Here is a 57671-nt window from a genome sequence, read left to right as displayed (position 1 = left end):
GGATCTTGGCGGGCGCGAGTATCGGAAGCCGTTCTATCGTCGCTGCGGGTGCCGTCGTAACGAGACCGGTTCCCTCCATGACAGTAGCGGCGGGCGTGCCGGCCAAAATCATTAAGTCAATCAGAAAAGAGGGTCACTATGAACGTTCTGTGGGCACATGATCATACGTTTTACTTTACGGATTCGGGGAAATTTTACTCAAGCGGCAAGCTGCCTTACGCCGTATGGGAGAGGTATCTTTCCGTATTCGACTCTCTCACGGTCGTGTCCCGGGGCAAGAGAATGACCTCCGCCCATGAAATGGAGAAGAAAAGCTTGTCGAGCGGAGCGGGCGTCAATTTTATCGTCCTGCCGTCCCTCAGCAATCCCGTTAATAAAATTACGAAAAAAGGCTATGTCGAGCGCGTACTGACGGAAGCGGTCATGAAAGCGGACGCGGTGATCGCCCGGCTGCCGAGCGAAATCGGCTCCGAAGCGATCGCCATCGCGAAGAAGCTCGGCAAACCGTTTGCGGTCGAGGTCGTTGCCTGCGCCTGGGACGGTTTGTGGAACTACGGGAGCGTGCAGGGCAAGCTGTACGCGCCGATCGCCACGTGGAAAACGAAGTCCGACGTCAAGGAAGCTCCCTACGCGATCTATGTGACGGAACAATTTTTGCAGAAAAGGTACCCGTGCCCGAGCGGCCGTACGCAATCGTGCTCGAACGTCGAGCTCCCCGAGATGGGCGAGGGCGTGCTGCAAAGAAGGCTGGAGCGGATCCGCAGCATGAAAACGCCGGTCACGATCGGTTTGATCGGTTCGTTGAACGGCAAAACTAAGGGCATCGACACCGCTCTGAACGCGCTGGCCCGGATCAAAGGCCAGCTGCCCCCGTTCAAGTTCCGCATTCTCGGGGACGGAGACAAGTCGCGGTGGATCGCGATGGCGGGCAGCCTGGGGCTGCAGGAGAACGTCCAGTTCGACGGCGTCCTTCCGAGCGGCAGCGCGGTGTTCGGCTGGCTGGACGGCGTGGATATCTACATCCAGCCGAGCTTTCAGGAAGGACTTCCACGAGCCACGATCGAAGCGATGGGAAGGGGCTGTCCCGTTATCGGCTCGACGGCCGGGGGAATTCCCGAGCTTCTCGACCCGGGCTGCCTGTTCAAGCCGGGCCAAGACAAACAGCTTGCGGCTCTGCTTACGGGTACGGTCATCAACCGGGACTGGATGCTGGAGCAGGCAAGCCGGAATTTTGCCAAAGCGGCTAATTTCACCAAGACGAAGCTGGACCGCGACCGCAGCGAGTTCTGGCAGTCTTTTCATCAATATGTAAGCAGGGGAGTGTAGGCAGTGTCTATTCTGATCACCGGATCGGCCGGTTTTATCGGCTATCATTTGGCTTTAAGGCTGCTGGAAAGCGGGGCGGAGGTAGTCGGTTACGACAATCTCAACGATTACTATGCCGTAACGCTCAAACAAGACAGGCTGAAGCAGCTTCAAAATTACCCGAATTATCATCATTATACGGCTGATTTATGCGACCACGAGCAGCTTAACCGGGTATTCGGGGAGCATAACATCCGGGTGGCCGTCAATCTTGCCGCTCAAGCGGGCGTGAGGTACAGCCTCCAGAACCCGAGGGCTTACGCCGATTCGAACCTGACCGGATTTCTGAACGTCCTGGAAGCGTGCCGGACCTACAAAATCGAACATCTCATCTACGCGTCCTCCAGCTCCGTGTACGGCGCCAATACCAAAATGCCGTTCTCGACGGACGACCCGGTCGACCATCCCGTCAGCCTGTACGCGGCTACCAAAAAAGCGAACGAGCTGATGGCTCATTCATACAGCCACCTGTACGGGATACCGGTGACGGGGCTGCGCTTCTTTACGGTATACGGACCGTGGGGACGCCCGGATATGGCGTATTTCTCTTTTACCCGCAACATTCTCGAAGGCAAGCCCATTCAAGTGTTTAATGAAGGCAAAATGCGGCGGGACTTTACGTATATCGACGACATCGTCGAGGGCATCGTGAGGCTGCTCGACCGCCCGCCCGTGCCGAACAAGGACTGGGACCGGGAAAATCCAGACCCGAGTACAAGCTATGCGCCTTATAAAGTGTACAACATCGGCAACAATTCGCCGGTTGAGCTCATGACGTTTATCCGGACGCTGGAAGAGAGCCTGGGCACGAGGGCGGATATCGAGTTCAAGCCCATGCAGCCGGGAGACGTCAAGGCGACTTTCGCGGACATCGACGCTCTGCAGAGAGATGTCGGATTCCGCCCGTCGACGCCCATTTCGGAAGGGCTCCGGAAGTTCGCCGACTGGTATGTCGGGTATTACGGGGCCGGTTCTTAAAGCAAACGCATCTAAGTCGGAAAGGGGAGGCTTCGCTTGAGCAAAATCGCCCATATTTGTACGTCGGCTATCTCTCACAAAATTTTGGCGGACAAAATGTCCGTCCTGCAGCGGGCCGGGCATGAAGTCCACCTGATTTCATCCCCGGAAGGCTACGATGAGCAGGCGATGAAGAACAGCGGACTCAAACTGAAATTCGTGCAGATGAACCGTAAAATACGTCCGGTGGAAGATGTGCGGTCGATCCTCCGGATGAGACGGCTGATCAAGCGCGAAGGCTATGATATCGTCCATACCCATACGGCCAAGGCGGGAATTATCGGACGAGCCGCCGCCTGGCTGGCCCGCACTCCGGTCATTATGCACACGAGCCACGGCCTTCCGTTCTATGAAGGCCAGTCCAAGACGGCTTATACGATTTACCGGACACTTGAAAAAATCGGCACCTACTTCTGCGACGCGCTTGCTTCCCAGAACCGGGAAGACATGTCGAAGCTTCAGTCGCTGAACGCGGGCAAGATCGTCTATTACGAAGGCAACGGCGTCGATCTGGACAAGCTGGACAAGGCGGCGGGCAAAATCGGCCGGGAAGAACTGGAAACGTTAAAGGCGACCTACGGTGTCCCGCAAAACAAGACCGTTCTGCTCATGGGAGCGAGAATGGAGCCGGTGAAGGATCATCACTTTCTGCTGGACGCGCTTGCCCTGCTCAAAAGCCAGGGAATTACGGATTTCGTTTGTCTGCTGGCCGGCAGAGGACCGCTGGAAAAGCAGATTCTCGAACGGATCGCCGAGCTCGGTCTGCAAAAGGAAGTGCTGCTGATCGGGCACCGTTCCGACCTGTACGCCTTTCTGAAAATGGCCGACATCGTCGTCCTGACTTCCGAGAAAGAAGGAATTCCTCGTTTTCTGATGGAAGCGATGGCTTTTTCCAAACCCGTGGTCGCAAGCGATGTGCTCGGTACGCGGGAGCTGGTCCGGCATGAAGATACGGGCCTGCTCGTTCCTTACAAAAATACGGGGGCGCTCGCCAAAGCGTTCCGGATACTCATCGAGAACAAAGCGTACGGCATCATGCTGGGCCAGGGCGGACGGCGCAGAATCGAGCGGGAATTTACCGAACAGATCGTCGTCAAGCGGCTGGAAACGATGTACACAGAGCTTCGCGCGGGAAAAAAGGAAAAGAGCCGCATCGGAAGATGGCTCGGGCATACCGTCCTGCGTACGGCGGATCTTGCCATCGCACTGCCTCTCGTGCTTTTGCTGCTTCCGGTCTACGCGGTCGTCGGGCTTCTTGTCCGGATGAAGCTGGGGTCCCCGGTGCTGTTCAAGCAGAAAAGACCGGGGCGTTTCGGCCAGCCGTTTTACGTCTACAAGTACCGGACGATGACCGACAAGAGAGATTCATCCGGAAATCTCCTTCCGGACGAAGTCAGGCTAACCGCATTCGGCAAACTGCTGCGCAAGCTCAGCCTGGACGAAATTCCGCAGCTTTTGAACGTGATCAAGGGCGATATGAGCCTGGTCGGCCCACGTCCGCTGCTGATGGAGTATATGGACCTGTATACCGATGAGCAGAAGCGGCGCCACTGGGTACGTCCGGGGATTACCGGGTGGGCGCAGGTGAACGGGCGCAACGCGATCTCATGGGAAGACAAGTTCAGACTCGACGTGTGGTACGTCGACAACCGCTCCTTCCGCCTTTACGTCAAAATTCTTCTGCTAACCGCCGTTAAAGTGGTCCGCAGGGAAGGCGTGTCGCAGGAAGGACAGGCCACGACGACCAAGTACACCGGAAGCGCCGCCTCCGGTATCGGAAGCCCGTCGTGAGCAGGCTTCTCCTGATCGGCGACGGGGGCCACGCCAAAGTCGTGCGCGACATCGCGCGGGCCGGCGGGCGCTACGAGCTGGCCGCCTTGCTTGATGACCGCTACACGGCTCCGGCCGCCGGAGCGGACGGCCTGCTCCGCGGACCGGTAGCGCTGGCCGCCCGCATGCTCGCGGAAGACGAAGACCTGCGCGTCTTCGTCGCCATCGGCGGCTGCGCGGTCCGCCGCAGAGTCGCCGAATCGCTCGGCGCACAGCCCGGCCGCTTCGCGCTGCTGATCCATCCCCGCGCCGTCGTGAGCGGGGACGCAAGCCTGGCGCCCGGCACCGCCGTGATGCCGGGCGCGGTCGTCAACGCGGGGGCCCGGATCGGCGCCCACGCGATCGTCAACACCGGCGCCGTCGTGGAGCACGACTGCGTGATCGGCGACTACGCGCATGTGTCGCCGAACGCGGCCCTGGCGGGCGGTGTCACCGTGGGCGCCGGGGCGCACATCGGCATCGGCGCCTCCGTGATCCAGGGCCTCGCCGTCGGCGAGTGGAGCACGCTGGGCGCCGGAGCCGTGGCCGTGCGCGATATCCCCGCCGGATGTACGGCGGCGGGCGTGCCTGCCCGGGTAATCCGGCAGGGCTGAGCGGCTGAGGGGACTGAACGCCGCGGAAGGCCGCAGCGCGCACCGGGATCATCCGCGCGCGTTGTACCGACCCGTCCGAGGCGGGGCAATGGGGCGGCGATGCCGCTTCGCGGCTGCCGAGCGAGCTGTCCGGCAGCCGGAAGGTTTGCGGGCGACCGGTGACATGCCGCACCGCACCGTATTCCTGCACCGGGAACTGAGCTGAGATGAGCTGTTCCCGGTGCGACGGGGTTTAGCGCAATCATTCCAATTTCGTTTCATATATCGTGTCCCGCGCGCGCTGAAAGAACGGGCGGCTAAACCGTCCGAAACATACAGATGAACACGGAACACCCATACTCCATTTCAATGAATGACCGGATCAATCAAAAGGAGGATCGAATATGGCTGCTCAACTTCAAACTCATGCTTCACCTTCCCGCGCCGCACGGCTGCAAACAAGTGCCGTTCCCGGAACGGCGGATGGTCTGCCGGGAACCGGCCGGAGCCGTATTCTCCTGTCTCCTCCGCATATCGGTGAGGAAGAGCAGAAGTTCGTCCGCGAAGCGTTCGAGACGAACTGGATCGCTCCGCTCGGACCGAACGTGGACGCGTTCGAAGCCGAGCTGGCGGCTTACACCGGCTCGAAGGGAGCCGTGGCCCTCAGCTCCGGTACTGCCGGTATTCATCAGGCGCTGCGCCTTCTGGGCGTGGGCCCGGGCGACCGCGTCCTGTGTTCTTCGCTCACGTTCGTCGCCAGCGTCAATCCCATCATGTACCAGGGCGCGGAGCCTGTGCTGATCGACTCGGACGAAGCGACCTGGAACATGTCGCCGGCCGCCTTGGAGCGGGCTCTCGCCGAGTCGAAGCGGGAAGGGCGCCTGCCCAAAGCGGCGGTGGTCGTCAATCTCTACGGCCAGAGCGCGGACATGGTGCCGCTCCTGGAACTGCTCGACGCCTACGGCGTTCCCGTTGTCGAGGATGCGGCAGAGTCGCTTGGGGCGACCTGTTCCGGCCGGTCGAGCGGAACGCTCGGACGTTTCGGCGTCTACTCGTTCAACGGCAACAAGATCATTACGACCTCCGGCGGAGGAATGCTGGTGTCGGACGATCTGGAAGCCTTGGAGAAAGCCCGTTTCTGGGCAACGCAGGCGAGGGATCAGGCTCCCCATTACCAGCACAGCGAGGTCGGCTATAACTACCGGCTGAGCAACATTCTCGCCGGTGTCGGGCGCGGGCAGCTGCGTGTGCTGGATGAGCGCGTGAACGCCCGCCGGGCCGTGTTCGACCGGTACCGCGAGGCGCTTGGCGGCATCGAAGGCGTCTCGTTTATGCCCGAGGCCCCATACGGGCGCTCCACGCGCTGGCTTACCGCGCTGACGGTCGATCCGGCCGCTGCCGGCATCGGAACGGAACAGCTTATCGCGCGCCTGGCGGCCGAGAACGTGGAGTCCCGGCCGGTATGGAAGCCGATGCACCGCCAGCCGCTGTACGGCAAGTGCGCCTACTACCCGCACGAAGAGGAAGCAAGCGTGTCCGACCGCTTGTTCGAACAAGGTTTGTGCCTGCCTTCCGGATCGAGTCTCAGCGAATCGGATCAGGATTTTGTCATCGGCCTTCTGCTTCATGCTTTGAACGCTTAGAGCGACCCGCAGTTAACGACCATAAGGAGGAATGAATCATGAAAGTGCGTAAAGCGATAATTCCGGCGGCAGGTCTCGGTACCCGGTTTCTGCCAGCTACGAAAGCCCAACCGAAGGAAATGCTCCCGATCGTGGACAAACCGACGATCCAATACATTATCGAGGAAGCCATTTCGTCCGGCATCGAAGATATTCTGATTATCAGCGGACGGGGCAAGCGCGCGATTGAAGATCATTTCGACAAGTCGTTCGAACTGGAAGAAACCCTGGACAAGAAGGGCAAACACGGAGAACTTAAACAAATTCAGGCCATTTCCGACATGGCGAATATTCATTATATCCGGCAAAAAGAACCGAAAGGTCTCGGTCACGCCATCTGGTGCGCCCGCAGCTTCGTCGGCAACGAGCCGTTCGCCGTTCTGCTCGGCGACGATATCGTACAGTCCGAGGAGCCCTGCCTGAAGCAGCTGCTCCGCATTCATTCCCGTTACTCCTCGTCCGTCGTGGGCGTGCAGCGGGTCAGCGACGAGGATGTTTCCAAGTACGGCGTGATCGCGCCGAGAGGCTCCTCCATCGAGCCGGATGTCTTTTTCCTGGAAACACTCGTGGAAAAGCCTTCGCGCAAAGCGGCTCCTTCCAATTATGCGATTATGGGACGCTATGTGCTGACTCCGGAAATTTTCGAAATTCTGGAAAACCAGGCTCCGGGAGCGGGCGGCGAAATCCAGACTGACGGACGCGATCCGCAGCCTGAACGAGCAGAAGCCGGTTGTCGCCTACAACTTCTCGGGCGTCCGTTACGATGTCGGAGACAAATTCGGCTTTATCAAGGCCACCCTGGATTTCGCTCTTCAGCGCGAGGATTTACAGCAGGATTTGCTGGGCTACATTCAATCGGTTCACGAGCAGCATGCTGCGCTTCACAATCCTATCAGTAAGGTGGCGAAGTAGAATGGAAAAAATTACTGTAGTCGGCAGTGGTTATGTAGGGCTTGTTTCCGGAACTTGTTTCTCTGAAATCGGCAACCGGGTTATCTGCTGCGACGTCGATCCGTTCAAAATCGCGATGCTGCGCAAAGGCGAAATTCCGATTTACGAGCCGGGTCTCAAAGAGCTGGTGAAGAAAAACGTCGATGCCGACCGTCTGTTTTTTACTTCCGAAATCGGCGACGCCATCGAGGCGTCGGACATCATTTACATCGCGGTCGGTACGCCGATGGGTGAAAACGGCGAAGCCGATATGCGCTATGTGCACGAGGTTGCCCGTACGATCGGCCAGCATTTGAACAGCTACAAAATTATCGTGAACAAAAGCACGGTTCCCGTCGGAACCGGGGAGCAGGTCCGGCAGATTATTATGGAAAACCGGAAAAACCGGTTCGTCCAGTTCGACGTCGTTTCCAATCCCGAGTTTTTACGTGAAGGGTCTGCCATCGAGGACTGCATGAATATGGAACGTGCCGTTATCGGCGCCACGAGCGACAAGGCGGCCAAGCGGATCGCCGATCTTCACGCCCCTTTCCGCACCCGCATCTTCCAGACGAATCTGGAGAGCGCGGAAATGATCAAATATGCGGCCAACGCTTTTCTGGCCACCAAGATTTCTTTTATCAACGGGATCGCCAACGTCTGCGAACGTGTCGGCGCCGACGTCACTTCGGTTGCGGCTGGTATGGGTCTGGACAGCCGGATCGGCGCTAAATTCCTGCAGGCGGGCATCGGCTATGGGGGAAGCTGCTTCCCCAAAGACACCTTCGCGCTTTCTTATATCGCCGAAGAAGCGGGTTTCGATTTCTCTCTGCTGAAATCGGTTATCGCTGCGAACGACGAACAGCGGTTCGTCGTCGTGGACAAATTAAAGCAGGCGCTCGGCTGCCTGGAGGGCAAAAAGATCGGCGTTCTCGGACTGGCCTTCAAGCCGAACACGGACGATATGCGCTACGCCCCGTCCTTGACGATTATTCCGGAACTGGTCCGGCTCGGCGCCTCCGTGCGTGCCTACGATCCGATCGCGATGCAGGCCGCGCGAAATCAGATCGCCGAGTATTACGAAGATTTCGAGGCGCTTGAAGAAGCATTGGAAGGCTGCGATGCCTGCCTCATTTTGACGGAATGGAGCGAGATCGTCGAAATGGATCTGGCCCGTGTGAAACAACTGCTGACGGCTCCGATTATCGTGGACGGGCGCAACTGTTTCTCTGTCCGGGAGATGAAGGAACGGGAGTTCGTCTATTATTCCGTCGGGCGCCCCGCCGTCACAACCGGAAGCGCAAGTGCCAGTGCGGCCAAAACCGTCTCACTCTAAGCTTTTGTGGATTTGCCTGTATTGCTGTGGACGCTGCTCGTCTTCCATTGGTCTCATTAATCGTTTCGCGAGCAGAGCATGCAGCCTTTATTGCATAAACTTTTCACAAAGGAGGAGATTCATGATTATTTCCCGCAGGTGACGGTGCGCTATCATCATACGATTATCCGGGCGCAGTCCGATCCGATGCGATTCATCGAATTTATTTTCCGTAAAACAGCCCATCTGGTTGTTTATGCCGTACTTGCCGCACTTGCGTACCGGGCTCTTTCTCTTATGGGAAACGGGCGCGGAAAGCGGCTGCTCTTTTCCTTGTTGTATGTCATCTTGATCGCAACGGGCGATGAATGGGTTCAATCGGCTGCAGCAATGCGTACCAGCGCAATACAGGATGTTATCTTGGATACGGCCGGAGGCTTGGCGGGACTTGCGGCAGCCGTGTGGGCGGTGCCGGAGGGGATTCGGTTTTGGCGGGCAAGCAACCGGATTAAAAGGCGGGAGGCCGGAAGATGAACAAACGACGCCGCTTGTTCCTTTGGCTGGGGACAGGCATCCTTTTAGCGGGAATGGCGGTAAGTTTTGCCGCTGACATGATTTCGGATGAGATAATCCGGACGGCGGCCTCCGCCGGCTTAGGTCGGGAGGACGCCGAAGCGGCCGCGCCGGGCAGAGAAGCGCCCGAGAGCCGCACGGATTCGGATGGCGGGGTGCCGGCTTCGCCCGGTACGGCCGCGCAGGACGTCTCCCGCCCGCAGGAAGCTTTCCCGGGCGTGAAAGCCGTGCCGGGCAGCGGGGAAGCTCCCGCATCTGCGGTGCCGTCCGCCAAGCCGTCCCCGGGTGAGGCAGAGCGCCGAACGTCCGGACCGGCGGAGGCCGGAAGCGGGAGCGGAAGCGCGAAGACCCGCTCCCAAGATCCGGCAGCCATACCGGCGGACCGGGCCGAGCGTGTAAGCGGGGAGATTTCCTGGGCGGAGCGGATGAAAATTACATCTGTGCTGCTGAAACGGCTGCAGGCAAGCGACATCAAGCAGCTAAGCCTCCTGATGCAGAACGGCGTGTCACGTGAGGAAAAGAAAAAGGCGAAAGCGATTATTCTGGCCAAACTGAGCGAAGACGAGTATAACGAGCTGATCGCCATTGCGGGCAAATACGGCTTAAGCAAAGGCAAGTCGTACCGGCAATCCGTTAACGAGTAAGCTCCGGTTTCGGCAGAACGCACGCCAAGAGGAGAGTGTAAGTGTGAAAAAGTTAAATAAAGCGCTCGTGGCCGCACTGCTGCTGACCCTGTTATCCCCGGCTTTCCAGCCGGGACAGGCAAATGCGCAAGCGGCGGTCAACCAGAATGCCCGTGCGAGTTTCGACCAGTTCGCCAATAACGTGTGGGGCTTCCTGAATGAATACCTGCTCCCGATTCTTACGGGCGCCAATCAGAAGTTCCCTATCCCTAAACCGGAGCCTAAGCCTGTCCCGACACCGGTTCCGACGCCTGTCCCGACACCAGTTCCAACACCGGTCCCAACACCGGTTCCGGATTCCGGTAACGGGAAAGGGCAGAATAACGGAAACGGCCAAGACAAAGGTCCGGACAAGGATACCGACAAAGGCAGCCAGACCGGCGGCAACGGCCAAGATAAAGGAAACAACGGAAACAACGGAAACAACGGAAACAACGGAAACAATGGAAACAACGGCCAAGGGAATGGCCAAGGCAACGGTAATAATGGCAATAACGGTAACGACAACAATGGCAACAACGGCAACGGCCAAGGCAACAATGGCAATGGTAACAATGGCAATGGCAATGGTAACAACGGCAACGGTCAAGGTAACGGTAACGGCGGCAAGGACCGTGACGACCGGTACGACTCCATCAACAAAGAAACGATTCAGAAGCTGAATGCGCTGAAATCGGCGTGCCAGCGTGATCTCGTTTCTTACGCGATCCAGTTTTCACAGGCGAGGACAACGCATCAGAAATCCACTCTTTATAAGGAAGCTTCCGAGCGCTTCGCCCAGTGCGTGTCCGATTTCAGGGATATTGTGGGCAGTGCCCGGAATACGCTTCAGAATGAAGGATTCAGCACCGACATTATCAACGAGTATCAACGCGAGTACGATATTCAGATGGAGACGGGCCGCATGCTGCTTGATACCATTGTGAAGTAAAAAAGTACGGCCGGTGACGCATCCAGCGTTGCCGGTTTTTTCCGTCTTTTTTCGCAAACCTTCTATTATTAATAGACGTCCAGAAGAAACCCGAGATAGGCCAAAAAAAGCACGAACAAAAGAAAAACATCCAGGCCGTTGGGAAAGATCAGCGTGCGGACAAACTGAATACAGATGAGCGGGAAAAGCACGCCCCGAACGGTGTACCGGGTTTTCCACCACCATTTTTGCATGAGTATCCCCCTCCGATAATAAAAATTTCCGCTACCAGTTTATGCGGGCGCCTTCATGGATATGATGGGTAATAGCCTTTTCGCATTGAAAAGATTGACGTTTTTAGTCCGTTTGGTTTATCATAAAGTGTAATTTAACGGTTTGCTTTACAAACATTTTTCATTACGTTGAATCGACGTGGATGGGGAGTAGTAGACGGCGAGCCCTTCAGAGAGTGGAATTGCAGCGCTGGAAGGTTCCACAGGGAAACGAACGGCCGTACGAAGTCGCCCCGGAGTTGTTTGCGTGAGCACTCATCCGCTTTAAGGCGGGAAAGTGTAGCGTGAACCGGCCCGCACCGTTATATGCGTCTCAAGTGTCACGTTTCGCTCGTATCGGGAGCAGGCGTGAAATGAAGGTGGTACCACGGAAGCACATCCTTTCGTCCTTTGCGGCGAAGGGATTTTTTTGTTAGCTGGAACAGCTGCGCAAGGTACTTGAATGGAGGAAATGGACTATGGCAGAAACAAGCGATAAAAACTCGGTATCCATGCCGACAACCTACGATCCCTCGCAAAGCGAGAAAAAATGGTACGACTACTGGATTTCTAACGGATATTTCCGTGCAGGACAACGTCCGGACGCGGAAACCTATACGATTGTAATCCCGCCGCCGAACGTAACGGGAATGCTGCACCTGGGCCATGCGCTCGATTTTACGCTGCAGGATATTCTGGTGCGCACGAAGCGGATGCAGGGCTATGACGCGCTCTGGCTTCCGGGCTCCGACCACGCGGGTATCGCCACACAGACCAAGGTGGAGCAGAAACTGCGCGAAGAAGGGCTTTCCCGCTACGACCTCGGACGTGAGAAATTCCTGGAGAAAGTGTGGGAATGGAAAGACCTGTATGCGGAAACCATCCGCGAGCAATGGGCGAAAATGGGCTTTTCCCTCGATTATTCCCGTGAACGGTTTACGCTCGACGAAGGCTTGTCCAAAGCCGTGCGCGAAGTTTTCGTGAGCTTGTACAACAAAGGTCTTATTTACCGCGGAAAATATATTATCAACTGGGACCCGAAAGCGCGGACCGCTTTGTCCGACATCGAGGTCGAATACAAAGAAATCCAGGGCAATCTGTATCATCTCGTTTATCCGCTCAAAGACGGCAGCGGCTCCATTACGGTAGCGACTACCCGTCCGGAAACGATGCTGGGCGATACGGCCGTTGCCGTTCATCCGGAAGACGAGCGCTACAAGCATATGATCGGAAAAATGCTCGTGCTGCCGGTGGTCGGCCGTGAAATTCCGGTGATCGCCGACGAGTACGTCGAGAAAGATTTCGGAAGCGGCGCGGTTAAAATCACACCGGCGCACGATCCGAACGACTTCGAAGTAGGCAAGCGCCACGACCTGCCGCAAATTCTCGTGATGGACGAATCTGGCACGATGAATGCGAACGCGGGCCCTTACCAGGGACTGGACCGTGCGGACTGCCGCAAGAAAATCGTCGCCGACCTGCAGGAGCAGGGGGTCCTCGTCAAAATCGAGGAACACGTGCATCAAGTCGGACACAGCGAGCGCAGCGGCGCCGTTGTAGAGCCTTACTTGTCCACACAGTGGTTCGTGAAAATGCAGCCGCTTGCCGAGCGCGCCATTGAAGCGCAGAAGAACGGCACCGGCGTCAACTTCGTTCCGGACCGCTTCGAGAAGATCTACCTGCAGTGGATCGAAAATGTACGCGACTGGTGCATTTCCCGCCAGCTCTGGTGGGGACACCGCATACCGGCCTGGTACTGCGCGGACTGCGGCGAGGTGACCGTCGCTCAGCAGGACGCTCATGCCTGCGGGCACTGCGGAAGCGAGAATATCCGCCAGGACGAGGATGTTCTGGACACCTGGTTCTCCTCCGCGCTGTGGCCGTTCTCGACACTCGGCTGGCCGGAGCAGACTGAAGATTTGCAGCGTTACTATCCGACGAATGTGCTTGTAACCGGTTATGACATTATTTACTTCTGGGTCGCCCGCATGATTTTCAGCGGCCTGGAATTTACGGATCAGGTTCCGTTTAAAGACGTACTGCTGCACGGCCTCATCCGCGACTCGGAAGGCCGCAAAATGTCCAAATCGCTGGGCAACGGCGTCGATCCTCTGGAAATTATCGAAAAATACGGCGCGGATGCGATGCGGTATATGCTTTCGACTTCGAGCACGCCGGGACAGGATCTGCGCTTCCGTATCGAACGCGTGGAGCAGACGCGCAACTTCGCGAACAAGATCTGGAACGCTTCGCGTTTCGCGCTGATGAATCTCGAAGGCTTCACGGCCGCGGACATCGATCTGAGCGGCAAGCTTGGAACGGCCGACCGCTGGATTCTGCACCGTTTGAACGAAACGGCCCGCGATGTGACCCGGCTGATCGACCAATACGAATTCGGCGAAACCGGCCGTCTGCTGTATAACTTCATTTGGGACGATCTGTGCGACTGGTACATCGAGTTCAGCAAACTCTCTCTGTACGGGGAGGACGAAGCGGCCAAGAAAACGACGAAATCGGTGCTGGCCTATGTACTTGACCGGACGCAGCGCCTGATTCACCCGTTCATGCCGTTCATCTCGGAAGAGATCTGGCAGCATCTGCCGCACGAAGGCGATACGATTACGCTTGCCGCCTGGCCGGTGTACGACGCGCAGTTCGAAGCGCCGGAAGCGGTGCGCGAAATGGAGCTGCTCATGGACATTATCCGCTCCGTGCGCAACATCCGTGCGGAAGTGAACGTTCCGATGAGCAAGAAAATCGAGCTGCTCGTCAAGCCTTCCGGCCAGGATGTGGAGACGATTCTTGCCCGCAACGAAGAGTATCTCCGCCGTTTCTGCAGCACTTCGGAGCTGAGCATTTCCGCAGGCTTGGCGTCGCCCGATAAGGCGATGACGGCTGTCGTGACGGGAGCGGAGCTTTTCCTGCCGCTCGCGGGACTTATCGACATTGCCCAGGAAGTGGCCCGTCTGGAGAAGGAAATGCAGACGCTCATCGGGGAAGTGACCCGGATCGAGAAGAAGCTTTCCAATGAAGGCTTCATCGCCAAAGCTCCGGCCAAAGTCATTGAAGAAGAAAAAGCGAAAATGGCCGACTACGCGGACAAGCGCGACAAAGTCGTTGCCCGTCTGGCCGAATTGAAAGCCTAAGCCTGCATTATATCGCGGTGCACCCGTCCGGTTGGCGGGGAGCACCGCGATTCACATCAATCAAAGGGATGATAGTCATGGAACAACATACAGAAGCAGCTTCCCCGTTCAAGACTTACACCGAAGCAGTGAACTGGATTACCGGTCTCGTGCCGGTCGGCATCAAACCCGGACTCAAACGAATGGACCTGCTGATGGAGAAATTCGGTCATCCTCACCGGAGACTGAAGTTTATACACGTCGGCGGCACGAACGGCAAAGGCTCGACCTGCGCCTTCCTGACGAAAGTTCTTGTCCGCAGCGGATACGATGTCGGAACCTTTACGTCCCCATATCTCGAAAAGTTTACGAACCGTATACAGTATAACGGTCAAGATATTGAAGAAGAGGCTCTGCTGCTTCTGGCGAACCGGCTGAAACCGATCGCCGACGAACTGGCGGAGACCGAGCTGGGTTCCCCGACCATGTTCGAAATTTGCACGGCGCTGGCGCTTTTGTATTTCGGCACGGTCACGTTCCCGGATTATGTCGTATTGGAAGTAGGGCTCGGCGGCCGGCTTGACTGCACCAACATCGTTTCGCCGGTCATTTCCGTTATCACAAATATCGGCCACGATCATATGGACATTCTCGGCGATACACTGGAACAGGTGGCGCTTGAGAAAGCAGGCATCATTAAGCCCGGCGTGCCTCTGGTCACGACCGTAGAACAGCCCGAGCTTGCGGAACTGTTTATCCGGGATGCGAAGAGCAAACGGACGACCGTCTATCTCCTCGGCAAGCAGTTTACTTACGAGCCCGTTTCGACGGAGCTGGACGGCCAGAAGCTGAACTTCACGGGGCCGTTCCGTTCGATCGAGAACGTGCCGGTTTCCCTCAACGGGGCGCACCAGCTGAAAAATGCCGCCGCAGCGTTAATGACGCTCGAAGTCCTGCGCCAGTATAACGCGCTTATCGTGGACGACGAAGATCTTTTCGCCGCCATGAGCGAAACGCAGTGGCCCGGCCGCCTTGAGATGGTTTCCGGCAATCCGCGGATTCTGCTGGACGGAGCCCATAATCCCGAAGGGGCGCAGACACTGGCCGCCGCTTTGAAAGACACGTATTCCTACAAGAAACTTCATTTGATGGCCGGCATGTTGTCCACGAAGAATCAACCCGGCTATTTCAGGCATATACTACCAATGGTGGATACGCTTATCCTTACGGAACCGGATTTTCATAAAAAAGAAAGTGCGTCCCGTCTGGCCGACCGGGCCCGGGAGACCCTCCGGGAACTGGACGTGAACCGGGATATCGATATCGTGGTGGAACCGGATTGGAAGAAAGCCCTGGAACAATTGAAGCAGCGAACGGGACAGGATGATCTGGCGGTCGTATCCGGCACGCTCTACTTGATTTCCGATGTTCGTTCTTGGCTCTTATACACGACCGACTCTGAAAAAGGATGGTGAGAACGACATTGAATACCCCAGAACACGTACATTTTATCGGCATCGGCGGCTACGGTATGAGTGCGATCGCCAAAGTAATGCTGGAAATGGGTTACCAGGTGTCCGGCTCCGATCTGGCCCAGCAGGAACTGACGGAAAAGCTGAGGGCCAAAGGCGCCCGCGTCTATATCGGGCATGAAGCCCGGAACGTGGACGGAGCGGACCTCGTAGTCTACTCCACGGCGTTGTCCAAGGACAATGTGGAAATGGTCGCGGCCGGAGAGCAGAACATTCCGGTCATTCACCGCTCGCAAATGCTTGCGAGATTGATGAATGAGCGCAAAGGGATCGCGGTCGCCGGAGCGCACGGCAAAACGACGACGTCTTCCATGATCGCGCTTGTGATGGAACGCTGCGGAACCGATCCGACGTATATCATCGGCGGCGAAATCATGAACATCGGTTCGAATGCCAAAGCGGGCAAAGGCGACTACGTAGTGGCCGAAGCCGACGAGAGCGACGGCACTTTCCTGCAGTATCATCCGACGCTGGCGCTCGTGAATAATATCGAGGCGGATCATCTTGAAAACTATGACGGAGATTTCGAGAATCTGAAAAAAGCCTATGCCCAGTTTCTCAGCCAGGTGAGAGAAGACGGCAAGGCGATCATCTGTCTCGATGACGAATATTTGCGGGGCATGCTTCCGCAGATCAAAAGCGAGACCCTTACTTACGCCATTGACCGGGACGCCGACTATGTGGCGACGGATATCGAGCTGGGCGACCGGAAAGTATCCTTCAACGTCCGCCGCGGCGGCGAAACGCTCGGCAAGGTGCGCTTGTCGGTTCCGGGCCGGCACAACGTATACAATGCGATGGCGACGCTGATCACGTGTCTGGAAGCGGGCCTTACCTTCGAACAGATCGCCGGGGCGATCGAGGAGTTCCGCGGCGCCAAACGGAGGTTTCAGGTGCTGGGCGAAGTGAACGACATTCTCGTAATCGACGATTACGCCCATCATCCTACGGAAATCGAAGCGACGATCTCGGCGGCCAAGGCCACCGGCAAGCATCTTATCGCGGTGTTCCAGCCCCAGCGCTATACGCGTACGTTTTACTTATTCGAACAGTTCAGCCATGCTTTCAAAGAGGCGGACGAGGTGCTGATCACCGACATCTACTCGCCGGCCGGCGAGAAACAGATCGAAGGCATCAGCTCCGAGAAGCTCGTCGAACTGATCCGCAAGAACAGCAATCCGAATGTCACCTACATTCCGACCCGCGGCGAAGCGGAAGTCTATTTGACGGACCGCGTTAAACCGGGCGACCTCGTCATCACGATGGGAGCCGGAGACATCTGGAAAACGGCGGACGGTCTCGCGAAAACGCTTCGCGCCCGCTATGAGGCGAACTGAGAACTCTTTTTGCAGTACAATGGAAATATGCGGCACGCCCGCAGTACGAAACCTTCCGCAGCACTCGCTGACGGGAGGTTTTTTGTTGAGGGGAAAGCAGACATTTCGGGCAGGGGGCAGGCCGATTAGTAAGTTCGTCCGCTCGTAAAAAGGAGAAGGGCCGCTTGATTTTTCCGCCGCAACTAACGGCATTTTATCCAAAACGGCGTGAGGCGCATCGCGGACTTGAAAGTCTACTTGCTAGTCTTTCTCATTTTCGCCAGTTCCGCAAAATCGTTTGTGATCCCTATTAATTCCTGTGTTTCGGTTTTTACCAGAATGTAGGTGGGGAACGACGTGATCTTAAACGTTTCCAGAGGCGGGTTGTAAGAAATGATATTAATTCGCGCCCCATTCAGCTGTTCCAACTGTTCCTTCGTTAAATCCGCGTGGGGATTGAATACGTACAAAGTCGTGGACGGTTTGGAGCCCGGGTTTGCCGTAAAAACGATAAAGCCCAAGACAGCGAGTATACTTGCAAGCAGCAAAGTTTTTCTTGTATCGCCAAGCGTCACAATTGGGTTACCTCCGTTATTGTGGTCTGCATACGTATACCTTATACCAACTTTTGGGAAATCTCCAGTCTAGTAAAATTTCCGAGGCCCGGACATATTTTGCCGTTCCCGTTCATAGGCTGATAGCAGAACGCGGATAAGGAGATGGGCCCTATGAATAAAGCGAGAATTTCTTATCGTATAGACGGAAACGACCGGACAAACCGTAAGGAAGATAAATCGGGCGGCAAAATTATTCCCTTAACGAGAGAAGAGTTTTCGGTATCGGAAACGCTTTGGAGAGACGCGGAGGCGGATCGGGCGAAAAGAAACCGGCAAAATCGTAAGGAACCGGAAGGGACAACGGCGCACCCCGAAGAGCTGAATGAGTATACGGCCGATTTCGGTACGTGGCAGAGTCCTTATGATGCCGAAACGGAACGGATCGCCAATCTTATCCGGGAAGCGGAACCGGGTTACCGGGGAGATTCCGGTTATTTTGAAAGCACGATCAACGAACGCTTCAGAGAAGAAAAAGAAAGAAGGCGGGAATACGGGGATTTGGACCGGACCGCGTTCGGGGAACGCAGAGACGAAGATGCCGGGAGGGGGAGAAGGGACTTTGAGGGTCCTTCCGGACAGGCAGACGATTATACGGATTACCGGTTTACGGAAGAACCGGCAGCAGAGCGAGCCCATGAGGATGAACGGGGACGCCGGGAGCGCTACCCCCTACCGTCCAACCTGGGCTGGCCGGAGGATCCCATCGGCTTTATCGATCACGGGACGGCTTCCTTGCCGGGCTATAACAGCCTGTATGCTCCACAAGAAGACGAGCGGGAAGATGACCGTCAAGCCCGTTCCGCACCCGGCGGTGTGCCGGTGCCGGATACGAGGGAGAGAAGGAGCGCCGGGGAGAGGGACTACTATGAACGGCAGCTTGCGGAATCGCCCCCTTCCTCTTCCGGGCGGAACCGGAGCGGGAACCGAAACCGGGAAGAGTCCGCCTACTATGAAGACGAGCCGCCGGCGTACCGCAGGGAGCCTGTCTATGAGGATCCGTACAACCGTCTTCATTGGGAGGAACCCCAAAAATCGGGCGTACGCGTTTCCCGGACCGGTAGGGGAGGCTTACTGCGCATCGCCACGTCGGTGGCGGGAGCGATGGTAACCGGGGCGGCCTTCGGCTATTTTGTCCTTTCCATGTTCTCGGGCGGCGCGGAAAAGCCGATCACGATCGACGCGGGTCCCGCCGCGACCGCCCAGGCCCAGCCGAGTCCCGGTACGGTCACGCCGCTCAAGCCGGATGCCTCCTCACCGGCCGCTTCCGCACCGGCGGCCTCCGCGCCTGCCGCCGTCTCGCCGGCCGGCGGGCCGACTGCGGCGGCGTCCATCCCGGCGCGCTCCTACACCGTGCTGCAGAACGGCATCTTCAGCACGCCGCAGAGCGCGGAGACCGCCCGCTCCGACGCGCGGGGCAAAGGCGCCGCGGCGGTAGCGGAACCCGGCACGAAGACGACGGTATACGTCGGATTGGCCGGGAGCAAGGAGGACGCCGCGAAGCTGAAAACCGCCCTTGCCGCCAAGAAAATCGAAGTCTTCGCGAAGCCGCTCGATCTTCCCGCTGTCGGCAAGGTGTACTGGAAGAGCGGCAGCGCCCAGCCGCTCGCGGATTATCTCGCGCAGGGCGCGAAGGTCGCCGGCACGGCCGGCAACCTGTCCGCCGCGAAGATGGCGGAGGCTGCGCCGGGCGCGCTCGACGCGGCCGCGCTGCAGCCGCTCGACGCCGCCGCCAAGGCGTGGGCGGCCCTGCAGCCGGCGGTAGCCGCGGGAATCCCCGACGCGGCCAAGCCGCAGATCGAGGAGATGAACGCGGCTCTCGCCAAGGCGGTGGCAAAGCTCGGCGAGTACGGCAAATCGCCGTCCGCCCCGCTTCTGGCCGAAGCCCAGGAGGCGCTGATGCGGTACGTCTTCGCCGAGAAGCGTCTGATGCAGCAGCTCACGGCCGCATCGGCGTAGGCTCAAGCCGCAACTCCATACACACAAAAACACGGCCTGCGAATTTTGCGGGCCGTGTTTGTTTTAGGGCTGGAGCTTGGAGTAGCGGTCCATCATGACGGCAATCTCCGCCCGGGTTATGTAACGGTTCGGTTTGAATTCCGCCGGGCTTGTCCCGTCGACGATACCGGCTTTCGCAAGCGTGTAGACCGCGCCCGCACACCACATCGAGGCGGGAACGTCGGAGTAAACGTCCTGGCCGGTCGGAGGCGTCAAAGTAGGCGAGCCTTTCATTTCGCGAAGCCGCTGAAGAATCGCGGATACCTCGCCGCGGGTGATCGACTGGTTCGGGCGTACGGTACGATCCGCGTACCCGTCGAGCAGTCCGAGGCGGACAGCTTTGGTCATCACCGGATAGGACCATTGGGTCGTTTTCAAATCGCTGAAAGCCGGTGCGGGTACGGAATTTCCCGTCCCTAGCAGGCCGTCGAACCCGAAGACGCGGTCCATCACGGTTACGAACTCCGCGCGTGTCAGGGCCCGGTTAGGCTCGAAACTGTTCCCGATGCCTTCCATCCAGCCTTTGTCTTTGATGCGCAGGATAGCTTCGCGTGCCCAGTGCCCGGCCGTATCCGGGAAAACCGGCGGCTGGTAGGAAACGACTCCGTCCGCGATCGCTTTTGCCATTTTGGTGCGGAATGCGGGATCGGCCAGCATATCCGCTTCTTTTTTATTGCTCAAAAATCCGGTTTCGACAAGAATGCTCGGTATGTTTCCTTTACGGACGACGTAAACCGCGCTCGGCACCAAGCCTTGATCCTTCAATCCGGTTTGGGACAGAACGGAGCTTAACACCTTTTGAGCCAGCAGCCTGCTGGAAGGCGTAAGGGCTTCCATTTCCGGACTGGCGGGATAGTCCTCCTGGGGATAACGGCTGTCGTAATAGAGAACCTGAGAACCGTTAGCGGCCGAGCTCGGATTCGAATTGGCATGCACCGATACGAAAACGTCCGCTTTCTGGGCATTTGTAAATTGAACTCTCTCGTCAAGGGACAAATAACGGTCATCCGACCGGGTCATTACGACTTCGACGCCTTTCTTCTTGAGCTCGTCGCGGAGCTTCAGAGACACGTCGAGGTTGACCGTTTTTTCATTGAGACCGTTTACACCGATGGTTCCCGGATCTTTCCCCCCGTGACCGGGATCGACGACAACCTTGTAAGCCATCGCCTCGTAAGGAAAGACCAGCAGAAGCGCGAGGGTCAGCCCTGCTAATTTTGTAGTTTTTTTCATCCTGTTTTTCCCCTCCCGTTTCCAATTGTACAGGGACTTTCCAGGTTAGTAAGCCGGAAATATGTTACAAATTGTTGTTTTTACGGATTGATGCCTAACGTGCCGCTTCGTATAATAAGGGAGAAACAAGGGAAGAGAGAGGATAACGGATGAAGAAAAACGGCTTCACCCTCGTTCTGTTTTTACTGATCGGTCTTGTCGTCGGCATCATTGTGGGACAACTGCTCGCACCGGTCAAAGCACTGGCGTTCCTGACCAAAACGACGGATATCGTCTGGCAACCCAAAGCGGACCTGCAGGTCATCCAGTATGATATCCTTTTGCAGATTAAACTGAATTTGTGCAGCATTTTGGGCCTCGCGGCCGCATTCTGGCTGTACCGTAAGGTATAGTCCCTGAGAAAACGCATTTAAATGTTTTGAGAAAAATGGAGGCAACCCTTATGAGCCGATCCGGCAGCGCGCCCTATGAGCAGGGCATTAAACTGATTCTCGCATCCTCCTCGCCCAGACGGCGGGAGCTGTTGAAAGGGATGGGGCTGGATTTTGAAATTATATCCAGCGATGCGGATGAGACCGTGGAGGAGAGCCTGAGTCCCCGGGAGATCGTCGAGACGCTTGCCGTGCGCAAAGCGGAAGCGGTAACGGCCGCCCTGCCGGGTTCATACGCACCGGACAGAACCGTCATTATCGGTTCCGACACGATTGTGGTGCTGGACGGGGAAGTACTGGGCAAGCCGAAGGACGAAGGGGATGCTCTGCGCATGCTTTCCGCACTGCAGGGCCGCACTCACGAGGTTTACAGCGGAGTCGCCTGCCTGAGCGCGGACCGCAGCAGCATATCGGTCAGGCACCGCCGGACGAAAGTCACGATGAAGCCGATGGACGAGGAACGGATCCTTCGTTATATCGCGACGGGCGAGCCTTCGGACAAGGCGGGCTCTTACGCGATTCAGGGGATCGGCGCCACATTGATCGAAGGGATAGAAGGGGATTACTTCAATGTCGTCGGTCTTCCGGTGTCACTTCTGAGCGAGATGCTTGAGCCGTTCGGCATCCGTGTCGTCTAGGTAAATGTCCCTAGCACTGAACCGTTTTCATTAAGAGCCGATTCTGCTACAATAGAGAGAACATCAGGAGAAAGGAGGGCTATGTCATGAACAGCGAGTTTACGATTGCCGTGCACAGTCTGGTGCTTCTTGCCCATCTGCCGGAACACATGGCATCGAGCGATGATATTGCTTCCAACGTTTGCACCCATTCCGCGCGTATACGCAAAATTATGGGCTGTCTGCGCAAAGCCGGTTTTGTCCGCACCAAAGAAGGCTGCGGAGGCGGATTTATTCTTAATCACGATCCCGATGAGATTACGCTCGGCGATATTTATCAGCTAACTTCGCTCGGCACCCTCAAACCGAACTGGTGCTCAGGCGACCAGGGGAATGACTGTCTTGTTTCTGCGAACATGCAGAATGTGATGGACAACATGCTGGATGGAGCCGAACAGAACATGATTCAATATTTGAAAGGCGTGACGATCGGCAGCATGCTCCGTACGTTGAACGAGACGGAGAAGAAATCCGCCGATGCCGAGAAGAATCTGATTTCCTGAAGCGGTCCTGGCCTGCGCTTCGCATTCAAAAGGGCATAGGACCCGCTTTATTGTACGATACATGAGGAAAAGACACCCGGTGCTGCGAAGGCGGCGCGGCCGCGGCTTTCACGGACATGGTATTTCTCGTCAGAGAGACGCTTGCCGATCCGACCGCCTGTCTTCCTGGGCATCTCCCTCCTGCTGTCCTTTTCGCTATTACATTGCCTGGTTTGTTTAAATGCCTTAACCCGATTGTACTCTTCCGTGTACTCCGTCTTCCTTCCGCTTTTGAGCCCCAGCGCTCTTGCTTTTTACCTCTTGTCTCCATTCCTTCACGCGTCAACCGCTTCCGCTTGTCTCTTTCGCATTCCGCTTTATCTTCCTTTTCCGCAAAAAAGAGTTGTTCTCCCAATCCGTTATTTCACTTTGTCAGATCTCCGCCACACCGCTATTAATCAACCTGCCGTGTCTTAAAAAAGCCATCCGTTTTGTCTCCCGAACCGAACCTAACCCGCCGTCAGAATGTTTGCCTGCGCTTCATCTTTTGTATTTTTTGCCGAGGTGTGCAGACTTTTTTAGGACCTGTGTCGTCCTATTTAACAGCCCCTCTGTCTTTTAATGGTTTAGTGCGGTTTTATATGGGGACCGCATAGGTATAAATGAACGATCTCATGCAAGTTTTCGCAAGACTTTCCGATCCGGTCACCGGCAGTCTTATGTCTGCGGATGATCCCGTAAACCCGGATCCGGATAACGCCGGATGAAGACAGCAAAAAGCCCGGCAGACGGCGCTTTCCGGACAATGGGTAACGGTTTTGAAGGAAATGTTGGAAATTGGCCTGAGAACATACCGGAAGAGGGGAATATATGATATCATCAATTGTCACCTTGCGTGAAATTCCGCCGGAAGAGAGACCCCGCGAAAGAATGATGCAGCTCGGGGCTTCGTCGCTCAGCAGTGCCGAACTGCTGGCTATCCTGGTCCGTACGGGAACATACTCCGAGTCCGCTTTGGCGCTTGCACAGCGGATTCTTTCCGAAACGGGAGGACTCCGGGGGTTAGTCGAAGCCAGCCGGGAAGAGCTTGTCCGAATCAAGGGGATAGGCGACGCCAAGGCGCTCCAGATTATGGCGGGAATCGAGCTGGGAAGACGGATTTCCCGGACACGCACGGAAGAAATCACGACGGTGCGATCTCCGTTTGATGTTTTTGATCTGCTTAAGGACGAACTGCGCTATTTGCAGAAAGAACACTTCGTTTGTTTGTTCCTCAATACGAAAAACCACATCATCGGACGCGAAACGCTGTCCATCGGAAGTTTGAACGCCTCCATTGTGCATCCGCGCGAAGTTTTCCGCGCCGCGATTCAGCGCAGCAGCGCCTCCATCGTTTGTGTACATAACCACCCCAGCGGGGATCCAACGCCAAGTCCACAGGACATTGAACTTACGCACAGGCTGACAGAAGCCGGTGATATTATAGGAATCGAAGTCCTCGATCATATTGTCATCGGAGATGACCGCTATGTCAGTTTGAAGGAGCATGGTCATATGTAATATAATAAAGATTATGTTCGTGGAAAGACCCCTAATTTCGACAATGACTACGAAAACTATGACGAAACAATAAACCGTCGGTATTTTTTTGCTGCCATTTAAGCTTTAAGCAGTTAATCAGAGAGAAGATGGATTTTGGGAAGGAGCCGTTTTATTATGTTCGGAGGTTTTACAAAGGATTTAGGTATCGATTTGGGTACTGCAAATACATTGGTGTATTTGAAGGGCAAAGGAATTATCGTGAGGGAGCCGTCGGTAGTCGCCATCCGCACGGATACGAAAATCATTGAGGCCGTCGGCGACAACGCGAAGAAAATGATCGGACGTACGCCGGGCAACATCCGTGCCATTCGTCCCATGAAAGACGGCGTAATCGCGGATTTCGAAACGACCGCCACGATGATCCGTTATTTCTTACGTCAGGCACAGAAGGATCGTTTCATGTTCCAGCGCCATCCGAATGTTATGGTCTGCGTACCTTCCGGCATTACGGCCGTCGAGAAGCGCGCCGTGGAAGACGCGACCAAGCAGGCCGGCGCACGTGACGCTTACACGATCGAGGAGCCGTTCGCGGCCGCAATCGGCGCGGATCTTCCCGTGTGGGAACCGACGGGAAGCATGGTTGTGGACATCGGCGGCGGTACGACCGAAGTGGCCGTTATTTCCCTCGGGGGAATCGTGACGAGCCGTTCTATCCGCATCGCGGGCGATGAGATGGACGAAGCCATCACCCAGTACATCAAACGCACCTACAACCTGATGATCGGCGAACGCACGGCCGAAACGCTGAAAATGGAAGTAGGCTCCGCCCTGCCGATGGAACAGCCGGAATTTCTCGAAATCCGCGGCCGTGACCTCGTGACAGGTCTGCCGAAGACGATTTCCGTCACTTCCGACGAAATTACGGAAGCGTTGACCGACACCGTGAACGCTATCATCGACGCGGTTAAAGTGACGCTGGAGAAGTGTCCGCCGGAGCTGGCCGCCGACATTATGGACCGCGGTATCGTGCTGACGGGCGGCGGAGCCCTTCTGCGCAATCTCGATAAGCTGCTTGCGGGCGAAACCGGAATGCCGGTTATCGTTGCGGATAATCCGCTTGATTGTGTAGCCATCGGGACCGGCCGCGCCCTGGATCATATCCATCTGTTCAAAGGTGCCAAATCCGGCGCCAAATACAGACGCTAAGTCTGACTGTGCCGACGTGAGAAGGTGTTGAATTGTTGAAATTCATGGGGAACAAGAGGCTGATGGTTCTGCTGGTGGGTCTCATCTGTTTTTTCATCCTGATGGGACTTACGCTTAGCGGACGGACGAAATTTTACTGGCCGGAAAAATTTCTGAAAGATTCGATCGCCTGGACGCAGAGCGTGTTTTACAGACCGGCAGCGGGCGTGGCCGGCTTCTTCGAGGACGTCGGCAAGCTTAAAACCATCTATGACGAGAATCAGATCTTGAAAAAAAGACTGACCGACTACGCACTCGCCACCCAGCAGCTAAATGCGCTTGAAGACGAGAACAAACGCTATAAAGAAGCCTTGGGCTTCACGGAACGCCAGAAACAGGTGTCCAATTATAAATACCGGATTGCCGATGTAATCGCGGCGAGTCCCGATCCTTATAACGGAACCATCACCGTAAATCTGGGCGAGAAAGACGGCATCCGGCCCAATATGGCCGTTATTAACGTAGACGGTCTTCTCGGACGGGTGCTCACCGTAACGGAATTTACCTCCAACGTACAGCTTCTTACGGATTTGAGCGATACGAACAACAAGGCTCCCGCTATTTCCGCAACCGTCAAAGGCAAGGAGTACAAATCCGCCGAGGGTCAAGGTTCCTACGGGATCATTGAGTCGTACGACAAGGAAAAGGGCCTGCTCGTTATGAACAAAATCGACCAGAACGACCAGCTTGCGGTCGGTGACACCGTCATTACTTCCGATATCGGCAAAGTATTTCCGAGCGGTATTCCGGTAGGAACGGTCGTTTCCCGCGAGCCCGGGGATTTCGGGATTACCCAGAAAGCGATGATTAAGCCTTTCGCTGACTTCAGACATATCCGGGAAGTATTTATCATCGAAATACCCGAGGTGAAATAGCCATGGTACGCAACTCGCTCTGGCTCATTCTGTTCTCGCTGCTCATATTGGAAGGATCGCTGATTCACTGGCTGATTCCGGATTCCTGGCAGCAAAGCGTCCGGATCTCTTCCAATTTTATGCTGATCATTATTTTGTATATCGGACTTTATTTGAACCGGCATTCTGCACTGCTGTACGGCCTCGGTTTCGGGCTGCTTCACGATTTCGTCTATTTCGGACACATACTCGGCGTCTACTCCTTCGGATTCGGATTGGTCGGCTACATAGCGGGGCTTCTTCCCCGCAGGCAGACGAACCTCATTTTCACCACTTTGATGACGATGGGGGTCGGCGTTCTTATTTTCGAAATTATCAAATTCGGAATCAACCGGTTATTTAACATCGTAACGGTGAATTTCCAGTTTGCGTTTACCCATATTATGCTGCCGAGCGTGCTGTTCAATATGCTGTTCGCCCTGGCGGTGTACATTCCGATGCGCAAGCTCATGGAAGCCCTGCAAGGCCAAGGATCCCGGGCGGAACATTAATTTTGACCGTTCGTTTTCACCCGGCAGGAAAATCCGGACAGCAGGCCGAATTGTATGGGTTGGGAGGTTGGAACGTTTATGACGACGGCAGGTAAACATCATGTGATTATAAAAGGAGTCAAAGACGGCCTGAACTTTCTTCTCGACGATTCATGCGAGCTTGCGACTGTCCTCGAAGAACTGCGGCACAAGGTGGAGAGTACTCACGACCGCATTCTGACCGGACCTATCGTGCGTGTTCATGTCAGACTCGGCAAACGCAGCGTCAGTGACGAGGAGAAGGAAGAAATCCGGGCCATCATCGGACAGAAGGGCAACCTGCTCATTCAGTCCATTGAATCCGATGAACCGGAGCCGCTTGTCGGAACGGCTGCTCCCATTACGATGCTTAAAGGGATGGTCCGGTCTGGACAGACACTTAAACATGAAGGCAATCTGCTGTACATGGGGGATGTCAATCCCGGAGGCACGATCCTGTGCACCGGCAGCATCTATATCATGGGTTCCTTGCGGGGAATGGCACATGCGGGTGTGGACGGGGACGAGGCCGCGATCGTTGCGGCGTCGCATATGCGTCCGACTCAGCTGCGCATTGCCGGCGTAATCAGCCGTCCTCCGGACGAATGGGGATTCCAGGAAGCATTTATGGAATACGCCTACATCAAAGAAGGGCGTATGGAAATTGATAAATTGAACGGACTGCACCGTATGGTGCTTGCTTAATAGCCGGATGGCCTTTTTGCAAACCGGCTGCACGCAATTATCGTAACGCTGAGGAGTGAATACCATGGGAGAGGCAATCGTTATCACTTCCGGAAAAGGCGGCGTCGGCAAAACGACCACGTCGGCCAATGTGGGGACAGCACTCGCTCTGCAGGGCAAGAAAGTATGTATGGTCGATACCGACATCGGATTGCGAAACCTGGATGTGGTTATGGGACTGGAGAACCGGATCATTTATGACCTGGTTGACGTTGTGGAAGGACGCTGCAGGCTTCCTCAAGCGCTGATCAAGGACAAAAGGTTTGAAGAACTGTATCTGCTTCCGGCCGCACAAACCAAAGACAAGCATGCCGTTTCCCCGGAGAGCGTTAAGGATATCGTGCTGGAACTCAAAAAAGATTTCGATTTCGTCATCATCGACTGCCCTGCCGGAATCGAGCAGGGTTTCCGCAACGCGGTGGCCGGAGCTGACAAAGCGATCGTCGTCACGACCCCCGAAAATGCGGCCGTACGCGATGCGGACCGGATTATCGGCCTGCTGGAGAACGAGAAAATTCATGCTCCGAAGCTGATTATTAACCGGATTCGCCAGAACATGGTCAAAAAAGGCGAAATGCTCGATATCGACGAGATCTGTTCCGTACTGGCGATCGACCTTCTGGGGATCGTGCCGGATGATGAGCATGTCATTAAGGCGGCAAATTCCGGCGAACCGACCGTAATGAATCCGACCTCACGGGCAGCTATCGCTTACCGCAATGTCGCACGACGCATACTTGGCGAATCGGTCCCTCTTATGCCGCTTGACGAAAAGCCGGGTATGCTGGCTAAATTGAAAAAGTTTTTTAAATTAGGATGAGTGCGATATGCTTGCCAAATTAAAAAAATTAGATTTGACCATCATTTTTTTGCTGATGGTGTTAATTACTATCAGTTCCTTTTTGGTATACAGCGCGGATATAGACGACCCTAACATTCATGTAAATTGGACGAAAACGATCATCATTTACGTTATTGCTTTATTCGCCCTAACCGCTTGCAGCTTTTTGGATTATAGGATCCTTATCCGGTTTTGGATGTTTCCTTATTTGATCAGCATCGGGCTGCTTGTTTTTGTACTTAAAGTAGAAGCGATCAATGGGGCGAGCGGATGGATCCAAATAGGGGACTTCCTGTTTCAGCCGGCCGAGCTTTGTAAGCTTTGTGTCATCATTGCACTTGCTGCCTGGCTCCGCAGAAAGAATGAAGAAGACCTCCAAATCATTAAAGATGTGATCCCGATGGGATTGCTAACCTTACTTCCTTTTGCCTTAGTCTTTATTCAACCTGACTTGGGGAATGCGATCATCCTAATCGGTGTTCTTATCGGAATGCTATGGATAGGAAACGTTAAATATTCTCATGCGCTCATCGGTCTTATCGTTTTCGGGGGCGGAATGTTTTTATTCTTCTATTTCTACTCCATGCATCCGAAAGAGATCAGTGGGTACCTGATTGAGAATTTCCATTTTAAACAGCACTGGTTTAAACGGATCGACACGTTTTTAGATCCGTCTACGGCAAGCTTAAACGACCGTTACCAGATGGAAAACTCATACAGAGCGATCGGTTCCGGCGGTTTGACGGGTGAAGGTTACTTGAACGGAAGCTCCATTCATTCCAACTTTATTCCTTACGCGTATTCGGACTCCATCTTTGTCGTGGTCGGGGAGGAATTCGGCTTCCGCGGAGCTGCCGTGCTCCTGATGCTCTATTTTTTTCTCATCTACAGAATGATCCTGATAGCTATACAAAGCAAGAACCGAATCGGCTCCTATCTGGTTGTCGGAGTTGTAGCCATGTATGTCTTCCAGATATTCGAGAATATCGGCATGCTGATTGGGTTGATGCCTTTGACCGGTATCACACTTCCTTTTATCAGCTATGGGGGAACGTCTTTGTTAATCAATATGCTTTGTATAGGAATGGTACTAAGCGTTAAAATCCACGATCACGCCATAGAAGACGATAAATAAACAGGCCGGTGAGGCCTGTTTTTTGTATGCTCATATTTCGTACAAGCCGCTCATATGCTGTAGTAAACAAGCCCCGCCTCACAGGAGGTTAAGTCATGGAGAATAAGCATAACGTGCGCCAGCGCAGATTGGAAAAAATCAGGAAGCTGCAGGAGAACCCGCCTGATAAATCTCTACGTCATCGGCAGCCAAACGAACTTATGTCCTTTGAGAGCAGGGCTTCAGAAGTGGAGCCTATGCCTGCCATTCTTCCTTTAATCGGGAAGGGGCAAGATTTTGACGACAGATGGAACGACCCTGAATATGTATGGAAGCAAAAAATGCAGCGCGAGCTCGGGCTGCCCGGCGGTTACTATGCCCGCGGACCCGGCGATAAGGACACTGGGGACGGAGGCGGATACAATCCGCGTACTCCTTACCGCGTCCGGTTCCTGCGGCAGCTGGTCGCCAGTGCCATGCTTTTCGGTCTGATCTGGGGAATGTTTCAGCTTCAGCATCCCTTGATCGAGCGAGGGAAAGGATATGTCACGGCGGCCCTCCGTGAACCGCTCGATTTTCAGCAGTTGTCCGCCTGGTATCAGAAAACGTTTGCCGGGGCTCCCTCTTTTATTCCGGCCTTTCATTCGGATGAAGAAAATCCGGCCGTAAAAGCGGATGCCCAGAAACGCTCCTATTTTGTCCCCCTGAAAGGAAAAATCCACGAGACCTACACGGCTGACAAGCCTTTTATAAGCGTGGCGGCCGAGCCTCATACTCCCGTGTACGCACTCGATGCGGGACAAGTCACCTTTGCGGGCCCCAAAGACGAGACGGGCTACACGGTCATCATCCGTCATCCCGGAGGGCTGCAGTCCGAGTACGGACAGATCGAGCAGTCCCGCGTCGAGGTTAACGACTGGATCAAAGGGGGCGAAGCCATCGGTCAAGTGTCCAGAGACAGCAAGAGCGATAAAGGGCTTCTCTATTTTGCCGTCCAAAAGGAAAGCCGTTACGTGGACCCGGCAGGTGTGATCCCGTTTGAATAACCGGCTGCAGGTACGCTTCCGCTTCCATCCCCTTTTTACCATCGTGATGCTGCTTTCACTGGCAACCGGACATTTTCTGGAATCGGCCACATTGTTCGGTATCGTTTTTCTTCATGAGCTTGGCCATTTCGGAGCGGCGGTTGCTTTCGGCTGGAGGGTGCGGGAGGTCCGTCTGCTGCCGTTTGGAGGCGTACTTGTCGTTGACGAATTGGCTTCCGTTCCTCTGCGGGAAGAAATGATCGTTGCGCTGGCGGGGCCGCTCCAGCATCTCTGGCTGATCGCTCTCGGTTTCCTCTGCCGCTTCCTCGAAGCGGGGGACCCGGAATGGTGGTCCTATTTTATCGAAATTAACGCCGTTATCGCTTTGTTTAACCTGCTTCCGATTCTGCCTCTTGACGGTGGAAAACTGCTGCAAGGCTTGCTCAGCCTGGGCTTCCCCTACCAACGCACTCTCGTGTGCACCGTCTGGATTTCTATCGTACTCGGGTTCACGATGACCGCTGCCGCCGTTTGGCCGGCCGGGACGGGACGTATTCAAATGAACGTCCTTGTTGTGGGCTTGTTTCTGCTCTATCAAAACTGGGTGAGCCGGAGGCATCTGCCTTTTTATTTTCTCCGGTTTATGATGAACCGCGAAGCAAGCACGGAACGACTTATGCGGAAGGGGACGCAGGCCAGGCCGATTGCGGTCGCAAGACAGCGGAAAGTAGGGGAAGTGGTGAAGCTGTTTATGCGTGAAAAATATCATCCCGTCTACGTAGTAGGCAGCGGGGGGACGATAGAAGGGATTCTCCCTGAGCAGCAGGTGGTCGATACTTATCTCACACATACAAACCGTTCATGCACGGTTTCCGAGCTGCTTCCTTGAAGGAGAAGAGAGAAGCGGCCTCCGGTTTTCTTTCCGCTCCCCGGACAGGGTGTGGCTGTCTGTCCCGCTTTCCTGCTTTTATTCAGTAAAGTGCGAAACTTCCCTCCTTCATGTACAATAATGATGGGGTGAACGCCATGAAACAATTGATCGTAAGCTGCGAAGCGGCTTCGCTTCAGGCGGCTCTTCTCGAAGATCGCAAGCTCGTGGAATACGAGTCCCAGCATCCAAGCGAGACGCAGCGCGCAGGAAGCATTTACATCGGCCGTGTGGTAAACGTACTGCCCGGCATGCAGGCCGCATTTGTAGATATCGGATTGGACAAGAACGCTTTTTTATACATAGATGACGTATTGCCTGTCAATATGCAGAAGCAGCCGAAGACGAAACCGCCTATCGGAGATCTTCTTCAGCCGGGCCAGCGGGTGCTTGTTCAGGTTGTCAAAGAACCGGAAGGAGCCAAGGGAGCCCGTGTCACGACCCATTATTCCATCCCCGGCCGCTGGCTGGTATATATGCCCGGAGCGGGGTATACGGCAGTCTCCCGCAAAATCGAAGCGGAAGAAGAGAAAGTCCGCCTGAAGCAGGTGGCGGACAGTCTCCGCGGCGGAGAAGAAGGGCTCATTCTCCGCACGGTGTCCGAGGGGCGCAGCGAAGAAGAGCTGCGCCGCGACCTGCTCGATCTCCGGGAGCTCTGGGCGGTGATCGGGCAGAGGGCGGCGGCCGGCGGGGCGCCGGCGTGCATCTACCAAGATCTCGAGCTGCTCCCGCGCCTCGCGCGGGACGTGATCACGGAGGACGTGCTCGAGATCTGGGTAGACGACGAAGCCGTCCGCGCGGAGCTGCAGGGGCTGCTGCGGCAGCGCAGCCCGGAGCTTGCGGCGCGCGTCCGTCTGGACGGCGGCGAGACCCCGCTCTTTGAGCGGTTCGGCATCGCCGAAGAGCTTTCCCGCTCGCAGCGCCGCAAGGTTTGGCTGCCGAGCGGAGGCTACCTCGTCATCGACCCGACGGAGGCGCTGACGGTCGTGGATGTGAACACGGGAAGGTTTACAGGGACTTCGTCCCTGGAGCAGACCGTGTTCCGCACGAACATGGAAGCCGCCGCCGAGATCCCGCGGCTGCTGCGGCTGCGCAATTTGCGCGGCATCATCATTGTCGATTTCATCGACATGGAGCAGTCCGCGCACCGCGACCGCGTGCTGGAGTGCATGACGGAGGCGGTCAAGAAGGACCGCTCCAAAACGATACTCCTCGGCTGGACAAAGCTCGGCCTGCTGGAGATAACGCGCAAGCGCAAGTAGGAATTATTGTCGGATAGCTTGGAGCTTGTTTAGACTGATTAGCGGAAATAACGCGCAAGCGCAAGCGGAAATCTCCACGTTTAAACCCGGCCGCCACGCGCGACCGGGGTCAAGCCGGACTGCCTGTGCCGAAGCTGCCGATCGTTATGCCATATTGATAGGCACAAGTATAGGTACAAGTACAAGCACTGCCGCCAACTTGAAGTGGCTGGCATAAAGCCGCTAGCATAAGCCGGTACGCATTGGCTTACCCGGAGCCGGTACGGCCGGCAGCCGGAACACGGCAAAGGCAGCGGATAACACCGGACAGCGGAAATTCACGCTGTCCGGTTTGTTTTTTGATCCGGCGCCCGGCCAGGCATCCTGTCATCCGTACAGCGTTCCGCTACTTTGCCGGGCCGGAACTTCCGAGGGAGCATCGCCTCCTGCGCTTTGCAATAAAACGTTGCAAAGGACGAACCCTTTTGCTATACTACTATGAGTGCGTTGCTTTAGGCATGCGCTGTAACCGCACGGATCGGGTTTGTGAAGCACGGGCAGAGGCTCTGCCGCTGAACGTCACCTGGATATTGGCGAGTCTGAGACATGAGGAGGTGCAACGAAATGTACGCAATTATTGAAACAGGCGGCAAGCAATACAAAGTACAACAAGGCGATGTTCTTTACATCGAGAAGTTGGAAGCCGGCGCAGGCGATGTGGTCACTTTTGATCGTGTTCTGGTTGTTTCTGGCGACAACGGTCTTCAAGTAGGAGCTCCAGTCGTAGAAGGTGCTAAAGTTTCCGGCAAAGTCGAGAAACAAGGCAAAGGACGCAAAATCATCGTTTACAAGTACAAGGCGAAGAAGAACTACCGTCGTAAGCAAGGTCATCGTCAACCGTACACGAAAGTCGTAATCGAGAAAATCGAAGCTTAAGAGGCCATCAGATGATCCACGTTACGGTTTCAAGACGGTCTGAACAAGACCCGACGATAGAAGCGTACCAGGTCGAAGGCCATGCGGAATTCGACGTTCCCGGCAAAGACCTTGTCTGCGCCGCGGTATCGGCCATTGCGGTCGGGACGGTCAATTCGATCGAAGCGCTAACCGGAGTTGTACCGGGTACAGAGATGGAGAAGGGCTGGCTTGACGTTATCCTTCCTCTTGATGCGGAACCGGCACAGATGGCTCAGGTTCAGTTGATCATCGAATCCATGATCGTGATGCTTCATACTATTGCAAGTTCCTACAGTGACTATATAGCAATTCATACAGCCTATAATGAAGGAGGTTGACACCATGTTGAAATTGGATCTTCAGTTATTCGCATCCAAGAAGGGTGTAGGTTCCACAAAGAACGGTCGCGACAGCATTGCAAAACGTCTTGGCGTTAAGCGTGCCGACGGTCAAACCGTTACCGCAGGCAGCATTCTCGTGCGTCAGCGCGGAACGAAAATTCACCCGGGCAACAATGTGGGCATCGGTTCCGATGACACGCTGTTTGCTAAAGTGGAAGGCGTTGTTAAGTTCGAGCGTTGGGGTCGTGAGCGCAAGAAAGTTAGCGTCTACCCGGTAGAAACCGCTCCAGTAGCGGCTACTGTAGAAGCATAAGTTAAAAATTCATGCATGTACAGCCCTGGCGACGTAATGTTTGCTGGGGCTTTCTTGCTTTTTAGAGGCATCCATCCGGAATCTTGAGACCATCTGTATGCCGGATGCGTTTTGGGACCGGAAATGGTATAATGTGCTAATGGGAAGTCGGAAACGGAGCGTATGCGTACATGAGGAACAGGTTGTGGATACCGGCAGCCTTGCTGGGTCTGCTCGGTTTGGTAATGCTGGCTGCCGCGCCTATGGCGGCAGGACTTCGTCTGGCCGCGGTTGCCTTTACCGCCGCATGTTTTGCAGCGGCTCTGTATATGCAGCACCGGATGAAGCTTAAGGAAGCGGATGAAGAGCGCACACGCATTCAGCGGCTCGCACAGCAGGAGATGCTTCTGACGATCAATCATCTGCGGCACGATTGGATGAACGATATCCAGGTACTGCTCGGGTATATTCAATTGAAGAAATACGATCATCTCCAAGGGGTAGTCGCCTCCGTGATGGGAAAGCTTCAGCATGAGAGCTTTATGGCCAAGCTGGGCGATCCGGGCCTTATCGTGTTTTTGCTGACCGCGAAGGCGGGAGGCCGGCACATGAAGCTGGAAGTCGAGCTTGACCAGGAAGTAAATATCCGCAGGCTGGCACTGGACGGCGATGCGGTTTGCAAGTTGATTCCCGAGCTGATTGAAGGTTTCAAACAAGCGTCTGCGGGAGAAAATGAAGAAGGCGGCATGCTCAGCATGCAGTCTCGTTCCCGAAGAGGATTCGCTGCTGCTCGATTTTGTATATCAGGGACCGTATAACCGGAGCTTTCTGGAAGAGGCTTTGTCGCTTGCATTGGAATCGGGGACAGGCCGTACCTTGGCCGCGGTTGTAGAACAGAATGACTATCAGGAACAGGAGGCGGCCTTCGCCCTGCGGCTGCCTTACCGGACATCAGTTGAGGTGTGATGCACATGTTTGTAGATAAAGCGAAGATTTATGTAAAAGGCGGCGACGGAGGCGACGGTCTTGTCGCGTTCCGCCGCGAGAAATATGTACCCGAAGGCGGCCCCGGCGGCGGTGACGGAGGCGACGGCGGAGATGTGATCTTCCGCGTGGACGAAGGTCTCCGGACGCTGGTCGATTTCCGTTACCAGAAGCACTTCAAAGCCAAACGCGGCGAAAAAGGCCGCAACAAATGCCAGCACGGAGCCAATGCGGACGATATGGTCGTCCGCGTTCCCCCCGGCACGCTTGTTATCGATGACGACACCGGCGAAATCGTCGCCGACCTGACGCGTCATCAGCAGGAAGTGGTCGTTGCCAAAGGCGGGCGCGGCGGACGCGGCAATATGCGTTTCGCCACGGCCAAGAACACCGCTCCGGAAATCGCGGAGAACGGCGAAGAAGGCCAGGAACGCTGGGTCGTTCTTGAACTCAAAGTGATGGCCGACGTAGGCCTTGTCGGATTCCCGAGCGTAGGGAAGTCGACGCTGCTGTCCGTCGTGTCGGCGGCAACTCCGAAGATCGGAGCCTACCACTTCACGACGATTACGCCGAACTTGGGCGTCGTCGATCTCGGCGAAGGCAGAAGCTTCGTCATGGCCGATCTGCCGGGCCTCATCGAAGGCGCCAGCCAAGGTGTCGGACTCGGTCATGAATTTCTGCGTCACGTCGAGCGAACGCGCATCATCGTGCACGTGGTCGATATGGCCGGCACCGAGGGCCGCGACCCGTACGAGGACTGGAAGAAGATCAACGAGGAAATCAAGCTGTACAACGCCAAGCTGGAAGAACGTCCGCAGGTGGTAGTCGCCAACAAGATGGACATTCCGGAAGCTCAGGAGAACTTGGCCGCATTCCGTCAACAGATGGAGGAAGACGGCAAATCGGTAGAAATCTTCGCCATTTCGGCCGTCACCAAGGAAGGCATTCAGCCTCTCCTGTACCGTGTAGCCGATATGCTGGACGCGATTCCCGACGCTCCGCTTCTTGAAGAAGTACGGGAAGTCGAAGAGCGCAAAGTGTACCGGATGGAGAAGAAGAGCGAACCCGACAACGATTTCGTTATTCGCCGCGAGAACGATGTTTTCGTTGTAGAGAGCCCGAGCATCGAGAAACTGATGAAACGGACCAACTTTACAACGGAAGAGGGCGTGCTTCGTTTCGCCCGGATTCTGCGGAATATGGGGATCGACAAGGCGCTTCGCGAACGCGGCGCAGTCGACGGACAGACGATCCGTCTGAACGATTATGAATTCGAATTCGTAGAAAAATCTTAAAATGAAGAAACCCCCTTGCCGTCGGGCAAGGGGGTTTTTGGCATCGTTTCAATAGGCTCATGTCAATCGCTTTCGTTTAAACGCAATCGTCCGGCTTGTCCCGTTATAACGGGTGATTCCGTATATGGAGAGCGCAGCGATATCATCCCGCATCGCATCCTTCAAGACATAACAGGCTGCCGGCCAAGATAATACTTCATGCAGGATAGCCGGATAACGGCTTATTTATAAACGCTTCTTAATCTTTTCAAGGCGTTTTTGGCATTGGGATAACGGAAGGGCAGGTCGAAGCGGCTCGTCTGCTTCAGCACGCTTTTGCGGTGAGTGAACACATCGAAGCTCGCTTTGCCGTGGTAACCGCCCATTCCACTGTTCCCGACGCCTCCGAAAGGAAGATACGGAGTTGCTATATGGAGGATTGTGTCGTTGATACAGCCTCCGCCGAACGAAGTCGAGTGGATAATCCGCTGCTGAATTTCTTCACTTTCGGAGAATGCATACAGGGCAAGCGGTTTCGGACGGGCATTTACTTCCCGGATCACGTCCTCCAGATTGCGGTAGGTGAGTACCGGAAGGAGGGGGCCGAAAATTTCCTCCTGCATAACCGGGTCCTCCCAGCCGACTCCGTCGATAAAGGCCGGTTCGATTTTGAGAGAGCGGTCGTCGGTTCTTCCTCCGGATACGAGCTGTCCGGCCTCCATCAGGCTTTTGAGCCGGTTGTAATGACGGGCATTGATGATCTTCGGATACGGGCTGCCGTCGGCAAGCGGATCGCCGTAGAAGGCATCTACCACTTCCTTCATCCGCTCCAGCAGCTCATCCTTAACGCTTTCATGGACGTATAAGTAATCCGGCGCGATGCAGGTCTGTCCCGCGTTCAGCGTTTTGCCCCAGACAATGCGCTTAGCCGCGTGCCTGATGTTGGCGTCGGCATGCACGATGCAGGGGCTTTTGCCGCCCAGCTCCAGCGTGACAGGGGTGAGATGTTTGGCGGCCGCCTCCATGACGATCCGTCCGACCCCGACGCTCCCCGTGAAAAAGATCGTATCAAACTTCTCCGCGAGCAGCGCGTTGCTCGTTTCGACTCCGCCTTCGATAACCGCTACATATTCTTCGCCGAAGGTCTGCCCGAGAAGCCGGGCAAGCAGCGCGGATGTATGCGGCGCAAGCTCGGAAGGCTTCAGTACCGCGCAGTTTCCTGCGGACATGGCCCCGATCAAAGGGGAGATTGCCAGCTGGAACGGATAGTTCCACGGCGATATGAGAAGCGCTATGCCGTAAGGCTCCGCATAAATGCGGCTCTGCGATCCGATATGCGTAAGGGGAGTTTTGACCCGCCGCGGCTTGCTCCAGCGTTTAAGATGTTTGAGCACATGATTGATTTCTTCAAGCAGGATACCGATTTCCGTAGCGAACGCTTCAAAATCGGATTTTCCGAGATCCTGCCTCAAAGCTTCCATAATCGCTTCCTCGTGGTCCCGGATCATGGCTTTTAACCGGCGGAGCTGTTCCATCCGGAAGTTCAGCGGTTTGGTCGCACCCGTTGCGTAAAAGTTTCTCTGCTTATCGAGCAGCGCGTGTATCCGATTCAAGAGATTTTCGTCCTTTCCGGGTCCGTTGACTCAGGTTATTTCGGGATCTTGGAGCGGGGTCCAGTTCACTTCAGGAATGCCGGAGGAGCCGAGCCTAGCCGTTCCGATCCACGTATGGGGCGTGTCTCCGTAAGACAAATAATGATGGAGCGCATAGCGGAAAATAAACGGAAGCTCCCGGTTCAGAATCTCGGCCCGCGGGATCCAGTGCAGGTCGCCTTCGGAGGTCCGGATCCGTGGAGAGATATCCGTATGACCGATATAAATGAACTGCTGGCGTATATCGTGATCTTTTAACCTCATTAGAATGTACTGCAAACGGAGTCCCGAAATTTCGTCCTCGCGTATGCCGGTTTCTTCCTCGATTTCGCGCAGGCAGGCGGCCCGGGGGCGCGCCATTTCAAAGCTTTCCAAATGTCCGCCTACGGCCGCCCACATACCGGGCGAGAGCGTCCTTTTCATGGACCGTTTCATCATAAGCAGTTCGCCCCGGCTGTTGAACAAAAGAGCGGCGGATATTAATCGCAATGTGATCAAACGTGTCGCCTCCTTGCTGATTTTCAGCTTACCATAGGGGAAGAAGGCCAGGCAAACCCCTGTCGGCAAAGCATTTTGACGCCTTTAGTGCCTGAGCGGCGCTTGTTTTTCAAACGGAACACAGAAAAAACCGATAAAAAGAAAGACGTCTGAAAATTTTCCGGTTTCGGCAACGGTCAGCCCGGCCGGTTTCCATAGAATCAGCGGTCATTAAAGGGCCCGAGCGAAGTACGGCGCGAATAATTCGGGTTCTTCAATCGGCGGAAATCAGGGTAAACCGCAGGGCGAACGGAAACGATGCCATTTTCCTATTGCCGAAATTTGTAGATTTGAAGTATAATGTCCTCTATATAAGAACACACGTCTTTCTGGAAAGGACGGACTTTCTGTAATGGAACCTAAACAGGCTGCAGGTTGGAGCGAGTCCGGCTTTTATCTCGTCAACGAGCAGATTTTGCCCGAAGGCATTCTCAAAACGGTGCAGGCCAAAGAACTGCTGGCCCGGGGAGAAGTAAAAACGATTCACGAGGCGGTAGAGCAGGTAGGGCTGAGCCGGAGCGCTTTTTATAAGTACAAAGACGGCGTATTTCCCCTGAACAAGCTGGATAAAGAGCGCATTGTCACCATCTCCATGAATTTGGAGCACCGTTCGGGCATTTTGTCCCGGGTGCTGGCGCTGATTGCCGGACAGGAAGGTAATGTGCTGACGATCAATCAAAGCATTCCGCTGCAGGGAATGGCGAACGTGGTCATTTCCGTGGAAACGTCCCTGATGGGCGATAAAGCGAAAGAGCTGATACAACTGCTGGAATCGCAGGACGGGGTCAAGAAAGCCGCCGTAATCGGACAGGGAAGCTCGATTTAACTCCCGGGCCCCGGCCGGCAGAACAGGTAACCGGATAAAGCCGGGTACAAACTCGAAGAACAGAAAAAGAACATCACGTATACGGGAGGAATTATGACTATGAAGAAACCTATTAAAATCGGCTTGCTTGGACTCGGAACCGTCGGGACGGGTGTAGTCCGGATTGTGGAAGGCCACCGGGAAGATTTGGAGAAGCAGACCGGATCCGCCATCGTAGTGGAAAAAGTGCTGGTGCAGGATTTGAGCAAGCTGCGTTCGGTGACCGTCGACCGCGAGAAGCTTACCGACCAGCCTTGGGACATTATCCGCAATCCTGAAATCGACGTGGTCGTCGAGGTGATGGGCGGTGTCCAGGATACGAAAGCGTACATTCTGGAAGCGCTGGAGCAAGGAAAGCACATCGTAACCGCGAACAAGGATCTGATGGCGATGCACGGGCCCGAGATTCTTGCCAAAGCCGCCGAAAAAGGCTGCGATGTATTCTATGAAGCAAGCGTGGCCGGGGGAATCCCGATTATTCGTACGCTGGTGGAAGGCTTCTCTTCGGACCGGATTACGAAAATCATGGGGATCGTCAACGGTACTACAAACTATATCCTGACTAAAATGAGCCAGGAAGGCGCCGCTTACGCGGACGTGCTCAAAGAAGCGCAGATGCTCGGTTATGCCGAGGCCGATCCGACTTCCGACGTGGAAGGACTGGACGCCGCCCGCAAAATGACTATTCTGTCCACGCTGGGCTTCCATTCGGAAGTGGCGCTGACCGACGTGAAGGTCAAAGGAATTTCCAGTGTGAGCAAGGAAGACATCCAATACGGCAAAAAGCTCGGCTACGAAGTGAAGCTTCTCGGCATCGCGGAGAAACATGACGATCATATCTCCGTATCGGTCGAGCCGACCATGGTCAAAACGTCGCATCCGCTCGCTTCGGTCAACGGCGTGTTCAACGCCGTGTACGTGTACGGCGAAGCCGTGGGAGAGACGATGTTCTACGGCCCCGGCGCCGGTGAAATGCCGACGGCGACTTCCGTCGTGGCGGATCTCGTGGCTGTCGTGCGCAACCTGAATCTCGGCGTAAACGGCCAGCGCAGCACGGTGCCTTATCTGGAGAAAAAATTGAAAACGGACGAGCAAATTTCTTCGAAATATTTCGTGCTTCTCCACGTGGAGGACAAGGCGGGAGTTCTTGCCCAGATTACGCAAATTTTCGCGAAGCACGAAGTCAGCCTGGAGTCCGTCTTCCAGCATCCGAACGAGCATAATCCGAAAGCGGAAATCATTATCATTACCCACGACGCCAACCAGGCGGGCATGAATAAAGTTCTGGCCGAATTCGAAAGCCTGGATGTCATCCAGACGATCCAGAGCGTATACCGCGTCGAAGGCTAAATTTTAACTTTTAAGAAAAGAGGCTGCAGAAGAAAATGAGATACATGGGCTTGCTGCATCAATATAAATCCTACCTTCCGGTTACGGAAAAAACACCGCTGCTTACGCTGCACGAAGGAAACACCCCGCTTATCCGCGCGGAAAAATTGTCGGAGGAGCTGGGTCTCGACCTTTACGTCAAATATGAAGGCCTGAACCCGACGGGTTCGTTCAAAGACCGCGGCATGGTGATGGCCGTAGCCAAAGCGATGGAGGAAGGAAGCTCCACGATCATGTGCGCTTCCACCGGCAATACGTCGGCGGCCGCTGCCGCCTACGCCGCGCGCGGCGGGCTGAACTGCATCGTGCTTATTCCGAACAACAACATTGCGCTCGGCAAACTGGCGCAGGCGATCATTTACGGGGCGAAAGTGATCGCCATCGAAGGGAATTTCGACCGGGCGCTGGAAATTGTCCGCGAAATTACGGCGAAGCAGCCGATTACACTCGTAAATTCCGTTAATCCCTACCGGATTGAAGGACAGAAGACAGCCGCTTTCGAGGTGTGCGACCAGCTCGGGAAAGCGCCGGATTATTTGGCGATACCGGTCGGCAATGCGGGCAACATCACGGCTTACTGGAAGGGCTTCAAGGAGTATCAGGCGGCAGGCAAATCATCCTCGCTGCCCCAAATGATCGGATTCGAAGCGGAAGGCGCCATGGCGATCGTAAAGGGAGAGCCCATCCTCAACCCGGAAACCGTGGCGACCGCCATCCGGATCGGCAACCCGGCAAGCTGGGACGGAGCCGTAAATGCGGCAAACGAATCCGGCGGTCAGATCAACTATGTCACCGACGAAGAAATTTTGTCGGCTTACCGCAAGCTTGCTTCGCAGGAAGGTATCTTTGCCGAGCCTGCATCGGCTGCATCCCTTGCGGGCGTTATCAAGCTGAAGCGGGAAGGACACTTCCGGCAGGGACAATCCGTCGTGTGCGTGCTGACCGGCAACGGGCTTAAAGATCCGCACAACGCCATTCAGAGCGTGAAAGCCGAGCCGCTCGTCGTGGAAGATTCGGAAGCGGCCGTCATGGACGCGATCCGGAAGCTGGAGCAGGTGGGCAGCTAATGGCCCCCGCAGCGGTACGCGTCCGCGTTCCGGCCAGCACCGCCAATCTGGGACCGGGCTTCGATGCGCTCGGCATGGCCCTTGATTTGTACGCCCGGATTGAGATGAGCGAAGCGGACCGGACACAGATCGATCTTTTCGGAAGCAATATGCAGGGAATTCCGACGGACAAGACGAACCTGATCTACAAAGTGGCCCGCACCTTGTACGATCACGCGGGTTTGTCCATGCCGGAGCTGAGCATCCGCATGGACAGCGACATTCCGCTCACGCGGGGGCTGGGCAGCAGCGCTTCCGCTATCGTCGGAGCGCTTGCGGCCGCTAACGCGCTGAGCGGAGCGGACCTTCCGCCGGAGGAGCTTTTCCAGATCGCCTCCGGCATGGAAAAGCATCCCGACAACGTCGGCGCCTCGCTGTTCGGAGGCATTATCGCGGCCTACTGGGACGGCCGCGAGGCGAAGCACGTGCGCATAGAGCCGCACGAGCGTCTGGAGGCGCTGGTCGCCGTGCCGGCGTTCCAGCTCTCCACGGAGCTTGCGCGCCGGGTGCTGCCTTCCGAGGTGCCGATGAAAGACGCCGTCTTCAACATCGGCCACTCGTCGTTGCTCGTCGCGGCCCTTGCCGCCGGCGAGCTGGGCATGATCCGGCACGCGATGAAGGATGCGCTTCATCAGCCGTATCGCGCGGCTCTCGTTCCCGGCATGGAGAAGATTCTCCGGGAAGCGGCCGACCACGGCGCGCTGGGAGCTGCGCTCAGCGGCGCGGGACCGACTCTTATCGCGTTCGCGGATAAGAGCGAGGGAAGACAGGAGGAACTGGAAGCGTTCCTCCGGGAGACGTTCCGCGCCGAAGGTATCGAGGCGGAAACGAGATGGCTGAGGCCTTCACGCGAAGGCGTCCGCGTCTGGAAGACTGACGGGCGGGGAACCGTCCTTCGAGGAATTTGCGGGAGGAGCGGAATAGCATGAGGAAGAAACGGATAGCGATGCTGGGACCGGGTACTTTCTCCGAAGAGAGCGTGCACCATTTCCTCGGGAGAGAACGGTACGAGTATGTGCCGTTCAAGCTCATCTCCGATGTATTCCTGGCGACCGCTTCGGGAGAAACGGATTACAGCGTCATTCCGATTGAGAATACGATTGAGGGCTCCGTTACCCTGCATATCGACTGGCTCGTTCATGAGGTTGATTTGCCGATGCAGGTGGAATGGGTTTATCCTATAGATATGAACCTGATCGGTCTTCCGGACAGTGCCCACAGGGCGGCCGATGACCAGAACGGCTTGGCGAGGCTGGAGAACGGGGAACTGGCAAGCTCCCCGCCCGTCTCTTGGTCAAGCATTACCAAAGTGCTGTCCCATTCGGTCGCACTTGCCCAATGCCGCAAGTTTTTGCGTACATACATGCCGCAGGCGGAGATCGAGCAAACCGGTTCCAACGGGGAGAGCGTCCGGCTTGTCAGCGAGCTGGGAGATCCGAACGTGGTAGCGATCGGGACGACAAATGCCGCAAGTATGTATGGAATGGATCTTCTCGCGACGAAAATACAGGACAACCCCGACAATTCGACCCGTTTTATTCTGATCGGGCGTGAAAAGCTTGAGCTGCCGGCCTCCGGCCATACAAAGACGACCATTCTGGTCACGCCGCCCGAAGATTATCCGGGAGCGCTGCACCAGGTGCTGTCGGCCTTCGCTTGGCGCCGGATCAACTTGTCGAGGCTGGAATCCCGGCCGACGAAACGCAAGCTCGGCAACTATTATTTTTACATCGACGTAGAGGGCTCACTGGAATCGGTTCTCGTCCGCGCCGCTTTCGAAGAAATCGAAGCGATCGGCTGCCAGGTCCGGATTCTGGGCTGCTACCCGACGTATCAGTACGAAACCCAAACCCCGGAGGTGTAACAACGAATATGGCAAAGCAGTGGATTTACCTGGACGGCAGCTTCGTGACGAAGGAAGAAGCCAAAGTATCCGTTTACGATCACGGTTTTTTGTACGGGGATGGAATTTTTGAAGGCATCCGCATTTACGGCGGCAACATTTTTAAATGCAAAGAGCATCTCGACCGTCTTTACGATTCGGCCAAATCGATCATGCTCAACATCCCGCTTAGCTATCAGGAAATGCAGGACGCGCTGGTGGAGACGATCCGGCGCAACGAACTTCGTGACGGTTATATCCGTCTCGTCGTTTCCCGCGGGCCCGGCGACCTTGGACTCGATCCGCGCCGTTCACCCAAAGCGAGCGTCATCATTATCGTGGAGCAGCTGTCGATATATCCGGAGGAGGCCTACGTTAACGGTCTCAAAACCGTTTCGGTCTCCAGCCGCCGCAACATTCCCGACGCGGTAAATCCGAAAATCAAATCGCTTAACTACCTGAATAACATTCTCGTCAAAATCCAGTCCAATCTGGCGGGCGTGGGCGAAGCGATCATGCTGAATTCGCAAGGCTATGTGGCCGAAGGCTCTTCGGATAACATTTTTATCGTAAAAAGAGGCGTCGTGTTCACACCGCCCTGCTACATCGGTGCGCTGGAAGGCATCACGCGTGCGGCGATCATCGAAATTTGCGAGCGCCAAGGCTACACCTTGAAGGAAGAGCCGTTTACCCTGCATGACGTGTATGTGGCCGATGAAGTGTTCTTTACGGGCACAGCCGCCGAAGTTATCGCGGTTCGCGAAGTGGACGGACGCACTATCGGGGAAGGCAAGGCCGGCCCGATCACGACGAAGCTTTTGCAGGAATTCCGCAGCATTGTGAATGTCGACGGGGTTAAAGTATACGAATAAACCGTCTCGCGCGGTTCGTTTCAATCCGGTGCCGATTTTTTATCGGTTGGACCGGTTTTTCTCAAAACGACTCAACCAACTTTCAAAAACCGTTTCCCGGGAAGGGGCACTTCCTGCGGCAGCGGTTTTTTTATGCCCGGATTTGCTGTGTTTGCGCCTGTCCCCTTGAATTTTCCGCGGCTTTTTTTCGCCCAGGGGATGTCAAATGCCCATAAGCCTGCATAAGATGTAATGTCAATCGGATTGGGGAAGACGGATACGTACTTAGAAGAGGGAGGTAAGACCCGTTGAAAATCCATATGGTTAAAAAAGGGGATTCACTGTATAAAATCGCCCAAAAATACGACGTCGATCTCGATAAGCTGATCGAAGCGAATCCTCAGATCGCGAACCCGGACCAAATCAACGTTGGTGAAAAGGTGAAAATTCCGGGAACGCCGACGAAACCGCAGCAGCCTCACACGCCCCATCATCCCGTGCCGGATCATCTGGTGAAGCACATTGTGCAGCAGGGAGATACGCTGTGGAAGCTATCGAAAGCATGGGGAATTCCGCTCAAGGAAATGATCGAAGCGAATACCCAGCTCAAAAACCCGAATGTGCTGATGACCGGCGAAACGGTCTATATTCCGAAAAAGTCTCAAGCGAAAGATGGTTCGCAAGGAAGTCAGCCTCATCATGGCGGAACAGCTCACGGCAAGAAGGATACTTCCCCGATCCAGCCGGCTGTTCCCGCGCCCGAACCAGCAGAACAGGAGCCGGAAACGGCCGAACTTCCGGAGATTCCGGAGCTGCCGGAAATCAATGAGATTCCGGAAATAGTGGAACCCGCGCCGGTGCAGGAAGAGAAGGTGGAATTGAAGCCGGAGGCAGAGGTTCCCGTACAACCGGTGCCGCCTCCGGTACAGCCGCCGGTTATCGAGCAGCCTCCCGTACAACCGGCTCCGCCTGAGCCGCCGGTTCAGCTTCCGGTTGTCGAGCAGCCACCGGTGCAGCCGGCTCCGCAGCCACCGATGCAGCCTCCGGTACAGCCGCAGGTGCCTGAATACCAGCTGCCCCAACTTGTGCTGCCGCAGGTCGAGCTGCCGTCTTACACACCGCAGCCTCCGCCCCAGCACCCTTGCGAGCCCGTCGCTCCGGCTCCATATCCGTCTTATGTAAAAGAGGCGGAAGCGATTCCGCACTTCGGAGGATATCCGGGGACACTTCCGCTGATTCAGCCGTGCCCTCCTTACGCGCCTTTTGTATCTCCGTACGGGCAGCATCAGGAGCCATGGAAAAAAGAGCCATGCGGATGTGACGGCGAACTGCCCGTCCCGTATGGAGACCACGGAGCCTACGAAGGCGGCTGGGGGCAACCGCAGACGCTTCCGTATCCGAATGTGGAGATTCCGCAGAGCATCCCGTCCTACCAGGAACTGGTCGCCTCTGAGGAAGAATACATCCAGCCGGCCGGACAGATTCATGGTCAACCCTATCCGTCCCAGCCGTGGTTTCCAAGCCAGCCCGGTTTGTACGGAGGTGGGGGATCCGGACCGGATTTGCACACCCCTTACACGGACGGAGCTTATTGTGCGGAAAAACCGGTATTCGGACACCAGCCGGGCTTCCATGAGTCATACGCGCCGTTCGGCCATGATGACGGCTTTGAGCAAGGCGGTTACGCTCACGTAGGCGGATGGCCGCAGAGCTACGAGCAGGCAGGCGTGTGGCCGCAGGGCTATGCGACGCCGCAGGAGGCGGAGCAAGCCGCATATGCGCTCGGAGGCTTTGAGCAAGGCGGCGGATGGCCGCAGGGCTATGCGCCGCAACAGCAGCCGGGCGAAGGCCAGAACGCGCCGGGAGGCTTTGAGCAAGGCGGCGGATGGCCGCAGGGCTTTGCGCCGCAGCAGGCGGGCGAAGGCCAGTATGCGCCGGGAGGCTACGAGCAAGGCGGCGGATGGCCGCAGGGCTATGCGCCGCAGCAGCAGCAGCCGGGCGAAGGCCAGAACGCGCCGGGAGGCTACGGGCAGGGCGGCGAATGGCCGCAGGGCTTCGCACCGCAGCAGCAGGCGGGCGAAGGCCAGTATGCGCCGGGAGGCTTTGAGCAAGGCGGCGGATGGCCGCAGGGCTATGCGCCGCAGCAGCAGCCGGGCGAGGGCCAGTATGCGCCGGGAGGCTACGGGCAGGGCGGCGGATGGCCGCAGGGCTATGCGCCGCAGCAGCAGGCGGGCGAGGGCCAGTACGCACCGGCAGGCTACGGGCAAGGCGGCGTGTGGCCGCAGGGCTTCGCGCCGCAGCAGCAGCCGGGCGAGAGCCAGTACGCGCCGGGAGGCTTTGAGCAGGGCGGCGGATGGCCGCAGGGCTTCGCGCCGCAGCAGCAGGCGGGCGAGGGCCAGTACGCGCCGGGAAGCTTCGAGCAAGGCGGCGTGTGGCCGCAGGGCTATGCACCGCAGCAGCAGGCGGGCGAAGGTCAGTACGCGCCGGGAGGCTACGGGCAAGGCGGCGGATGGCCGCAGGGCTATGCGCCGCAGCCTTACGGGCAGCAGGCTTTTACCGCCGGTCTGGCCTCTATCCCGCCGTTGACGGGCAAGAAAGATTGCGGCTGCGGGTGCGGAGGAGCGAAAAAGGGGCACGGCCGGGCACCGGAAGCGGCTGACTTCCAGGCATCCCCTTACGGGTTCGCACCTTATGTCGGAGGCGCTCAGCCATCCCCGTACACGCCGTTTACGAACTACGGCCAGCCGGATTGGCAGCGGATCTGCCCGCCCGCGTTTCTTGCCCCGTACGGCTACGGCAGCGGGCAAGAAGGAGCGGTGAATCCGTACGCTCCGATCCCTCAACCGGCTTATGCCGTTTCGGGTTCGCAGACCCAGGAGGCCGCTGACCGTTTTGAGGGTTTCCAGGAGGCCGCACAGGGAACCGGAGAAAATGAAGCGAGAATTCATCTGGTCGATCAGGATGATGAATCCGGCTCTTTTTTCGAACCGGAGGCCAAAGCGAAGAAGTCGTCCGCTCCCAAAAAGGCCAAAACATCCAAGAGTTCCGTACGCACGGTTATCCGCAAATCGGGCCGCAGCGCACCGAAACAGGCGGTCAGTGCGAATGTTCCTTGGATGAACGTCTAGACCTGTCCGTACTGCTTTTCCAAACAAGTTAAGGATGATCTTCAGCTCCGGCAGTTCCTTTTGGAACGCCGGAGTTTTCTTTTTCATACGGCAGAATAGTCTTTGGTCTTGATTTTCCCGTTCAAGTCCTGCATCAAGGCACACTGGCAATACATGTATAAGCTTTTCGGCGGGGGGCACAATAAGGAAAAACAGAGGATAGAAGGGGATTGCCGTGATGGTTTTCAACTTGCTGAAGCAATTGAAGAAAAAAATCCGTCTCAAACGCAAACGGCTGATATTCGGCAGTTACGTTCTGCTCGCTGCGGCCGCATACATGCTGGCTGCCAATGAATTCCCCAAGCCGGCTTACAAGGAAGCTGCCGCGCCGCTCGGACAAGCCGCAGCGCCGGAAATCGACCAGGCTCTGAAAGCCCAGCAGGAACAAACGCTCCGGCAAATCCGCTCCGAAGGCGGGCAGCGGCTGACTTATATACAGCGTTCGTACGTGTGCGGAGAAGAGCAGCAGGAGCTGGGACTGAAATCCGCGGAGGAGATTACGGCTTTGAACGGAGAACATCCCGACTGGATCGTAAGCCTGAATTCCGAAGGGAGCGTCATTTTTACCCGTCACATCGACGATTTGTCGCCGAAATGCAAGCAGAGCGCTTACTTCGGTGTGGACGAAAGCGGAAACTTGTCTTTGTTTGACGGACTGCCGGCTAATGATAAAGTGATCCGTACTTTTTTTCAGCTCAATATCCAATATCTCGAAAGCACCCTGCCCGAAGAAACGGTTCATCAGCTTCATGAAGGAATACGGGTGTCGGATGTGGCTGAATTCAACAGCGTCTTGTCCACGTTCAGCGATTATGCGGTACAGGAGAGCGAGAAGGCGATGTCGCCCAATTACTAAAGCTATGGGGAGACAAGCCGCCGCTAGCGAAAAATCTCTTAAAAAGGTTCCGCTTTAAAGGCGGGATTTTTTTTTGGTTAATTAATTGTTTAAAATTATATTGTATACAATATAATAGTGTGTTATTATTCGGGTATACAACGAAGCGCCTCCTGCGGCGCCTTCACATTTTAAACTTTTATAGGGATGGTGTTTAACTATGGAACATTTGTACACAGCGGTTGCAACGGCTCAAGGCGGACGGAACGGGAAAGTAACTTCGGATGACGGCGTACTGAATCTGGAGGTCAAAATGCCGAAGGCACTGGGAGGTCCGGGCGGAGCGGCAACGAATCCCGAACAGCTTTTTGCGGCAGGGTATGCGGCCTGCTTCGACAGCGCGTTGAATCTTGTGATGCGGCAAAAACAGATCCGTTCCGAAACAGGGGTAACGGCTCACGTGACGATAGGGAAAGACGAGCAGGACGGAGGCTTCAAGCTGGCCGTCGAACTCAAAGTGAGCATTCCGGGAGTTGAAATGGGAACGGCCAACGAGCTGGTTGCCGCCGCTCATCATGTGTGCCCTTATTCGAAAGCAACGCGGGATAATATCGACGTGTTTATCGATGTTGTCGAAGCGTAACGAACGGGATTGAAGATACGGCTTCCTTTTAGGAAGCCGTTTTTTTGCGTCAGGCGCAGGAGGGAGGGGAGATCCGGAGGCTCTTTTAAAGACTTAGACGGACATGGTCATGAATATACCTGTAATGTAGAGGACGGATAGACCGTGAACAAGACGGTGAATATTTACGGCCTGCACCGCCTTTAAACACGCTATCCCTTTCGGCGAGAATTTGCTATAATGGAAATCGATACATATGTTCGCTTTTTGGGACATACAGGGGATGGGAGAGAACTTCTTTTGCGTATTCTGGGAATCGACCCGGGCATTGCGATCGTCGGTTTCGGGTTTATCGACAAGACCGGCAGCAAACTAACGCCCGTTCAGTACGGTTGTATACAAACCGAAGCCCATACCGATCCGGGTCTTCGGCTCAAGCAGGTTTATGATGCGGCCTGCCAGCTCATAGACAAATATAAACCAGACGCGATGGCCGTCGAGAAGCTGTTCTTCAACCGGAACGTCACGACGGCTTTTACCGTCGGCCAGGCGCGCGGCGTGATTATACTCGCGGCCGTTCAGCGCGGAATACCCGTCGGGGAGTACACGCCTTTGCAGGTTAAACAGGCCGTTGTCGGCTATGGCAAGGCGGAGAAAATCCAAGTGCAGGAAATGGTCCGCATGTTTTTGAAGCTGTCCGCTATACCGAAGCCGGATGACGTAGCCGATGCGCTCGCCGTGGCGATCTGCCACGCACATTCATCCACGCTGCACGATAAAATCAAAGAGGTTACCAAACGATGATTGATTTCTTAAGAGGCAAGTTAGCTGCACGTGAAACGGAATACGTCGTTCTCGATGTGAACGGAGTCGGCTACCGCGTTTTTTGCGCTAATCCGTACGCGTTCGGACTGAAAGAAGACGGCGAAATCACGCTGTTTACCCACTATCATGTGCGCGAAGACGCACACCTGCTGTTCGGCTTCCCGACAAGGGAGGAGCAGATGCTGTTCCGGCAGCTTATCGACGTCAGCGGCATCGGGCCTAAAGTCGCGCTCGGCATCCTTGCCGGAGGCCGCCCGGAAACGGTAGTCGCGGCTATCCAGCAGGAGAATATCGCTTTTCTTACAAAGCTGCCCGGTATCGGGAAGAAAACCGCACAGCGGCTTATTTTTGATCTGAAAGAAAAGCTTGGCGCCCTGCCGGTTACGGAGCGAGATCTGGCCGTATCGTTCGGTCTGGTCGACCCGTCGGATGAATTCGGCACCCAGGGAGTCTGGGGCGAAGTTAAGCAGGGTCTGCTTGCGCTTGGCTATACAGAAGCGGAAGCGGACCGCGCGTGGTCCCGCATCCAGCCGAAGGTCAAAGATACCGATCCTGCCGATGTCATCATGAAACAAGCCCTCCAGGCTCTGTTTCAAATGTAAGTTTTGGGGGAGATGACGATGGAAGACCGCATTATATCCGCGAATTTGATGATGGAAGACGAAATCGTGGAATTTTCCCTGCGCCCCCGGTACCTGGCGGAATATATCGGACAGACGCAGGCGAAGGAAAATCTCAAGATCTATATCGAAGCGGCCAAAATGCGCAAAGAAGCGCTTGACCATGTTTTGCTTTACGGACCGCCGGGGCTCGGAAAAACGACCCTGTCGAATATCATCGCCAACGAGCTTGGCGTCAATATCCGCACGACGAGCGGGCCCGCTATCGAGCGGCCCGGCGACCTCGCCGCGATTTTGACGAATCTGCAGGAAGGCGACGTGCTGTTCATCGACGAAATCCACCGGCTTCACCGGACGGTGGAAGAGGTGCTGTATCCGGCGATGGAGGATTTTGCGCTCGACATTATTATCGGCAAAGGGCCGAGCGCGCGTTCCGTGCGGCTGGATCTGCCGCCCTTCACGCTGATCGGCGCGACCACGCGCGCAGGCTTGCTGTCGGCGCCGCTGCGGGACCGCTTCGGCGTGATCAGCCGGCTGGAGTTCTACACCGTCGACGAGCTGTCGTATATCGTCAGCCGCACCTGCGACATTCTACAGGTGCAGATCGTCGGGGAGGCGTCGCGCGAAATCGGCATGCGCTCCAGAGGCACGCCTCGGATCGCGAACCGGCTGCTGAAGCGGGTGCGTGATTTCGCCCAGGTCAAAGGCGACGGGATTATTACCGTCGACTTGGCCCGTGAATCGCTCCGGCACATTCAGGTTGACGATCTCGGCCTTGACGAGATCGACCACAAAATGCTGAGAGCGATTATCACTTCGTTCCGGGGTGGACCGGTCGGACTCGATACGATCGCAGCCACCATCGGGGAGGAGAGCCAGACCATCGAGGACGTGTATGAGCCCTATTTGCTGCAAATCGGCTTTTTGCAGCGGACTCCCCGCGGACGGATGGTTACGCATCAGGCGTACAGCCATTTGGGGCTGCCGATTCCGGAGCAGAACTGACCGGTGCGGGCTGCCGTCCGGTTGGGACCGTCACATTCGCTTGGCGGTTTCGGTCCCTTGGTGCAGGAAGCAGCCTGAGCGGAACGGGAACGGATGGGGGCATTAACTCACAGGTAGGGCCCGCAGGCCGAAGGCATAAGCTCGCAGACAGAAGCCTACAGGCATAAGCCTATAGGCCGAAGGCCGTATGTCCTTTGCTTTCGGGCTGTAGACCCGAACACATAACGTACATGTAAAGACCCGTGCGCCTTCGGTGCCGGTCGGTGCATGTACGTTTTTTTGTTCCTAAAGCCGGTCAGCGATTGCATAAAAAATAATCTGCTCGCGACCGGCGCCGGGATCGCTCCTTCTTCTCTTGTCAACGACACCGTTCTTAAAATTTTCTCATTTTGCTAGTGATGTGAAAATCGAAATCGGCTGCAAAGCTCACATTGATAGTCATTGTAGAAGGCCAGCCGAAGATACCGGCTGGCCACCATTTCGTCCCAATCTCCTCTTGCATTTACGCTCCCGTCAGCCGATATAAATAGAGACACCCGGCTCGGTATTCGGACTTTTGCCGTATTTTGTCACAACTTATCGTTGAAAGCGGCGTCTAATAGTTGATAGAATACTAGAGTTGGATTCATTTACCAGACTCATATCCCCAAAACGGAAAGGATTGTTTGCACCTATGAAGAACAGCCGGATAAGCTGGAAAGTGGTCACGGCCGCGGTGCTGGCGCTGGTGCTGGCAGCGGGATTGTTCGGCAGTGCCGCGCTCCCGCTACAAGCAGCGGTTCCGAAACTCGATACGATTCGGGTCGGCCTTTTTATCGAACATGAAAGTTACCGCACATCCGAGCAGGTGGTCACACTTTCATCGGACAAAGGCTTCAAGCTGGGAGTGCGCACTCCTGCCGGCGTTGCGGGCCTCACAACTGAAGGAGGCACGACTCTGAAAGCATCGCTTGATGCTTACGGGGTCCGCGTGCTGGAAACGGCGAACTGGAATGAAGCGAAAGCCGCTTATGACAAGCTCCAGAGCTCGCCTTCCGACCGTGCCTACATCATCAGCCGTTCCAAAAAAGGAGCCTCCGTGTATCAAGTTTATTACGGCAGCTATGCTTCGAAGGAAACGGCTAACGCGGCGAAAGCCAAAGCGGTCAAAGCGACCGGCTCCGCGCAAGCGGTTCTGTCCGGACCTCTGCACTGGTCTGCCGGCACATACGCCACGGCCGCCGAAGCCAATATGCAGGCCGCGGCCGTCTCCCTGGCGGGAGCGGACGCCGACGTTGTCCTGACGTCGGACGGTTCGGGTCAAGCCGGATACAGCGTATGGGTAGGCGGCGAAGCGGACGAGGCCGGACTGGCCGCCGTCAAAGCGGCCTTGCCGGGGGTGGCCCTGCAGCCGGCCGATACGGCATCGGCGTATCTGATCAAGCGGGCGGACGCCACGGCTGCGGCAGCCGCGGTTCCTCATTATTTCTCGGGAGCGGGCTCGCAGAAAACATGGCTGGACGGTAACGGCGCCGGAATCAAAGTAGCCGAAAAGTCGAACCAGGTATACCGTGGAAGCATGGAGATCAGCCGTTACAACGGTAAATTCGCTCTCGTTAACGAGCTGCCGTTCGAAGAGTACCTGTACTCCGTAGTCAGCTCCGAAATGGACGGCAGTTTTCCGCTGGAAGCCTTAAAGGCACAGGCGGTTGCCGCACGAACGTTTGCCATTAAAAAAGGAATGAAATACGGCATCGCGCACCTCAGCGATTCGACGACCGACCAGGCATACCGGGGCATGCTCCGCGAAGCCGAAATCGTTCGTCAGGCCGTCGACGCCACTAAAGGCGAAGTTCTGGTGGATAAGTCGGGTATTATCGGAGATCCTTTGTACTCCTCCAATTCCGGCGGGCAGACCGCCGACGCGTCGGAAATCTGGGGCAATGCGGTTCCCTATCTGAAAAGCGTAGCCAGCCCCGACGAGGGAGCAGCCAAAGGGAAGGCCGTCTGGTACCGGGTCGCCCTTCTATCGGGTGAAACGGGTTATGTCAGCGGCACATACCTGAAAAAAACGGGCGACAAGAACGCGGCCGGTCTTGAAATAGCGGCATCCACCCAAGGAGGCGTAAATGTCCGCAAGCTGCCCAGCACGGACAACGCAAGCTCTCCGGCGGTCGCCCAGCTTAAGGACAAGGAGCGCGTTACCCTGCTGGAGCAGGTAACGGAGTCCAATTCTTACAGCTGGTTCCGGGTTTACGACCGGGCCCAGATGGAGAAGCTGCTCACGGGTGCGGGCGTGAAGCTGAACGGTCCGCTCCAGTCCTTGGAGGTAAGCAAAAGAGGCCCGTCGGGACGCGCGACCGAGCTGAAAGCAAACGGGGAAGTGGTGAAGGTCAAATACCCGAACGACCTCCGGAACGTTTTGGGCGGTCTGCCCAGTACCCTGTTTGAAATTGAGGAATCGGGAAGGTATACTATAGTTGGTGCAGACGGTAAGCCCACCGCTCAAACGGCGGGCGCTGTCCAGGTTATCGGGGGAACCCAGGCGAAACCGCAACAAGCGGGGGCCGACCTGTTCGTCATGGGTGCGGACAGCCAGGTGCGCAGCGTCGCATCGGGTGCGGCCAGCTTCGTTATCCGCGGGACAGGCAACGGGCACGGGCTCGGGATGTCCCAATGGGGAGCCAGAGGCCTGGCGGAGCAGGGGAAAACCTACACCGAAATTTTACAAACTTACTATACCGGAGTTTGGACGACTAAGGAATGAGAGACATAAATGGACGTACAAGATTTTGATTATGAATTACCGGAAGAACTGATTGCCCAGACTCCGCTCCTGGAACGGACGCAGTCCAGGCTGATGACGCTCGACAAACAGTCGGGCGCCATCGCTCATCATACGTTTGAACAGTTGGCCGATTATTTGAAAGCCGGGGATCTGCTCGTGATGAATGACACGCGAGTCATTCCAGCCCGGCTTTTTGGCGTGAAGGCGGACACGGGAGCCAAAGTGGAGCTTCTGCTGCTCAAACCGCTCGGCGAAGACCGCTGGGAAGCCCTGGCCCGCCCGGGCAAGCGGATCAGAACCGGTACCGAGCTGCTGTTCGGCGTACAGCCGGAAACGGCTGCGGACGGTACGCCGGTCGTTCCGAAGCAGGCGCCGCTTTCGGCGGTCGTCGAAGCGGAGGGGGAGATGGGGGCGCGTACCGTTCGCTTCCGCTACGAAGGTATTTTTAACGAGATCCTGGATAAGCTGGGAGAAATGCCGCTGCCTCCTTACATTAAAGAGCAGCTGCCCGAGAAGGAGCGCTACCAGACGGTATACGCCCGTCATGCGGGTTCAGCGGCGGCTCCGACCGCCGGCCTGCATTTTACCGGCGATTTCTTTGAGGAGCTGAAAAGCCGCGGCGTCCGTCTGGCCTTCGTGACTCTTCACGTCGGACTGGGGACGTTCCGTCCCGTATCCGCCGACAAGGTGGAGGAGCACGAAATGCACGCCGAGTATTATGAGCTTCCGCAGGAAACCGCGGATCTCATTAACGAGACGACCGCCGCGGGCGGACGCATCGTCGCGGTCGGGACGACCTCGACGAGAACGCTGGAAACCACGGCCCGCCAGTCGCGGGAGGCATCCGAGGCGCAGGGCGTCTCGGCCCATACGGACAGCGGGAAGCCTTACATTCGCGCCTGCAGCGGCTGGACCAGCATTTTTATCTATCCGGGCGTGGAATTCCAGCTTGTCGATGCGATGCTGACTAATTTCCACCTGCCGAAATCGACCCTGCTGATGCTGATTTCCGCCATGGCCGGCAGGGAGAGTATTTTGAACGCTTACCGTGAAGCCGTCGAGCGGAAGTACCGCTTTTTCAGTTTCGGCGACGCGATGTTTATTTATTGAATCGAGAAGGGAAGACAACTATGGCTGCGGTTACTTACGAACATATCAAGACCTGCAAGCAGACTGGGGCAAGGCTCGGCCGCGTGCATACGCCGCACGGTGTGATCGAAACGCCGGCATTCATGCCGGTAGGCACCCAGGCGACGGTAAAAACGATGAGCCCGGAAGAACTGAAAGCGATGGACGCTCATATCATTTTGAGCAACACGTACCATCTTTTCCTCCGTCCGGGTCATGAGCTTGTAAAAAAAGCGGGGGGCCTTCATAAATTTATGAACTGGGACCGTCCGATTTTGACGGACAGCGGCGGCTTTCAAGTATTCAGCCTGAGCGATATCCGTAAAATTACGGAAGAAGGCGTGCAGTTCCGTTCTCACCTGAACGGGGACAAGCTCTTTATCTCGCCGGAGAAGGCGATGGAGATCCAGAACGCGCTCGGCTCGGATATTATGATGGCCTTCGACGAATGTCCGCCTTATCCGGCGACTTACGAGTACGTGAAAGATTCGCTGGAACGTACGACCCGCTGGGCGGAACGCTGCCTGAAGAGCCATGCCCGTCCGGGCGATCAGGGACTGTTCGCCATCGTGCAGGGAGGCATGTACGCGGATTTGCGCAAGCAGAGCGCGGAGCAGTTGACTTCCATGGATTTCCCGGGGTATGCTATTGGAGGATTGAGCGTAGGCGAGCCCAAGCACCTCATGTATGAGATGCTGGAATGCACGACGCCGCTGCTTCCGACCGGGAAACCCCGCTACCTGATGGGAGTGGGTTCACCCGATGCACTGATCGAAGGCGCTATCCGCGGCGTGGACATGTTCGACTGCGTTCTGCCGACACGGATTGCCCGCAACGGCACCGTGATGACGAGCGCCGGACGCCTTGTTATCCGCAACGCGAAACACGCCGACGATCTCGGACCGCTTGATCCGGAGTGCAGCTGCTACACGTGCAAGAACTACAGCCGCGCCTATATCCGTCACCTGATCAAGGCTGACGAGACATTCGGCATCCGGCTGACCACGTACCACAATCTGCATTTTTTGCTTGAACTGATGAGGGGTGTCAGACAAGCCATCCGCGAAGATCGTCTCGGCGATTTCCGGGACGAGTTTTTTACAAAGTATGGTCTTCACGACAACGACAAAGGTTTTTAACTGAAGGAGGATCCCAACGATGTCCAATCTGGCCACAGCAGCCAATGCAAGTCCGTACGGAAGCTTAGTGACGTACATTCCGCTTATTCTGATGTTCCTGGTTCTTTATTTCCTTCTGATCCGCCCGCAGCAGAAGCGGACGAAAACCCGCAACATGATGCTTGCTAACCTGAAGAAAAACGACAAGATCGTTACGATCGGCGGCCTGCACGGCACGATCCTGGAAATTACCGATGACATCGTCGTTCTGCGTGTTAACGACGCGACCAAGATGACATTCGACCGTTCCGCGGTTAACACTGTCGTCACGAGCAGCACGGTTGCCGAAGAGAAAAAATAAACGCGAATCACATACAAAAAGGCGAGTTCCCCGGACCGGACGGTCGAGGAACTCGCCTTTTTTTGCATATCGCGGCAAGTGATGCCGGCGCTCTATTCGCTGACTTCCTGCTCCTGGAGCCTGCGCTGCGGCAGCAGAACTCTGCTGAAGAACGGACGCTCTTCGCTGATGCTCAGGCCGAGACGGGCCGCGAACACGCCGAGAAGGACGCCGCCGAACATGTCGGTCAGCCAGTGGATGCCGAGGTAGAAGATCGAGAAGATGATCACTACGCAGCTCGAGAAGGGAAAACCATTTCCAAACCCGGTTCCGGGAACGCCCGGCAAGCAGCGCCATGGAGACGGAAATGGAGGTATGCAGACTCGGAAAACAGTTGTCGAGTCCGGACAAAGGCCGGTATTCCGCTTCGAATTTCGGAAACACTTCCATAATC

At 56.0% G+C, this 57671-nt stretch carries 56 protein-coding genes, 2 pseudogenes and 1 other annotated feature (2 of these 59 cut by a window edge); of the genes and pseudogenes, 52 read left to right on the top strand and 6 right to left on the bottom strand.

Annotated elements, in window-relative coordinates; genetic code table 11:
- The 12 genes and pseudogenes from ABC395_RS19585 to ABC395_RS19530 all read left to right on the top strand — a co-directional run.
- On the top strand, positions 1–161 hold the 3' end of the coding sequence (locus ABC395_RS19585; protein ID WP_405082195.1) for an acyltransferase. 442 nt of this gene lie to the left of the window's left edge; 161 of the gene's 603 nt are visible here — the last part of the coding sequence; its start codon lies beyond the left edge, outside the window; the stop codon is at positions 159–161.
- On the top strand, positions 139–1326 hold the full coding sequence (locus tag ABC395_RS19580; protein ID WP_413005590.1) for a glycosyltransferase: 1188 nt from the start codon (positions 139–141) through the stop codon (positions 1324–1326). The genes ABC395_RS19585 and ABC395_RS19580 overlap by 23 nt, the downstream gene beginning before the upstream one ends.
- Positions 1327–1329: 3 nt before the next feature.
- Positions 1330–2343 carry an NAD-dependent epimerase gene (locus ABC395_RS19575; RefSeq protein ID WP_413005589.1) on the top strand — a complete coding sequence of 338 codons (1014 nt, stop codon included), beginning with the start codon at positions 1330–1332 and terminating at the stop codon, positions 2341–2343.
- Between the two features lie 96 nt (positions 2344–2439).
- A pseudogene (locus ABC395_RS19570) lies at positions 2440–3369 on the top strand (glycosyltransferase family 4 protein); the annotation flags it as partial.
- 123 nt (positions 3370–3492) lie between these two features.
- Complete coding sequence (locus ABC395_RS19565) at positions 3493–4173, top strand: sugar transferase (RefSeq protein WP_413006773.1); 681 nt, start codon at positions 3493–3495, stop codon at positions 4171–4173.
- A complete protein-coding gene (locus ABC395_RS19560) occupies positions 4170–4805 on the top strand; it encodes an acetyltransferase (RefSeq protein ID WP_413005588.1) in 636 nt (211 codons plus the stop codon). The genes ABC395_RS19565 and ABC395_RS19560 overlap by 4 nt, the downstream gene beginning before the upstream one ends.
- Before the next feature lie 383 nt (positions 4806–5188).
- Entirely contained in the window at positions 5189–6427 is a 1239-nt protein-coding gene (locus ABC395_RS19555; RefSeq protein ID WP_413005587.1) for a DegT/DnrJ/EryC1/StrS family aminotransferase, read from the top strand.
- Between the two features lie 38 nt (positions 6428–6465).
- A pseudogene (gene galU, locus ABC395_RS19550) lies at positions 6466–7378 on the top strand (UTP--glucose-1-phosphate uridylyltransferase GalU).
- A 1-nt stretch (position 7379) separates the two neighbouring features.
- Entirely contained in the window at positions 7380–8732 is a 1353-nt protein-coding gene (tuaD, locus tag ABC395_RS19545; protein WP_413005586.1) for a UDP-glucose 6-dehydrogenase TuaD, read from the top strand.
- Between the two features lie 78 nt (positions 8733–8810).
- Positions 8811–9245 (top strand): VanZ family protein, encoded by a 435-nt coding sequence (locus ABC395_RS19540; RefSeq protein WP_413005585.1) that lies wholly within the window; start codon positions 8811–8813, stop codon positions 9243–9245.
- Positions 9242–9928 carry a hypothetical protein gene (locus tag ABC395_RS19535; protein ID WP_413005584.1) on the top strand — a complete coding sequence of 229 codons (687 nt, stop codon included), beginning with the start codon at positions 9242–9244 and terminating at the stop codon, positions 9926–9928. The genes ABC395_RS19540 and ABC395_RS19535 overlap by 4 nt, the downstream gene beginning before the upstream one ends.
- A 43-nt stretch (positions 9929–9971) precedes the next feature.
- Complete coding sequence (locus tag ABC395_RS19530; RefSeq protein ID WP_413005583.1) at positions 9972–10898, top strand: hypothetical protein; 927 nt, start codon at positions 9972–9974, stop codon at positions 10896–10898.
- A gap of 68 nt (positions 10899–10966) precedes the next feature.
- Here ABC395_RS19530 and ABC395_RS19525 read toward each other — a convergent pair whose 3' ends face one another.
- Positions 10967–11131, bottom strand: coding sequence for a hypothetical protein (locus tag ABC395_RS19525; protein WP_181024400.1), 165 nt, complete (start codon positions 11129–11131; stop codon positions 10967–10969).
- Positions 11132–11628: 497 nt separating this feature from the next.
- On the opposite strand from ABC395_RS19525, the gene ABC395_RS19520 reads away from it, so the two are divergent.
- The 3 genes from ABC395_RS19520 to murC all read left to right on the top strand — a co-directional run bounded on the left by ABC395_RS19520 (position 11629) and on the right by murC (position 17143).
- Positions 11629–14295, top strand: a complete 2667-nt coding sequence (locus ABC395_RS19520) for a valine--tRNA ligase (protein WP_413005582.1) — start codon at positions 11629–11631, stop codon at positions 14293–14295.
- A 77-nt stretch (positions 14296–14372) separates the two neighbouring features.
- Entirely contained in the window at positions 14373–15749 is a 1377-nt protein-coding gene (locus ABC395_RS19515; protein ID WP_413005581.1) for a bifunctional folylpolyglutamate synthase/dihydrofolate synthase, read from the top strand.
- A gap of 8 nt (positions 15750–15757) precedes the next feature.
- Positions 15758–17143, top strand: coding sequence for a UDP-N-acetylmuramate--L-alanine ligase (murC, locus tag ABC395_RS19510; protein WP_413005580.1), 1386 nt, complete (start codon positions 15758–15760; stop codon positions 17141–17143).
- A gap of 233 nt (positions 17144–17376) precedes the next feature.
- Here the strand turns inward: murC and ABC395_RS19505 are convergent, their stop codons facing one another.
- A complete protein-coding gene (locus ABC395_RS19505) occupies positions 17377–17697 on the bottom strand; it encodes a hypothetical protein (protein ID WP_413005579.1) in 321 nt (106 codons plus the stop codon).
- A gap of 153 nt (positions 17698–17850) precedes the next feature.
- Here ABC395_RS19505 and ABC395_RS19500 point away from each other — a divergent pair, with 153 nt between their 5' ends.
- A complete protein-coding gene (locus tag ABC395_RS19500) occupies positions 17851–19695 on the top strand; it encodes an SPOR domain-containing protein (RefSeq protein ID WP_413005578.1) in 1845 nt (614 codons plus the stop codon).
- A 63-nt stretch (positions 19696–19758) separates the two neighbouring features.
- On the opposite strand, the gene ABC395_RS19495 is transcribed toward ABC395_RS19500, so the two are convergent.
- Positions 19759–20967, bottom strand: coding sequence for an N-acetylmuramoyl-L-alanine amidase (locus ABC395_RS19495; RefSeq protein ID WP_413005577.1), 1209 nt, complete (start codon positions 20965–20967; stop codon positions 19759–19761).
- 149 nt (positions 20968–21116) lie between these two features.
- Here ABC395_RS19495 and ABC395_RS19490 point away from each other — a divergent pair, with 149 nt between their 5' ends.
- The 19 genes from ABC395_RS19490 to obgE all read left to right on the top strand — a co-directional run bounded on the left by ABC395_RS19490 (position 21117) and on the right by obgE (position 36529).
- Entirely contained in the window at positions 21117–21359 is a 243-nt protein-coding gene (locus tag ABC395_RS19490; protein WP_413005576.1) for a DUF4321 domain-containing protein, read from the top strand.
- Positions 21360–21409: 50 nt separating this feature from the next.
- On the top strand, positions 21410–22036 hold the full coding sequence (locus tag ABC395_RS19485) for a Maf family protein (RefSeq protein WP_413005575.1): 627 nt from the start codon (positions 21410–21412) through the stop codon (positions 22034–22036).
- Between the two features lie 86 nt (positions 22037–22122).
- Positions 22123–22578: an RrF2 family transcriptional regulator gene (locus ABC395_RS19480; RefSeq protein ID WP_413005574.1), complete on the top strand. Its 456-nt coding sequence runs from the start codon at positions 22123–22125 to the stop codon at positions 22576–22578.
- An 849-nt stretch (positions 22579–23427) separates the two neighbouring features.
- Positions 23428–24117, top strand: a complete 690-nt coding sequence (gene radC, locus ABC395_RS19475; RefSeq protein ID WP_103995683.1) for a RadC family protein — start codon at positions 23428–23430, stop codon at positions 24115–24117.
- Between the two features lie 156 nt (positions 24118–24273).
- Positions 24274–25305, top strand: a complete 1032-nt coding sequence (locus tag ABC395_RS19470) for a rod shape-determining protein (protein ID WP_413005573.1) — start codon at positions 24274–24276, stop codon at positions 25303–25305.
- A gap of 35 nt (positions 25306–25340) precedes the next feature.
- The gene (gene mreC, locus ABC395_RS19465; protein ID WP_413006772.1) at positions 25341–26219 is read left to right on the top strand and encodes a rod shape-determining protein MreC; all 879 of its coding nucleotides are present in this window, start codon (positions 25341–25343) and stop codon (positions 26217–26219) included.
- Between the two features lie 2 nt (positions 26220–26221).
- Complete coding sequence (gene mreD / locus ABC395_RS19460) at positions 26222–26749, top strand: rod shape-determining protein MreD (RefSeq protein ID WP_103995682.1); 528 nt, start codon at positions 26222–26224, stop codon at positions 26747–26749.
- A gap of 78 nt (positions 26750–26827) precedes the next feature.
- Positions 26828–27472 carry a septum site-determining protein MinC gene (locus tag ABC395_RS19455; protein WP_487247447.1) on the top strand — a complete coding sequence of 215 codons (645 nt, stop codon included), beginning with the start codon at positions 26828–26830 and terminating at the stop codon, positions 27470–27472.
- Positions 27473–27536: 64 nt separating this feature from the next.
- A complete protein-coding gene (gene minD / locus ABC395_RS19450; RefSeq protein ID WP_009672982.1) occupies positions 27537–28331 on the top strand; it encodes a septum site-determining protein MinD in 795 nt (264 codons plus the stop codon).
- A 7-nt stretch (positions 28332–28338) separates the two neighbouring features.
- Positions 28339–29487: an FtsW/RodA/SpoVE family cell cycle protein gene (locus ABC395_RS19445; RefSeq protein WP_413005571.1), complete on the top strand. Its 1149-nt coding sequence runs from the start codon at positions 28339–28341 to the stop codon at positions 29485–29487.
- A 95-nt stretch (positions 29488–29582) separates the two neighbouring features.
- On the top strand, positions 29583–30512 hold the full coding sequence (locus tag ABC395_RS19440) for a peptidoglycan DD-metalloendopeptidase family protein (protein WP_413005570.1): 930 nt from the start codon (positions 29583–29585) through the stop codon (positions 30510–30512).
- The gene (locus ABC395_RS19435) at positions 30505–31380 is read left to right on the top strand and encodes a M50 family metallopeptidase (RefSeq protein ID WP_413005569.1); all 876 of its coding nucleotides are present in this window, start codon (positions 30505–30507) and stop codon (positions 31378–31380) included. Before ABC395_RS19440 ends, ABC395_RS19435 begins: the two co-directional genes overlap by 8 nt.
- A gap of 137 nt (positions 31381–31517) precedes the next feature.
- Positions 31518–32681 carry an Rne/Rng family ribonuclease gene (locus ABC395_RS19430; RefSeq protein ID WP_413005568.1) on the top strand — a complete coding sequence of 388 codons (1164 nt, stop codon included), beginning with the start codon at positions 31518–31520 and terminating at the stop codon, positions 32679–32681.
- 496 nt (positions 32682–33177) lie between these two features.
- Positions 33178–33271 (top strand) — a sequence feature (ribosomal protein L21 leader region).
- Positions 33272–33284: 13 nt separating this feature from the next.
- Positions 33285–33596, top strand: a complete 312-nt coding sequence (gene rplU / locus ABC395_RS19425) for a 50S ribosomal protein L21 (protein WP_009675460.1) — start codon at positions 33285–33287, stop codon at positions 33594–33596.
- Between the two features lie 11 nt (positions 33597–33607).
- Positions 33608–33955, top strand: a complete 348-nt coding sequence (locus ABC395_RS19420; protein WP_413005567.1) for a ribosomal-processing cysteine protease Prp — start codon at positions 33608–33610, stop codon at positions 33953–33955.
- Between the two features lie 4 nt (positions 33956–33959).
- On the top strand, positions 33960–34271 hold the full coding sequence (gene rpmA / locus ABC395_RS19415; RefSeq protein ID WP_009675465.1) for a 50S ribosomal protein L27: 312 nt from the start codon (positions 33960–33962) through the stop codon (positions 34269–34271).
- A gap of 170 nt (positions 34272–34441) precedes the next feature.
- Complete coding sequence (locus ABC395_RS19410; RefSeq protein WP_413005566.1) at positions 34442–35068, top strand: Spo0B domain-containing protein; 627 nt, start codon at positions 34442–34444, stop codon at positions 35066–35068.
- Between the two features lie 22 nt (positions 35069–35090).
- Entirely contained in the window at positions 35091–35216 is a 126-nt protein-coding gene (locus ABC395_RS19405; protein ID WP_413005565.1) for a hypothetical protein, read from the top strand.
- Positions 35217–35221: 5 nt separating this feature from the next.
- Entirely contained in the window at positions 35222–36529 is a 1308-nt protein-coding gene (obgE, locus tag ABC395_RS19400) for a GTPase ObgE (RefSeq protein ID WP_413005564.1), read from the top strand.
- Between the two features lie 221 nt (positions 36530–36750).
- Here the strand turns inward: obgE and ABC395_RS19395 are convergent, their stop codons facing one another.
- A complete protein-coding gene (locus ABC395_RS19395; protein ID WP_413005563.1) occupies positions 36751–38121 on the bottom strand; it encodes an aldehyde dehydrogenase in 1371 nt (456 codons plus the stop codon).
- 30 nt (positions 38122–38151) lie between these two features.
- Positions 38152–38658, bottom strand: coding sequence for an NUDIX domain-containing protein (locus ABC395_RS19390; protein ID WP_413005562.1), 507 nt, complete (start codon positions 38656–38658; stop codon positions 38152–38154).
- Positions 38659–39049: 391 nt separating this feature from the next.
- Between ABC395_RS19390 and ABC395_RS19385 the strand changes: the two genes are divergently transcribed.
- The 16 genes from ABC395_RS19385 to yajC all read left to right on the top strand — a co-directional run bounded on the left by ABC395_RS19385 (position 39050) and on the right by yajC (position 57238).
- Positions 39050–39523: an ACT domain-containing protein gene (locus ABC395_RS19385; RefSeq protein ID WP_413005561.1), complete on the top strand. Its 474-nt coding sequence runs from the start codon at positions 39050–39052 to the stop codon at positions 39521–39523.
- 99 nt (positions 39524–39622) lie between these two features.
- On the top strand, positions 39623–40912 hold the full coding sequence (locus ABC395_RS19380; RefSeq protein WP_413005560.1) for a homoserine dehydrogenase: 1290 nt from the start codon (positions 39623–39625) through the stop codon (positions 40910–40912).
- 35 nt (positions 40913–40947) lie between these two features.
- On the top strand, positions 40948–42018 hold the full coding sequence (thrC, locus tag ABC395_RS19375) for a threonine synthase (protein WP_413005559.1): 1071 nt from the start codon (positions 40948–40950) through the stop codon (positions 42016–42018).
- Positions 42018–42986, top strand: a complete 969-nt coding sequence (gene thrB / locus ABC395_RS19370; RefSeq protein ID WP_413005558.1) for a homoserine kinase — start codon at positions 42018–42020, stop codon at positions 42984–42986. The genes thrC and thrB overlap by 1 nt, the downstream gene beginning before the upstream one ends.
- Entirely contained in the window at positions 42983–43921 is a 939-nt protein-coding gene (locus ABC395_RS19365; RefSeq protein ID WP_413005557.1) for a prephenate dehydratase, read from the top strand. Before thrB ends, ABC395_RS19365 begins: the two co-directional genes overlap by 4 nt.
- Positions 43922–43929: 8 nt before the next feature.
- Positions 43930–44811 (top strand): branched-chain-amino-acid transaminase, encoded by an 882-nt coding sequence (gene ilvE, locus ABC395_RS19360; protein ID WP_413005556.1) that lies wholly within the window; start codon positions 43930–43932, stop codon positions 44809–44811.
- Positions 44812–45098: 287 nt separating this feature from the next.
- Positions 45099–47918: a LysM peptidoglycan-binding domain-containing protein gene (locus ABC395_RS19355; protein ID WP_413005555.1), complete on the top strand. Its 2820-nt coding sequence runs from the start codon at positions 45099–45101 to the stop codon at positions 47916–47918.
- A 217-nt stretch (positions 47919–48135) separates the two neighbouring features.
- The gene (locus ABC395_RS19350; protein ID WP_413005554.1) at positions 48136–48813 is read left to right on the top strand and encodes a BofC C-terminal domain-containing protein; all 678 of its coding nucleotides are present in this window, start codon (positions 48136–48138) and stop codon (positions 48811–48813) included.
- A 199-nt stretch (positions 48814–49012) separates the two neighbouring features.
- Positions 49013–49435, top strand: coding sequence for an organic hydroperoxide resistance protein (locus tag ABC395_RS19345; protein WP_413005553.1), 423 nt, complete (start codon positions 49013–49015; stop codon positions 49433–49435).
- A 279-nt stretch (positions 49436–49714) separates the two neighbouring features.
- Positions 49715–50218 (top strand): crossover junction endodeoxyribonuclease RuvC, encoded by a 504-nt coding sequence (ruvC, locus tag ABC395_RS19340; protein ID WP_009671937.1) that lies wholly within the window; start codon positions 49715–49717, stop codon positions 50216–50218.
- The gene (gene ruvA / locus ABC395_RS19335; protein ID WP_413005552.1) at positions 50215–50841 is read left to right on the top strand and encodes a Holliday junction branch migration protein RuvA; all 627 of its coding nucleotides are present in this window, start codon (positions 50215–50217) and stop codon (positions 50839–50841) included. Before ruvC ends, ruvA begins: the two co-directional genes overlap by 4 nt.
- 18 nt (positions 50842–50859) lie before the next feature.
- Positions 50860–51864 carry a Holliday junction branch migration DNA helicase RuvB gene (gene ruvB / locus ABC395_RS19330; protein WP_009671941.1) on the top strand — a complete coding sequence of 335 codons (1005 nt, stop codon included), beginning with the start codon at positions 50860–50862 and terminating at the stop codon, positions 51862–51864.
- Positions 51865–52537: 673 nt separating this feature from the next.
- Positions 52538–54610 carry a SpoIID/LytB domain-containing protein gene (locus ABC395_RS19325; RefSeq protein WP_413005551.1) on the top strand — a complete coding sequence of 691 codons (2073 nt, stop codon included), beginning with the start codon at positions 52538–52540 and terminating at the stop codon, positions 54608–54610.
- 9 nt (positions 54611–54619) lie between these two features.
- A complete protein-coding gene (gene queA, locus ABC395_RS19320) occupies positions 54620–55741 on the top strand; it encodes a tRNA preQ1(34) S-adenosylmethionine ribosyltransferase-isomerase QueA (RefSeq protein WP_413005550.1) in 1122 nt (373 codons plus the stop codon).
- A gap of 20 nt (positions 55742–55761) precedes the next feature.
- Positions 55762–56898, top strand: coding sequence for a tRNA guanosine(34) transglycosylase Tgt (gene tgt, locus ABC395_RS19315; protein ID WP_413005549.1), 1137 nt, complete (start codon positions 55762–55764; stop codon positions 56896–56898).
- Between the two features lie 19 nt (positions 56899–56917).
- Positions 56918–57238: a preprotein translocase subunit YajC gene (yajC, locus tag ABC395_RS19310; protein ID WP_103993344.1), complete on the top strand. Its 321-nt coding sequence runs from the start codon at positions 56918–56920 to the stop codon at positions 57236–57238.
- 92 nt (positions 57239–57330) lie between these two features.
- Here the strand turns inward: yajC and ABC395_RS19305 are convergent, their stop codons facing one another.
- Positions 57331–57507 (bottom strand): phosphatase PAP2 family protein, encoded by a 177-nt coding sequence (locus ABC395_RS19305; RefSeq protein ID WP_413005548.1) that lies wholly within the window; start codon positions 57505–57507, stop codon positions 57331–57333.
- On the opposite strand from ABC395_RS19305, the gene ABC395_RS19300 reads away from it, so the two are divergent.
- On the top strand, positions 57500–57671 hold the start of the coding sequence (locus tag ABC395_RS19300; RefSeq protein ID WP_413005547.1) for a hypothetical protein. Its footprint extends 497 nt past the window's final position; the window shows 172 of its 669 coding nt (coding positions 1–172); it begins with the start codon at positions 57500–57502; the stop codon falls past the right edge of the window. The two genes, ABC395_RS19305 and ABC395_RS19300, sit on opposite strands and share 8 nt — an antisense overlap.

This window comes from Paenibacillus canaveralius, from assembly GCF_047238265.1.
Taxonomy (GTDB): domain Bacteria; phylum Bacillota; class Bacilli; order Paenibacillales; family NBRC-103111; genus Paenibacillus_F.
This window is presented reverse-complemented; position numbering and strand designations above follow the sequence as displayed.

Excerpts from the sequence above, each read along its gene's own strand:
- ABC395_RS19580 (WP_413005590.1), top strand. The coding sequence starts at position 139 with ATGAACGTTCTGTGGGCACATGATCATACGTTTTACTTTACGGATTCG.
- ABC395_RS19565 (WP_413006773.1), top strand. The coding sequence starts at position 3,493 with ATGTACACAGAGCTTCGCGCGGGAAAAAAGGAAAAGAGCCGCATCGGA.
- ABC395_RS19555 (WP_413005587.1), top strand. The coding sequence starts at position 5,189 with ATGGCTGCTCAACTTCAAACTCATGCTTCACCTTCCCGCGCCGCACGG.
- tuaD (WP_413005586.1), top strand. The coding sequence starts at position 7,380 with ATGGAAAAAATTACTGTAGTCGGCAGTGGTTATGTAGGGCTTGTTTCC.
- ABC395_RS19540 (WP_413005585.1), top strand. The coding sequence starts at position 8,811 with ATGCAGCCTTTATTGCATAAACTTTTCACAAAGGAGGAGATTCATGAT.
- ABC395_RS19535 (WP_413005584.1), top strand. The coding sequence starts at position 9,242 with ATGAACAAACGACGCCGCTTGTTCCTTTGGCTGGGGACAGGCATCCTT.
- ABC395_RS19525 (WP_181024400.1), bottom strand. The coding sequence starts at position 11,131 with ATGCAAAAATGGTGGTGGAAAACCCGGTACACCGTTCGGGGCGTGCTT.
- ABC395_RS19520 (WP_413005582.1), top strand. The coding sequence starts at position 11,629 with ATGGCAGAAACAAGCGATAAAAACTCGGTATCCATGCCGACAACCTAC.
- ABC395_RS19515 (WP_413005581.1), top strand. The coding sequence starts at position 14,373 with ATGGAACAACATACAGAAGCAGCTTCCCCGTTCAAGACTTACACCGAA.
- ABC395_RS19500 (WP_413005578.1), top strand. The coding sequence starts at position 17,851 with ATGAATAAAGCGAGAATTTCTTATCGTATAGACGGAAACGACCGGACA.
- ABC395_RS19495 (WP_413005577.1), bottom strand. The coding sequence starts at position 20,967 with ATGAAAAAAACTACAAAATTAGCAGGGCTGACCCTCGCGCTTCTGCTG.
- ABC395_RS19490 (WP_413005576.1), top strand. The coding sequence starts at position 21,117 with ATGAAGAAAAACGGCTTCACCCTCGTTCTGTTTTTACTGATCGGTCTT.
- ABC395_RS19485 (WP_413005575.1), top strand. The coding sequence starts at position 21,410 with ATGAGCCGATCCGGCAGCGCGCCCTATGAGCAGGGCATTAAACTGATT.
- ABC395_RS19480 (WP_413005574.1), top strand. The coding sequence starts at position 22,123 with ATGAACAGCGAGTTTACGATTGCCGTGCACAGTCTGGTGCTTCTTGCC.
- radC (WP_103995683.1), top strand. The coding sequence starts at position 23,428 with ATGATATCATCAATTGTCACCTTGCGTGAAATTCCGCCGGAAGAGAGA.
- ABC395_RS19470 (WP_413005573.1), top strand. The coding sequence starts at position 24,274 with ATGTTCGGAGGTTTTACAAAGGATTTAGGTATCGATTTGGGTACTGCA.
- mreD (WP_103995682.1), top strand. The coding sequence starts at position 26,222 with ATGGTACGCAACTCGCTCTGGCTCATTCTGTTCTCGCTGCTCATATTG.
- ABC395_RS19455 (WP_487247447.1), top strand. The coding sequence starts at position 26,828 with ATGACGACGGCAGGTAAACATCATGTGATTATAAAAGGAGTCAAAGAC.
- minD (WP_009672982.1), top strand. The coding sequence starts at position 27,537 with ATGGGAGAGGCAATCGTTATCACTTCCGGAAAAGGCGGCGTCGGCAAA.
- ABC395_RS19445 (WP_413005571.1), top strand. The coding sequence starts at position 28,339 with ATGCTTGCCAAATTAAAAAAATTAGATTTGACCATCATTTTTTTGCTG.
- ABC395_RS19440 (WP_413005570.1), top strand. The coding sequence starts at position 29,583 with ATGGAGAATAAGCATAACGTGCGCCAGCGCAGATTGGAAAAAATCAGG.
- ABC395_RS19430 (WP_413005568.1), top strand. The coding sequence starts at position 31,518 with ATGAAACAATTGATCGTAAGCTGCGAAGCGGCTTCGCTTCAGGCGGCT.
- rplU (WP_009675460.1), top strand. The coding sequence starts at position 33,285 with ATGTACGCAATTATTGAAACAGGCGGCAAGCAATACAAAGTACAACAA.
- ABC395_RS19420 (WP_413005567.1), top strand. The coding sequence starts at position 33,608 with ATGATCCACGTTACGGTTTCAAGACGGTCTGAACAAGACCCGACGATA.
- rpmA (WP_009675465.1), top strand. The coding sequence starts at position 33,960 with ATGTTGAAATTGGATCTTCAGTTATTCGCATCCAAGAAGGGTGTAGGT.
- ABC395_RS19410 (WP_413005566.1), top strand. The coding sequence starts at position 34,442 with ATGAGGAACAGGTTGTGGATACCGGCAGCCTTGCTGGGTCTGCTCGGT.
- obgE (WP_413005564.1), top strand. The coding sequence starts at position 35,222 with ATGTTTGTAGATAAAGCGAAGATTTATGTAAAAGGCGGCGACGGAGGC.
- ABC395_RS19385 (WP_413005561.1), top strand. The coding sequence starts at position 39,050 with ATGGAACCTAAACAGGCTGCAGGTTGGAGCGAGTCCGGCTTTTATCTC.
- ABC395_RS19380 (WP_413005560.1), top strand. The coding sequence starts at position 39,623 with ATGAAGAAACCTATTAAAATCGGCTTGCTTGGACTCGGAACCGTCGGG.
- thrC (WP_413005559.1), top strand. The coding sequence starts at position 40,948 with ATGAGATACATGGGCTTGCTGCATCAATATAAATCCTACCTTCCGGTT.
- thrB (WP_413005558.1), top strand. The coding sequence starts at position 42,018 with ATGGCCCCCGCAGCGGTACGCGTCCGCGTTCCGGCCAGCACCGCCAAT.
- ABC395_RS19365 (WP_413005557.1), top strand. The coding sequence starts at position 42,983 with ATGAGGAAGAAACGGATAGCGATGCTGGGACCGGGTACTTTCTCCGAA.
- ilvE (WP_413005556.1), top strand. The coding sequence starts at position 43,930 with ATGGCAAAGCAGTGGATTTACCTGGACGGCAGCTTCGTGACGAAGGAA.
- ABC395_RS19350 (WP_413005554.1), top strand. The coding sequence starts at position 48,136 with ATGGTTTTCAACTTGCTGAAGCAATTGAAGAAAAAAATCCGTCTCAAA.
- ABC395_RS19345 (WP_413005553.1), top strand. The coding sequence starts at position 49,013 with ATGGAACATTTGTACACAGCGGTTGCAACGGCTCAAGGCGGACGGAAC.
- ruvA (WP_413005552.1), top strand. The coding sequence starts at position 50,215 with ATGATTGATTTCTTAAGAGGCAAGTTAGCTGCACGTGAAACGGAATAC.
- ruvB (WP_009671941.1), top strand. The coding sequence starts at position 50,860 with ATGGAAGACCGCATTATATCCGCGAATTTGATGATGGAAGACGAAATC.
- ABC395_RS19325 (WP_413005551.1), top strand. The coding sequence starts at position 52,538 with ATGAAGAACAGCCGGATAAGCTGGAAAGTGGTCACGGCCGCGGTGCTG.
- queA (WP_413005550.1), top strand. The coding sequence starts at position 54,620 with ATGGACGTACAAGATTTTGATTATGAATTACCGGAAGAACTGATTGCC.
- tgt (WP_413005549.1), top strand. The coding sequence starts at position 55,762 with ATGGCTGCGGTTACTTACGAACATATCAAGACCTGCAAGCAGACTGGG.
- yajC (WP_103993344.1), top strand. The coding sequence starts at position 56,918 with ATGTCCAATCTGGCCACAGCAGCCAATGCAAGTCCGTACGGAAGCTTA.